At 67.5% G+C, this 57,671-nt stretch carries 42 protein-coding genes, 2 tRNA genes and 3 pseudogenes (2 of these 47 cut by a window edge); 24 read left to right on the forward strand and 23 right to left on the reverse strand.

Annotated elements, in window-relative coordinates; genetic code table 11:
- From SH591_RS15150 to SH591_RS15180, 7 genes and pseudogenes are all read left to right on the forward strand, one after another.
- On the forward strand, positions 1-175 hold the end of the coding sequence (locus SH591_RS15150) for an alkaline phosphatase D family protein (RefSeq protein WP_324749810.1). It extends 1,418 nt beyond the left edge of the window; 175 of the gene's 1,593 nt are visible here — the last part of the coding sequence; its start codon lies off the left edge, out of view; it ends in the stop codon at positions 173-175.
- A 97-nt stretch (positions 176-272) separates the two neighbouring features.
- Complete coding sequence (locus SH591_RS15155) at positions 273-1,139, forward strand: TonB-dependent receptor (RefSeq protein WP_324749811.1); 867 nt, start codon at positions 273-275, stop codon at positions 1,137-1,139.
- Between the two features lie 31 nt (positions 1,140-1,170).
- Positions 1,171-1,785: a hypothetical protein gene (locus tag SH591_RS15160; RefSeq protein WP_324751415.1), complete on the forward strand. Its 615-nt coding sequence runs from the start codon at positions 1,171-1,173 to the stop codon at positions 1,783-1,785.
- A pseudogene (locus tag SH591_RS15165) lies at positions 1,701-1,898 on the forward strand (fibronectin type III domain-containing protein); the annotation flags it as partial. The gene SH591_RS15160 and the pseudogene SH591_RS15165, both read left to right, overlap by 85 nt.
- A gap of 124 nt (positions 1,899-2,022) precedes the next feature.
- Positions 2,023-2,268: pseudogene (locus SH591_RS15170) on the forward strand (alkaline phosphatase D family protein); the annotation flags it as partial.
- A gap of 22 nt (positions 2,269-2,290) precedes the next feature.
- Positions 2,291-3,138: pseudogene (locus SH591_RS15175) on the forward strand (alkaline phosphatase D family protein).
- Complete coding sequence (locus tag SH591_RS15180) at positions 3,054-4,421, forward strand: mechanosensitive ion channel family protein (RefSeq protein ID WP_324749812.1); 1,368 nt, start codon at positions 3,054-3,056, stop codon at positions 4,419-4,421. Before SH591_RS15175 ends, SH591_RS15180 begins: the two are co-directional and overlap by 85 nt.
- A gap of 20 nt (positions 4,422-4,441) precedes the next feature.
- On the opposite strand, the gene SH591_RS15185 is transcribed toward SH591_RS15180, so the two are convergent.
- Positions 4,442-5,473, reverse strand: a complete 1,032-nt coding sequence (locus SH591_RS15185; RefSeq protein WP_324749813.1) for an AI-2E family transporter — start codon at positions 5,471-5,473, stop codon at positions 4,442-4,444.
- A 65-nt stretch (positions 5,474-5,538) separates the two neighbouring features.
- Entirely contained in the window at positions 5,539-7,188 is a 1,650-nt protein-coding gene (locus tag SH591_RS15190; RefSeq protein WP_324749814.1) for an arylsulfatase, read from the reverse strand.
- 216 nt (positions 7,189-7,404) lie between these two features.
- Here SH591_RS15190 and SH591_RS15195 point away from each other — a divergent pair, with 216 nt between their 5' ends.
- On the forward strand, positions 7,405-7,968 hold the full coding sequence (locus SH591_RS15195; protein WP_324749815.1) for a DUF1269 domain-containing protein: 564 nt from the start codon (positions 7,405-7,407) through the stop codon (positions 7,966-7,968).
- Positions 7,969-8,078: 110 nt separating this feature from the next.
- Here SH591_RS15195 and SH591_RS15200 read toward each other — a convergent pair whose 3' ends face one another.
- The 5 genes from SH591_RS15200 to SH591_RS15220 all read right to left on the reverse strand — a co-directional run bounded on the left by SH591_RS15200 (position 8,079) and on the right by SH591_RS15220 (position 11,939).
- Positions 8,079-8,954 (reverse strand): bile acid:sodium symporter family protein, encoded by an 876-nt coding sequence (locus SH591_RS15200; protein WP_324749816.1) that lies wholly within the window; start codon positions 8,952-8,954, stop codon positions 8,079-8,081.
- 44 nt (positions 8,955-8,998) lie between these two features.
- A complete protein-coding gene (locus SH591_RS15205) occupies positions 8,999-9,490 on the reverse strand; it encodes an MgtC/SapB family protein (RefSeq protein ID WP_324751402.1) in 492 nt (163 codons plus the stop codon).
- Between the two features lie 299 nt (positions 9,491-9,789).
- Positions 9,790-9,865: transfer RNA gene (locus tag SH591_RS15210), tRNA-Glu, on the reverse strand.
- Positions 9,866-9,916: 51 nt separating this feature from the next.
- Positions 9,917-11,062 carry a non-hydrolyzing UDP-N-acetylglucosamine 2-epimerase gene (gene wecB / locus SH591_RS15215; protein WP_324749817.1) on the reverse strand — a complete coding sequence of 382 codons (1,146 nt, stop codon included), beginning with the start codon at positions 11,060-11,062 and terminating at the stop codon, positions 9,917-9,919.
- Positions 11,052-11,939, reverse strand: a complete 888-nt coding sequence (locus SH591_RS15220; RefSeq protein ID WP_324749818.1) for a tetratricopeptide repeat protein — start codon at positions 11,937-11,939, stop codon at positions 11,052-11,054. The genes wecB and SH591_RS15220 overlap by 11 nt, the downstream gene beginning before the upstream one ends.
- Positions 11,940-12,106: 167 nt before the next feature.
- On the opposite strand from SH591_RS15220, the gene SH591_RS15225 reads away from it, so the two are divergent.
- From SH591_RS15225 to SH591_RS15240, 4 genes are read left to right on the forward strand one after another with little or no spacing between them, the layout of a single operon-like run.
- Entirely contained in the window at positions 12,107-14,542 is a 2,436-nt protein-coding gene (locus tag SH591_RS15225) for a cyclic nucleotide-binding domain-containing protein (RefSeq protein ID WP_324749819.1), read from the forward strand.
- A 28-nt stretch (positions 14,543-14,570) separates the two neighbouring features.
- On the forward strand, positions 14,571-15,446 hold the full coding sequence (locus SH591_RS15230) for a hypothetical protein (protein ID WP_324749820.1): 876 nt from the start codon (positions 14,571-14,573) through the stop codon (positions 15,444-15,446).
- Positions 15,443-17,263, forward strand: coding sequence for a cytochrome c3 family protein (locus SH591_RS15235; protein WP_324749821.1), 1,821 nt, complete (start codon positions 15,443-15,445; stop codon positions 17,261-17,263). Before SH591_RS15230 ends, SH591_RS15235 begins: the two co-directional genes overlap by 4 nt.
- Before the next feature lie 2 nt (positions 17,264-17,265).
- Positions 17,266-18,120 carry a phosphodiesterase gene (locus SH591_RS15240; protein WP_324749822.1) on the forward strand — a complete coding sequence of 285 codons (855 nt, stop codon included), beginning with the start codon at positions 17,266-17,268 and terminating at the stop codon, positions 18,118-18,120.
- A gap of 9 nt (positions 18,121-18,129) precedes the next feature.
- Here SH591_RS15240 and SH591_RS15245 read toward each other — a convergent pair whose 3' ends face one another.
- From SH591_RS15245 to SH591_RS15260, 4 genes are all read right to left on the reverse strand, one after another.
- Complete coding sequence (locus tag SH591_RS15245) at positions 18,130-22,092, reverse strand: LVIVD repeat-containing protein (RefSeq protein ID WP_324751403.1); 3,963 nt, start codon at positions 22,090-22,092, stop codon at positions 18,130-18,132.
- Between the two features lie 95 nt (positions 22,093-22,187).
- Positions 22,188-24,029, reverse strand: a complete 1,842-nt coding sequence (locus SH591_RS15250; protein WP_416385245.1) for a hypothetical protein — start codon at positions 24,027-24,029, stop codon at positions 22,188-22,190.
- A gap of 47 nt (positions 24,030-24,076) precedes the next feature.
- The gene (locus SH591_RS15255) at positions 24,077-26,050 is read right to left on the reverse strand and encodes a heme-binding protein (RefSeq protein ID WP_324749823.1); all 1,974 of its coding nucleotides are present in this window, start codon (positions 26,048-26,050) and stop codon (positions 24,077-24,079) included.
- Positions 26,050-27,432 carry a multiheme c-type cytochrome gene (locus SH591_RS15260; protein ID WP_324749824.1) on the reverse strand — a complete coding sequence of 461 codons (1,383 nt, stop codon included), beginning with the start codon at positions 27,430-27,432 and terminating at the stop codon, positions 26,050-26,052. Before SH591_RS15260 ends, SH591_RS15255 begins: the two co-directional genes overlap by 1 nt.
- A 297-nt stretch (positions 27,433-27,729) precedes the next feature.
- On the opposite strand from SH591_RS15260, the gene SH591_RS15265 reads away from it, so the two are divergent.
- A complete protein-coding gene (locus SH591_RS15265; RefSeq protein WP_324749825.1) occupies positions 27,730-27,996 on the forward strand; it encodes a hypothetical protein in 267 nt (88 codons plus the stop codon).
- Positions 27,997-28,069: 73 nt separating this feature from the next.
- Here the strand turns inward: SH591_RS15265 and SH591_RS15270 are convergent, their stop codons facing one another.
- Both SH591_RS15270 and SH591_RS15275 read right to left on the reverse strand, forming a co-directional pair.
- On the reverse strand, positions 28,070-31,093 hold the full coding sequence (locus SH591_RS15270) for an autotransporter domain-containing protein (RefSeq protein WP_324749826.1): 3,024 nt from the start codon (positions 31,091-31,093) through the stop codon (positions 28,070-28,072).
- Positions 31,094-31,224: 131 nt separating this feature from the next.
- On the reverse strand, positions 31,225-31,926 hold the full coding sequence (locus SH591_RS15275) for a cyclic nucleotide-binding domain-containing protein (protein ID WP_324749827.1): 702 nt from the start codon (positions 31,924-31,926) through the stop codon (positions 31,225-31,227).
- Positions 31,927-32,114: 188 nt separating this feature from the next.
- Between SH591_RS15275 and SH591_RS15280 the strand changes: the two genes are divergently transcribed.
- A complete protein-coding gene (locus SH591_RS15280) occupies positions 32,115-34,280 on the forward strand; it encodes a M3 family metallopeptidase (protein ID WP_324749828.1) in 2,166 nt (721 codons plus the stop codon).
- A gap of 94 nt (positions 34,281-34,374) precedes the next feature.
- On the opposite strand, the gene SH591_RS15285 is transcribed toward SH591_RS15280, so the two are convergent.
- The 5 genes from SH591_RS15285 to SH591_RS15305 form a co-directional block, all read right to left on the reverse strand.
- A complete protein-coding gene (locus SH591_RS15285) occupies positions 34,375-35,112 on the reverse strand; it encodes a hypothetical protein (protein WP_324749829.1) in 738 nt (245 codons plus the stop codon).
- Between the two features lies 1 nt (position 35,113).
- A complete protein-coding gene (locus SH591_RS15290; RefSeq protein WP_324749830.1) occupies positions 35,114-37,120 on the reverse strand; it encodes an adenylate/guanylate cyclase domain-containing protein in 2,007 nt (668 codons plus the stop codon).
- 57 nt (positions 37,121-37,177) lie between these two features.
- On the reverse strand, positions 37,178-38,257 hold the full coding sequence (locus SH591_RS15295) for a phosphotransferase (RefSeq protein WP_324749831.1): 1,080 nt from the start codon (positions 38,255-38,257) through the stop codon (positions 37,178-37,180).
- Positions 38,254-40,380: a malate synthase G gene (locus SH591_RS15300; RefSeq protein WP_324749832.1), complete on the reverse strand. Its 2,127-nt coding sequence runs from the start codon at positions 40,378-40,380 to the stop codon at positions 38,254-38,256. The genes SH591_RS15295 and SH591_RS15300 overlap by 4 nt, the downstream gene beginning before the upstream one ends.
- Positions 40,381-40,510: 130 nt before the next feature.
- Entirely contained in the window at positions 40,511-41,083 is a 573-nt protein-coding gene (locus SH591_RS15305) for an outer membrane protein (protein ID WP_324749833.1), read from the reverse strand.
- A gap of 315 nt (positions 41,084-41,398) precedes the next feature.
- On the opposite strand from SH591_RS15305, the gene SH591_RS15310 reads away from it, so the two are divergent.
- The 5 genes from SH591_RS15310 (at position 41,399) to SH591_RS15330 (ending at position 47,179) form a co-directional block, all read left to right on the forward strand.
- Entirely contained in the window at positions 41,399-42,988 is a 1,590-nt protein-coding gene (locus SH591_RS15310; protein ID WP_324749834.1) for a peptide chain release factor 3, read from the forward strand.
- Positions 42,989-43,041: 53 nt separating this feature from the next.
- Positions 43,042-44,166: a BaiN/RdsA family NAD(P)/FAD-dependent oxidoreductase gene (locus SH591_RS15315; protein ID WP_324751405.1), complete on the forward strand. Its 1,125-nt coding sequence runs from the start codon at positions 43,042-43,044 to the stop codon at positions 44,164-44,166.
- A 59-nt stretch (positions 44,167-44,225) separates the two neighbouring features.
- Entirely contained in the window at positions 44,226-46,181 is a 1,956-nt protein-coding gene (locus SH591_RS15320; protein WP_324749835.1) for a DEAD/DEAH box helicase, read from the forward strand.
- A 9-nt stretch (positions 46,182-46,190) separates the two neighbouring features.
- A complete protein-coding gene (locus SH591_RS15325; RefSeq protein WP_324749836.1) occupies positions 46,191-46,652 on the forward strand; it encodes a YaiI/YqxD family protein in 462 nt (153 codons plus the stop codon).
- A gap of 182 nt (positions 46,653-46,834) precedes the next feature.
- The gene (locus tag SH591_RS15330; RefSeq protein ID WP_322830065.1) at positions 46,835-47,179 is read left to right on the forward strand and encodes a 4-fold beta flower protein; all 345 of its coding nucleotides are present in this window, start codon (positions 46,835-46,837) and stop codon (positions 47,177-47,179) included.
- Positions 47,180-47,231: 52 nt separating this feature from the next.
- Here the strand turns inward: SH591_RS15330 and SH591_RS15335 are convergent, their stop codons facing one another.
- The 3 genes from SH591_RS15335 to SH591_RS15345 form a co-directional block, all read right to left on the reverse strand.
- Entirely contained in the window at positions 47,232-49,088 is a 1,857-nt protein-coding gene (locus SH591_RS15335) for a DUF885 domain-containing protein (protein ID WP_324749837.1), read from the reverse strand.
- 142 nt (positions 49,089-49,230) lie between these two features.
- A tRNA-Cys gene (locus SH591_RS15340) sits at positions 49,231-49,304 on the reverse strand.
- A 104-nt stretch (positions 49,305-49,408) separates the two neighbouring features.
- Positions 49,409-49,849 (reverse strand): Ros/MucR family transcriptional regulator, encoded by a 441-nt coding sequence (locus tag SH591_RS15345; RefSeq protein WP_324751406.1) that lies wholly within the window; start codon positions 49,847-49,849, stop codon positions 49,409-49,411.
- Positions 49,850-50,106: 257 nt separating this feature from the next.
- Here SH591_RS15345 and SH591_RS15350 point away from each other — a divergent pair, with 257 nt between their 5' ends.
- From SH591_RS15350 to SH591_RS15365, 4 genes are read left to right on the forward strand one after another with little or no spacing between them, the layout of a single operon-like run.
- Entirely contained in the window at positions 50,107-50,757 is a 651-nt protein-coding gene (locus tag SH591_RS15350) for a protein-L-isoaspartate O-methyltransferase family protein (protein WP_324749838.1), read from the forward strand.
- 15 nt (positions 50,758-50,772) lie between these two features.
- On the forward strand, positions 50,773-52,209 hold the full coding sequence (locus SH591_RS15355; RefSeq protein WP_324749839.1) for a TolC family outer membrane protein: 1,437 nt from the start codon (positions 50,773-50,775) through the stop codon (positions 52,207-52,209).
- A 44-nt stretch (positions 52,210-52,253) separates the two neighbouring features.
- Positions 52,254-52,655 (forward strand): DUF2497 domain-containing protein, encoded by a 402-nt coding sequence (locus SH591_RS15360; protein WP_324749840.1) that lies wholly within the window; start codon positions 52,254-52,256, stop codon positions 52,653-52,655.
- 53 nt (positions 52,656-52,708) lie between these two features.
- Complete coding sequence (locus SH591_RS15365; RefSeq protein WP_324749841.1) at positions 52,709-55,402, forward strand: valine--tRNA ligase; 2,694 nt, start codon at positions 52,709-52,711, stop codon at positions 55,400-55,402.
- A 2-nt stretch (positions 55,403-55,404) separates the two neighbouring features.
- On the opposite strand, the gene SH591_RS15370 is transcribed toward SH591_RS15365, so the two are convergent.
- Together SH591_RS15370 and SH591_RS15375 are read right to left on the reverse strand one after the other, a co-directional pair.
- Positions 55,405-56,298, reverse strand: coding sequence for a diacylglycerol/lipid kinase family protein (locus tag SH591_RS15370; protein WP_324749842.1), 894 nt, complete (start codon positions 56,296-56,298; stop codon positions 55,405-55,407).
- Between the two features lie 45 nt (positions 56,299-56,343).
- The gene (locus tag SH591_RS15375) at positions 56,344-56,784 is read right to left on the reverse strand and encodes a hypothetical protein (protein ID WP_324749843.1); all 441 of its coding nucleotides are present in this window, start codon (positions 56,782-56,784) and stop codon (positions 56,344-56,346) included.
- A 172-nt stretch (positions 56,785-56,956) separates the two neighbouring features.
- Between SH591_RS15375 and hemB the strand changes: the two genes are divergently transcribed.
- A protein-coding gene (gene hemB, locus SH591_RS15380; protein ID WP_324749844.1) for a porphobilinogen synthase crosses the window boundary here: on the forward strand, positions 56,957-57,671 show its 5' portion. Its footprint extends 281 nt past the window's final position; the window shows 715 of its 996 coding nt (coding positions 1-715); its start codon is at positions 56,957-56,959; its stop codon lies off the right edge, out of view.

A 57,671-nucleotide genomic window follows, 5' to 3' on the forward strand; every position in this document is an offset into this window, starting at 1 on the left:
CCCGAACCTGGCGCTCCTGAACCATCAGCGCGGTTACCAGACCTTCGACATCACGGCGAAGGAGTGGCGCACCGACGTGAAGGTCATGGACCGGGTCCAGACGCCGGGCGGAAAGCTCAGCACCTTGGCCCGCTTCACCGTCACGCCGGACAAGGCTGCGCTGCACCGCATCTGAGGGACGCCTGCGTCTGCCTGCTCGGGCCCGATCGATCGCTGTCCCACGATCATCATGGGCGGGCGATAGTCGATGCCCATAATCATGGGGGTAGACTATGATCAGCCATTATATGCGCTTCGCCGGCGCCAGCCTAATCGCACTTTCCGCGGCGCCCGCTATCGCACAGGCGGTTGACGAGACCGGGGACGAAGCCATCGTCGTCACCGCGCAGCTCCGCGAGCAGGATCCGGTCGAGGTTCCGTTCGCGCTGACGGCTTATTCGGGCAGGGATCTGGAAGCGCTCGGCATCCCAGAGTTCGAGGAGCTGTCGCAATGTGTGCCCGGCTTCGAGGTCCAGAACCAGTCGCCCAACAATCCGGGCTTCGTGATGCGCGGCATCACTTCGGATTCAGGCACGGCCTATAACGAGCCGCGCGTGTCGGTCTTCCAGGACGGCGTCTCCATCTCCAAGTCGCGCGGCTCCTATGTCGAGCTGTTCGATCTCGAGCGCGTCGAGATCGCCAAGGGACCGCAATCGACCCTCTATGGCCGCGGCGCGCTGATCGGCGCCGTCAACCTCATCCAGAACAAGGCCGACCCTTCCGCCTTCGCCGCGAACGCGCGCGCCGCCTACGGCAATTACGACTCCTGGATGCTCGAAGGCATGGTCAACGCGCCGCTGTCCGACGCCGCGGCTGTACGCCTGTCTGGCCGCGCCAAGCAGCGCGACGGCTATGTCGAGAATCTGATCGGTGACGAGGATGTCAACTCGACCGACACCTGGGCGGTCCGCGGGGCGTTCAACCTCAGCCCGGCCAACAGCGGCGTCAGCATCGACGTCATCGCCAACTACCAGAAAGACTCGCCGTCCGGCACGTCGTTCAAGTCGATCCTCTTCAACCCGACCGACCCGACAAGCGGAGCGGTACTCGGCTCTCGATCCGGAGGACGGCGCGGCGCTCGCGCCCGGAGCCGGGTTTGAAGGCGGCCGGGCGCTCGGCCTCGATCGCGAGGTGTGGGGCGTCAACGGCATTGCCGCGATCGACCTTTCCGACAACCTGAAGCTCACCTCCATCAGCGCCTATCGCGAATTCGATTCGCTCGAGATTTTCGACGCCGACGGGCTTTCGCTGCCGATGCTCACCGCGGCCGAGGATGCGCGGGGAGAGCAGACCAGCCAGGAACTGCGCCTCGCCTTCGACAATGGTGGCGCGGTAACGGCCTTTGTCGGCGCGAGCTATTTCAAGGAGAAGGGCTCGCAGCGCACGCCGGCCCAATTCGACGAGCGCATGGCCCTAGCCCGGCTGGCCAATGTGCTGAACGGCCCAATCCCCGGCCGGCCGGCCGCGGACCCGGCACCCCCGCCGTCTTCGCCAACACCGCCTTCACCGGCGCGCTCCTCCAGGGCGTCGCCGCGGCCTATGGCGTGGCGCTGCCGGCGGCGCAGGCGCAGGCGATCGCGGCCAACCTGCAGTCAACCTATCGCGAGACGTCGACCAACTTCAGCGAAACCGAGGCCTTCGACATTTTCGGCGACGTCACGGTGCGCCTGTCGGACCGTTTCGAGATCGGCGCTGGCCTTCGCTACACGCGCGACGACAAGGTATCCACACGGTCGGTTCCGGTAGCGCTCGCCTGGCAATTCGCGAAGAGCGCCAACGGCCCGGCGGTCGCAACCGGACGCACGGCGGCGAAGCCCGACCGCGACTTCACCGTCAAGGTGGAGGCAACCGGCCTCGCGAGCAGAAAGGACTATTGGTTCTGGTTTCGAGGCGCCGGACGGCACGCGCTCGCCGGCCGGCCGCTTCAGGACGCTTCCGGCCGGGGCCGTCGAGGATGTCGTTCTCGCGGCGGCCTCTTGCCAGCTGCGCCCGGGAGGATCGTTCAACGCCTGGGACGCGGCGGCGAAGCTCGACCGGCTCGACGCCGTCGTCCATCTCGGCGACTATATCTACGAATATGGGGCCGACGGTCACGGCAATGCCGTCGGCCGCACGCTGGGCCGCATCCCGGAGCCGGCGCACGAGATAGTGACGCTCTCCGATTATCGCGCCCGGCACGCTCAGTATAAATCCGACTCTGACTTGCAGGCGGCCCACGCCCGTGCGCCGTTCATCTGCGTGTGGGACGATCATGAAAGCGCTAACGATTGCTGGGCCGACGGCGCCCAAAAATCACGGCCCGGCCGAAGGGGCGTGGCGCGCCCGCAAGGCGGCCGCCCTTCAGGCCTATTTCGAATGGATGCCGATCCGGGAGCCGAAGGGCGGTCAGTCGCGCGAAGCGATCAACCGCGCCTTCCAGTTCGGCGATCTCGCCAGCTGCTGATGGTTGAAACCCGTCTCCTGTCGCGCAGCCAGCAACTCGTGTCCAAGGGCAAGGTGTCCGACCCGGCCTCCTTCGAGGCGCTGCTCGAGGCGCGCGAGCAACCTGAGCGGGAATTGCTCGGCGAAGGCCAGCGCCGCTGGCTCGAGCAGGAACTGACGGCGTCGGTAGCGGCCGGCAAGCCGTGGCAGATCGTCGGCGACCAGGTCGTCATGGCGCGCGTCGCCGGGCCGGACGTCGAGCAGATGATCGGCGCGGACAAGTTCGCCGCTGCCCTGGCGCGGCTTCCCGAGCCGATCCAGCGCAACGTCAGGGACAGCATCGCTGCTTCAGGGGATCGTCGAAACTCCGCGCCAGGGTGTAACCGCGCATACGCTCGTCGACAGGATTGGCAGCCAATTTCGGCCGTTCCGCTGAGCGCCAAAAGCGCTCGTCCGGACCTCGTCCGGCCGCGCCTCAAGGTGGACGTTCGACTGGTGGCTGCCACGGAAGCACCTGCCATTGCCTTCGCGCCGCGAGGCCAAAACGGGAGCTGTGTGGTTATAGCCATGGCCCGCTCCATCGCCGCCGCCTTTTGCACGGGTTGGAGGTGCCGCGAAGCTTGGAGGACTTTATGGCAGTCAATCAACCAGCGAGCGAAGCGGCAGCCAATGCGGTAGGCGACTTCTTCGGCCTGCCGCCGGTGGCCAGCGCCGACTTCGGCGATATGGCGATAGCCTTCGGACTTGTCGCCGCCATCTTTCTCCTGGTCCGGTGGATGTCGAGGCGGCTGCGCAGGTGGCTGGATGCAAAGGTGGCGCCGAAGCTCGAGGGGGCCCAGCACCAGCGCGTCCTTGCCAGCAATCACGCCGCCTCCGCCATCGGCGCGATAGCCGGGATCATCCTGTTGACTATGGCTGCCGCCGCGCATGACTGGCTGCCTTATTCGATGCTCCTGTTCGACCTTGCCATCCCGCTGGCATCGGCCCTGGCAGCGTGGCGGGTCGCCTTGGCATTCAACGTGCCGGAAAGCGGGGCTCTGGCGATCGCCTTCATCTGCGGCTTCGCCGTGCTCACCAGACGCTACGAGCAACTCGACTTCGTGGAGCGCTCGCTGGACGGATATGCGGTCACCTTCGGCGAAACCGAAATCTCGCTACTCGACGTGCTGGGCGTCGCGTTCGCCGGGGTCGTACTATATGCAGTCGTGCGCGTCGCGAACCAGGGCGCCAAGGCATTCATTCGCCGTCGAAGCAATCTCGACATCACGCAAAGTCTCCTGGCGGAGAAGATCGCTGCCATCGTGATCGCCGTGATGGCGATCTTCGTCGCAATCGACATGCTCGGTATCGACACGACCGCTCTCTCGGTCTTCTCGGGCACGGTCGGCCTCGGGCTCGGCTTCGGGCTCCAGAAGATCTTCAGCAATCTGGTATCGGGGATCATCCTCCTCATGGACCGCTCGATCAAGCCGGGCGACGTGATTGTGGTCGGCGAAGCGGTAGGCGAGGTCAATCGGATCGGCACCCGAGCCGTTTCGGTGATTACCCGCGACGGGAAGGAATATCTCATCCCGAACGAGCTGCTGATGACCGAACGGGTGGAGAATTGGAACTATTCCTCCCGCAATGTCCGGATCCGCATGACGATCAGGGTAGGCTATGAAAGCGATGTCGATTTGGTGGAGCGTCTGCTGCAGAGGGCGACCCAGGAAAGTCCGCGCGTGCTCGATGCCCCGCCTCCCGCAGTGCGGATTACCGACATCAGCAATTCAGGAATCAAGATCGAGTTGCGCTTCTGGATCAGCGATCCCGAGGACGGCCTCGGCAACATCCAGAGCGAGATTTACAAGCGCGTCCTGGCCAAATTCCGCGAGCATGACATCGTCCTGCCGAACGAGGGCCGCGACGTGGAGATCACGAAGGTGCCGCCCATTTACCTGAAGGGGGCGGAGGAGAGCTGAAAGGCGGCCAAGGCGCGCCGTCAAGTTTCGTCGGTCGGCAGCTGCGTGGCCGTGCCCAGCCCCTCACGGACGTAGAGCCGCTTGACCATGACGAGCAGCACGACGGTGAGCGGCGCGGCAAGCAGAATTCCGGCAAGGCCGAATATCAGGCCACCGGCGACAAGCGCGAACAGCAGCAGCGCAGGCGGAAGGTCGACCGCTTTCTGCTGCAGCATCGGGGTGATGAGGCTTCCTTCCAGCTGCTGGATGACGAGATAGAGACCCGCCGTCCACAGCGCGAGCTGCGGCGACTGGGTGAAGGCGATCAGGATACCGGGGATCGCGGCCAGGATCGGGCCGAGCGTGGGCACGAAATCCAGCAGGGCCGCGATGAGCCCGAGCGTCAGGGCGGCGGGAACGCCCAGCATCCATAAACCAAAGCCGGTCAGAACGCCGACGATCAGCATCGCGATAAGCTGTCCGATCAGCCATCGCCCGAGCGCCACGCCGCTGTCGTCCAGGGCATCGGCGACTTTGTGGCGGCTGCGTTCGGGCACGAGCTTCAGCAGGCCCCGGCGATAAAGAGACGGCTGCGCTGCCAGGTAGATGCCGGCGACCAGCACCAGAAGCGTATCGGCGATCCCGCTGCCCACCGAGACCGCAAGCCCACCAATCCGTGCGGCAATTCCCTGACCTTCCCCGCCACTCAATATCCGTTCCAGGCCGAGCGGTTCCAGCCGTTCGCGCAGCGTGCGGAGGGCCTCCGGAAGCTCGGTCCTGATCGTCGCTGCCTGGCGGGCGATCTCCCCGCCGAACAGCCATAAAGCGGTAAGCACAGTTCCGATCACGAGCAGCACCGCGCACAGCAATGCCGCCCATCGCGGGAGATGAATCCAGTGCTGCAAGGGCCGGGCGATAAGGCTGAAGACGAGGCCGACGACCACTCCTCCGAAGACGAGGATCACCAGCTCGCGCATCGTCCACAGGAGGAACAGCAGGCTGAGCAGGCCGAGGAAGATCAGGACGCGCCCGGTATATTGTCCGACAGTGAGGTGGGGGTTGCGCTCGGTCATGCCAGTCTCCCCTTGCGTCTCGCCGCCCCAATCAACGGTTCCGGCTGTGCGGCGCGTGCGACATCCTAGCTCAAGCCGGTGTATCTGAAGAACTCGTCGGCAGACATGCCCTCGAGCTGCTTGATCTCCCCGGCTTCGATATAGCCGACGGCAGCGGCGTAGGCGTCCCATTCGGACCTGAGCTCGTCGAACTTCTCGGGTTCCGCGCTGGCGAGGTTGGTCATCTCGCGCGGATCGTCGCGCAGGTTGAACAGGTGCCAGTCATTCTCGCCATAAGGCGGGGCCATGAAGATCAGCTTCCAGTCGCCTTTAATGATCGCGCGACACTCGACCATCTCGAAACCGAGGGCATCCAGCGGGCCCCTGACGGGCGCCAGGCTTTCGCCGGAAAGATAGGGCTTCCAGGACTTGCCGTAGATGGGCGCCAACGCCTGGCCCTGGCGTTCGTCCGGCCGCTCGATCCCGATGAAGTCGAGGATGGTCGGGAGCACATCGGTCGCATGCAGCAGTTGCGACGTGTCTATGCCCCGCTTGACGATGCCCGGCCCGGCAACGATCAGCGGGACTTGCGTGCCGCCCTCGTAGGTCGTCGTCTTGAAATAGGAGAAAGGCGTGTTGGCGACCTCGGCCCAAGCGCCGCCGATCGAGACGAAGGATCCCTTCCTGCCCATATTCTCCAGGCTGTTGTCATATTTCTTCTCGATCAGCTCGGGCGTGTTCGGCGCGTAGAAAGAGGGCTCCTTGGGATTGGCGCCGTTGTCGGACATGAAGATGACGATGGTATCGTCATATTGGCCCTGCTCCTTCAGCAAGGCGAACACCCGCCCGATATTGTGATCGGCATTCTCGATCATCGCCGCGTAGATCTCCATCTTCCACGCCTGCTCGGCTCTCTCCTGCTCGTCGAGTTCGTCCCACGCGGGGAAGAGGCCGCTGCCCGGATTGTCCGCCAAGGCCTCCGGGATCAGCCCCATCTCCTGCATGCGCGAGAGCCGGCGCCGGCGGATAGCGTCGTAGCCCGAGTCATAGGCGCCGCGACAAACATCGAGCCACTGGTCGGGCACCTGCAGGGGATCGTGGGGAGCGGTGAAGGCGAGATAGGCGAAGAAAGGGGCGTCATCCCCTTGCCCGGCCAGATAGGAGATCATCTTGTCCGCATAATAGTCCGACGAATAGAAATCGTCGGGGAGATCGTCCGTAACGTCCTTCCCGTCTTCGTCGTAGCGGGTGTGCGGGACTTCATTGGCACTCAGCGCACGATGGTCGTTGAAGTGGCTGGCGCCGCCGCCGAGGAAGGAGAAGACCCGCTCGAAGCCGCGATCTTCGGGACGATATCCGTCGATGGCGCCCAAATGCCACTTGCCGGCCATATAGGTGCGGTAGCCCTCGCCTTTCAGCACTTCGGCGATCGTCATCACGCGATGGTTGAGCGGGCCTTCATAGCCCGGCTGCATATATTGATTGGTCGAATGCATCGGCGGCATCGTGCCGAGGCCGTTCTGGTGATTGTCCACGCCGCTGAGCAGCATCGATCGGGTCGGCGCGCACAGCGAGGAAACGTGGAAGTTGCGGAGCCTGACGCCCTCGTCTGCCAGCGCCGCCAACACCGGCGTCCGGATCTCGCCGCCGAACGGCTGGCAATCCGAATAACCCATGTCATCGACGACGATCAGCAGGACGTTGGGCCGTTTAGCCTCTGGTGCGGTTGCGCTCACGCTCGCCTCCTGTCGCTGGCAGTCAGAGGCGAACGAGGTGCCCGACACTCAGGTTCCCGATGAACGCGGCGCATGAGACAACAAGCGCCGGATCGAGGGAACGCTCGAACCGCGTGAGGGTTGATGAAGCCGCGAGTACGCTTGGGGTCGAGTTCCGGCCGCCGACGCGGTCCGACATTCGACATTGTTCTCCACCTTCCTCCAAGGAGGCAATCTATGTCCGAATTGATCGTCGTCGGGTTCGACTCTCCTGAAGATGCCGACCGCGTGCTCACGCAACTGGCGCGGCTGAAACGCGAATATCTGATCGATCTGGAGGACGCCGTGGTCGCGATCCGGGACGCTGGCGGCGAGGTCCGCATCAAGCAGTCGGTCAGCATGACGGGTCAGGGCGCCAGCTACGGAGCCTTGTCCGGGGCCCTGTGGGGCACGCTGGTCGGTCTCCTGTTCCTCAATCCGCTGGCCGGCCTCGCGGTGGGCGGCGCGTTGGGGGCGGGTACCGGGGCTCTGTCGGGCAGCCTCATCGACTATGGCATCAACGACGATTTCATTCGCGAGATCGGCGCCACGCTCCAGCCCGATGCGTCGGCACTCTTCCTGCTGGTCCGCAAGGCGCAGCCGGAGAAGGTTCTCGCCGAGCTGGAGGGCTTCAACGGCCGCATCATCCGCTCCTCCCTCTCGCCGGAGCAGGAGGCGAAGCTTCAGGCCGCGCTGATCCGGGAGCAGCAGGGCAGGAACGAAGTGTCGCAGGCAGAGCCGGCGCGGTCGGAGATGGTCTGAGCGCTGGCGGAGCGCGGGATCGGGTTGACGCCGGCGCCGCCAGCGCGAGCCCCCGGAACGCTGTCCACGCCGTTGACCAGGCCGGCCCCCAGGTCTTTGACCAGCGGGCACTACCTTAACCGGGGTGGCAGCCAGAGCGGCGCGGCTCTTGCGTTGTCGCCCTTCAAGACCTTGGCGATGGCGATCAGCAAAGCAATGGCGATCGTGTTGACGAGGGTGATGAGGACGAACACGGTGGGATCGGTGAAGCTGCTGACCGCGATCAGCATGGCCGCAGCGGTGTTGCGCTGGGCGGTCGCAAGGCCGCCAATATCCTCCAGAGCGTCGTTGCCCCAGCCGGCGAGATAGCCGAGCCCGAACGCGGCCAGGACGAACAGCAGCCCAAGGATAAGCGCGCCGGAGCGTATGATCGCGGGCATCTCGGGCAGATAGCCGACGATGGTCGAAACCAGCACCACGTTGAGAGCGATATTGGCTATCCAGGCCACCCAGGGCTGCAGGCGGCGATTGAGGCCGGGAAGCAGCGACGCGACGAGCGCGCCGATAATCATCGGCAGCAACAACTGGCGTGCCAGCGTCCACGCCATGGCGCCGCCGTCGACCGACAGCGCCGGCACCAGCAGGGGAAGGGCGAGCGGCACGACGACGATCGTGGCAAGCACCAGCAGCACCATCGTCGCCGCCCCCAATGCCAGGTCGTGCTCGGACACCGCCGTCAATTTGATGAGGAAGGGCGCGCCGGCGCACAGCGAGAATACCGCGAGACCCGCCATATATTCGACGGGGAGCGGCCAGATCTTGAGCAGGATCCACATGACCGCGGGCGCCGCGATGAAGTTGGCGACGAGCATTTTCAAGCAGAAGGGCCAGTCGCGCCAATATTGCACGATCCGCTTCGGCTCTTGCGTCATCCCCACATTGGCCATGGTGCAGAATATGAAAATCGGCAGCACCACCCGGCTGAGACCGATCATGAAGTCGAACATTCCATTCTCCTCCAGTTCGACATTGCTCGGTCGCCATTAGAACCTTACCCTTTGTCACTGTCCTCTTCGTCGTCCACCCTGATCGTATATTCCGTCGTGAACGGCCGGCTGAGGCCAAGGACCAGCACCAGCGCCAGGGCCAACAGGCCGGCAAGCCAGAGGAACCCGAAGCCGCAGACGAGCCCGATGGCGCCCGATGCCCAGATCGAGGCGGCCGAGCCGGCTCCGAAGACCGTATGCTCTTCCCTGAACAACGCGCCGGCTCCGATGAAGCCGATGCCGGTCATGACGCCGCTCACGACCTTGGCCGGGTCGATGGAGAGCTGCGGGTCATCCGCCCGGAAAGCATATTCGGAAATGCCCAGCGTGAGCGTGCATGAGGCCAGCGCGATGATGACGAACGGCCTGAAATCGACCGGCTTCTTGCGCAGGAAACGCTCCATCCCCAACAGGAACGACAGCAGCAGGGCGGCGCCCATCCTGGCCAGAACATCTGCCCAGGTGACGTGCACCGGTCCGAACGTGCCGATTTCCATCAAGGCCCAACGCCGTTGGACGGCCGGGGTTGCCGGAGAGCGCTGCATTACTCGAGCAGCATGATCTACATTGCGCGGTGCGGATCCCCGCGGAACGATGACAAGCGCCTCGTTGGTCGCAATCTTATTCCAGGTGGCGACATGTCGCCATAGCGGCTGCGCCTGGTTAGCCGGGGCGCCGCACAAAGGCCAAACATCTCGCAGTTTCGGCAAAGGGAGAGTCCGCCGAGAGCGATCGCTACCATGTGGCTTGTTTTTAGCGTGCGCTAGAAAAAGTCAGCTAAACGATGGCTTGAGAATGGTGACCCCTACGGGACTCGAACCCGTGTTTTCGCCGTGAGAGGGCGACGTCCTAGACCGCTAGACGAAGGGGCCAGCGCGTGGCCGCGTCGGCTGGCGGTCGCATATGGGGAGGCGGCGGCGCTGTCAAGGAAGGTCGGCCCGAATCTTGGGGACCGCGACGGCATCGGGCCGCGGGGCCGGCCGGCGGGCGAGCCAGTCCTCCAGGATGGCGGCGATGCGTTCGGACGCGCGACCGTCGCCGAAGGCCAGGCTCGGCCGGGCCATGCGCGCATAAGCGTGCGGATCGGCCGCGAGAGCGCGGACCGCGGCGACGATGCGCGCGCTGTCGGTGCCGACCAAAACGATATTGTCGGGCGCTTCGGTGCGTTCGGTCGAATCGCGCAGCACCAGCACCGGCCGGCCGAGCGCGGCGCCTTCCTCCTGGAGGCCGCCGCTGTCGGTGAGGATCAGCCACGAGCGCAGCATCAGCGCGACCATCTCCTCATAGGTCAGCGGGTCGAGCAGGGTGATGCCGGCGCTGCCGGCGAGCAGCCGCTCGATCGGCCCGCGCACCTGCGGGTTCGAGTGGAGCGCGAACAGGATGTCGATCGGCAGGGTTGCCGCCAGGCGCTGCAGCGCCTTTGCCACCTCACGCAGCCGCGGGCCTCGATTTTCGCGCCTGTGACAGGTCACGAGAATCGTCGGGCGTGATCCGACAGATACGGGCAGGGCCGTGTCGCGCACGCGGAACAGCGCGTCGATGCCGGTATTGCCGGTGACGTGGATTACGCCCGGCGCGTGCTCGGCGCGGAGATTGGCGGCGGCGGTCGCGGTCGGCGCGAACAGCACGTCGGCGAGCGCGTCGATGGCGATGCGGTGATCCTCCTCGGGCCAGGGCTGCTGGAGGTCGCCGGAGCGCAGGCCGGCCTCGACGTGGGCTAGCGGCACGCCGCAATCGCAGGCGGCGAAGGCGCCGGCGGCGGCGCTCGACGTGTCGCCATGGACCAGGACCATGGCGGGCCGTTCGCGCGCCAGCCAGCCGCACAACCGGTCGCGGATCGCCTCGCGTATCTCGCCGGCGCTGAGCCAGGCGGGATCGACGCCGAGGTCCTCGACCGCGCAGGCCGGGACAAAGGAAAAATGGCCGGCGAGACCGGCATGCTGCCCTGTCAGCAACACCCGCTGGCGGCACCAGGGGCATTGGGCGAGCGCCCGCACCACAGGCGCCATCTTGATCGCTTCGGGACGCGTCCCGACGATGGAAACAATCGTGGCGGCCTCAGTCGCCACCGGGGACGCCGAGCAAGGCGGCGGCGCGCGTAAGCTCGGATTGAACGGCGGGGTTGCCGCGGAAGGCGGCGCGCGCCGAGGCGAGCGCGGCGCGGGCAGCCTCGGGCTCGCCCAGCACCATCCGGGCGCGCATCAGCCGGATCCAGCCGGCGCTGTCATCGGGATTGGCGGCGAGCCGCGCGGCGAGCCCCTCGACCATGCCGCGCGCCATCGCGTCCTGCTCGGCCGGCGGGATCGCGGCGGCGGCGGCCAGTTGCTGCGGCGTGGGGCCGGGAATGGCCGCGGTCGCGACCGGCGCCCGGGCCGCCGGCATGCGGCCGGCGAGATCGATCCGCTCGCGTGCCGCAGTCTGCTGGATGGTGCGGCGCAGATCCGCTTCCCACGGCGCGCTGGCCGGCGTGTCGCGCAGCAGGGCGATCCAGTCGGCGATCGCCGCATCGTGCGCGCCGCCAAGGTCCTTCTGCACCGCGGTGAAATAGCGCGCGCGGGGGTCCTTCGGGTCGATCTTCAGCGCGCGGGCGAACGCCGCCGCGGCGTCGGGCGAGACCCGGGTGGTGGCGGACTGCAGCGCTTCGCCCAGCGACGACCAGTTTTCGGCATTGCCCGGCTCGAGCTCGGCGGCGCGGCGATAGGCCGCGGCCGAGCGCATCAGGTCGCCGGTCTCGAAATGCGACCAGCCCAGCATCCGCCAGCCTTCCGCGTCATCGGGGTCGGCGCGGAGCCGGGCTTCCAGCCGCGCGATCATCTCGCCGACCTGCGGCGCCGGCTGATCGGGCGCGGCGGTGCCATGGACGGCGGCAACCGGGGCTGGCGCCTCGCCCGAGCGGTAGAAAGCGATGCCGGCCGACGCGAGCGCGAGGGCGCCCGCCGCAGTCAAGGCGATCGTTGCGGGTGAAAAACGGTTCCGTAGCGATTGTGTGGCCATAGTCGACGATCATCCGTGCAAAATAATGTCCGTCAAGTCTGGCATAGTCTATTCCGCGCGCTACAGTATCGCGATAGGGATTTGCCCCGGGGGTGCATGCCGCATCGGAGTGAAAACGGATGACGGCGCGCGTTCGTATCGCGATCGTCGGGTCGGGACCTGCCGGCCTCAGTGCCGCGGCCCGCGCCGCGCAGCTCGGCATCAGTCATGTCCTGCTCGAGAAGTCGGATCATCTTTCCGACACCATCTTCAAATATCAGAAGGGCAAGCATGTGATGGCCACGCCGAGCCAGCTCGTGCTGCGCTCGGACATGGGTTTCGGCGCGGGGACGCGCGAGTCGGTGCTGGCGCGCTGGGACGAGCAGGCGCGGTCGCAGGGCATCAACGTCCTGCTGCGGGCCGATGTCACCGCGATCGAAGGGGAGGCGGGGGATTTCACGCTCACCACCGCCCATGGCGATGTGATCCGCGCCGAGGATGTCGTCCTCGCCATCGGCACCCAGGGCAATCCCAACCGCATGGCTTGCGAGGGCGCGGACCTGCCCCACGTCCAGTACCAGCTCGACGATCCAGGCGAATATGTCGACGAGCATATCGTCGTGGTCGGTTCGGGCGATGCGGGGATCGAGAATGCCCTCGGCCTTGCCGCCGACCCCGAGCAGGGCAATGCCGTCACCATCCTCAACCGGGGCGCCGAGTTCGTCCGCGCCAAGGGCGCGAACGTGAAGGCGCTGACCGCGGCGCAGGAGGACGGCCGGGTCACTCCGCTGACGGAAAGCGTGCCGGCGAAGGTCGAGCCGGGCTGGATGACCGTCGACACGCGCGACGGCGTGCAGCGGATCCGCTGCGACCGGGTCATCGCGCGCATGGGCTCGGCGGCGCCGCGCCGTTTCGTCGAGGGAATCGGGATCGCGTTCAGCGGCGAGGACCGCGAAGCCTTGCCCGTCCTCAGCCCCCATTTCGAGAGCAGCAAGCCGGGCATCTACGTGATCGGCGCTCTCGCCGGCTATCCGCTGATCAAGCATTGCATGAACCAGGGCTATGATGTCGTCGAATATATCGCCGGCAACCGCAGCCTGAAGCCGGCCGACGAGCCGATCCTGGAGGCGAAGTTCGCCGACCTCCCGGGCGGCCGCAGCGTCGACGAGTGGCTCGAACATCTGCGCGCCAACGTCGCCATTTTGAACGACCTGTCGCCGCTGCAGATGCGCGAGTTCATGCTCGACAGCCGCGTCGCTTTCTATGGCGAGGGCGCGCTCGTGTTTCGGCGCAACGAGCCCGGTTCTTCCCTGTTCGGAGTCGTGGAAGGTTCGGTGGCGGTGCAGGTGAGCCCGCACGATAGTTCCGCGACCGTGCCCATCGCCGCCGGGTCGATCTTCGGCGAGGTCGGCCTGATCTCCGGCCGTCCGCGCGGCGCCACCGTTTGCGCTGCCGAGGATTCGATCCTGGTCGAGGTGCCGCGCAACGCCGCGCTCAAGCTGATGGCGTCGGTGCCGGCAGCGACGCGCGCCGTGACCCGCATCTCGACCGAACGTCAGTTGCTCCAGATATTCGGTTCCGGGCTCGCGCCGGCCGACCTCGCCGAGCTGCTGGAAACGGCCGAGCTCCGCCAGGTCCGCGCCGGCGAGGCGATCATCAGCGAGGGGGAGGAGGGCTATGACGTCTTCGTCATCCGCCAGGGCTCCATGGTGGTCGAGAAGAGTGTCGGCGGCCGCCCGGTCTTCCTCTCTTATCTTCCGGCCGGCTCCTATGTCGGCGAGATGGCGTTGATCGACGGTGGCCGGCGCACGGCGACCGTGCGGGCGGCGATCAAGTCCGAAGTGATCCGGCTCGACGGCGACGCCTTCCGCCGGCTGCTCGCGCGCAAGCCCGAACTTATGGCCAAGACGCGGCAGGACATGGCCGCGCGCCAGGCGTTGAACAGGTTCGTGGAGGCCAGCAAGGACGGCTTCGGCACCGTCGTCGATCTTTATTCCTCGGTCGCGTCCTTCCTGGTCGAGAACGGGATCGGCGAAGCCACCGACGTGCTGCTAATCGACGAGAATCTATGCATCGGCTGCGACAATTGCGAGCGCGCCTGCGCCGACAGCCACGAGGGTCTGTCGCGGCTCGACCGCGAGGCCGGCAAGACCTTCGCCCATCTCCACGTGCCGACCTCGTGCCGGCATTGCGAGCATCCGCATTGCATGGCCGATTGTCCCCCCAACGCGATCCATCGCGGGCCGGACGGCGAGGTGTTCATCGACGAGACCTGCATCGGTTGCGGCAATTGCCAGCGCAACTGCCCCTATGGCGTGATCCGGATGGACAAGGTGCCGCCACGCAAGCCGCCCTTGCTCGCCTGGCTGCTCGCCGGCCTGGGGCCAGGGCCCGGGGAGCCGCCGAGGGAATGGACCGAGCACCGCGCCTCGCCCGAGACGCCGAAGAAGGCGATCAAATGCGACATGTGCACGGGCATAGCCGGCGGGCCGGCCTGCGTGCGCGCCTGCCCGACGGGCGCCGCGATCCGGGTCGCGCCCGAGCAATTCCTGACCGTGGCGAGGCTCGGCGGATGAACGGGCGGCACGCGCGGATGGCGCCCTGATGCCCGGCGGGGGGATCGCACGGACCGACCTCCATGCGGAGACGGGGCATCAGGGCTTCCTCCGCCATGCGCGGATGCGCTGGCTCAAGGTCGCGATCGGTCTGTCGCTGGTGAGCTTCGTCGCTTATGCCTTTGCCGATGCCCAGCCGCGCCCGAACGGCGGCAGCTGGATCGGTTACACATTGGGCACGATCGGCGCGCTGCTGATCCTGTGGCTGGCGGCGCTCGGCATCCGCAAGCGCGTGATGACGCCCGGGCGCTGGTCGCTCAAGGCGTGGACCTCGGCCCATGTCTATCTCGGACTGGCGCTGGTGGTGATCGCGACCTTGCACAGCGGCTTCCAGCTCGGCTGGAACGTCCACAGCCTGGCCTATGCGCTGATGCTGATCGTAGTCGGCTCGGGCATATACGGCATCTCCGTTTATGCCACGCTGCCGCGCCAGCTTAGCGACAACCGGTCCGAAATGACGAAGTCGCAGATGATCGACGCGGTGGACAAGCTTGACCAGCAGCTCGAGGCGGTGGCCCAGCCGCTCGATCACGAGCATACCGGCATCGTGCTGCGCTCGACCGGGGACGACCCGTTTCGCGGCGGCCTCTACCGGCGGCTGACCGGCCGCTACCCGCGCTGCCGCACCGCCGCGGCCCTGCGCGAGCTCAGGGCCCGGATGGCGCTGGCCGAGGGCGGGGAGGACCAGGCGCTGGCTGCGGTGGTGCGCCTGCTCGACCGCAAGCTGGCGGCGCTCAATCGGATCCGGCGCCATCTGAAGATCAAGGCGCGGCTCGAAGTGTGGCTCTACGTCCATGTGCCGATAACCTTTGCGCTGATCGCCGCGCTCGCCGCCCATATCGTCAGCGTGTTCTTCTACTGGTGAGCGGCGCGATGGCCTTCCTTCTCCGCCTGGTCTCGCGCAGCGCCGCGGGTCGAGAGATCGTCCGCACGTCGCGGATCGAGACCGACCGGCTCGACATCGGCCGCGATCCGGCCAGCCATGTCCGCCTGTCGGACCTCGCGGCGGCCTTGCACCACGCGACGATCGAGCGGACGAGCCCGGGCCAACTCAGCGTCACCGCCGGGGAAGGGCTCTATGTGGAGCTCGACGGCCGCAAGAAAGTCCGCAGCGGAACGATCGAACTGCCTGCCGGCGGCGACATCCGCATCGGGAGCCACTTGCTGCGCGTGATGCCCGCGGCGATCGGCGCCGAAGAAGTGGCGATCGTGATGGAGAAGGTGCCCGTCGGCGAAGCGGACCGCCGCCCGGATGCCGACCGGCTCTTCTCGCTGTCCGCCGTGATGCCAGGCAAGCGCAAGACGGCGTGGATCGGTGCGCTCGCCGTGCTGGCGCTGTTCCTCGCCTGGCCGGTCTGGTCTTACTACCAGCAGCGGCAGGACCGCGAGGCGGCGCGCTTCCATGCGGACTCGATGTGGACGCCCGGCGCGCTCTCGACCGCGCACGCAGGCCTCGAAAAGGACTGCCAAGCCTGCCACGTCAAGCCGTTCGAGGCGGTGCGCGACGACAGCTGCACGGCCTGCCACACCCAGGTCCACGATCATGCCGAGCCGTTCCGGCTGGCGCGGGCCCAGCCCGATCTCGGCACCCGCGGGCGGGTCGAGCTCGCCTTCAAGGAAACGTTCGGCATCCCGCCGGGACGCTGCGTCGAATGCCATGTCGAGCATGAAGGCGCGCAGAAGATGCCGGTGACGGCGCAGCGTTTCTGCAGCGACTGCCATGCCGACCTCAAGGCCAAGCTGCCCGACACCAAGCTGCCCGACGCCGGCGACTTCGGCACCGCGCATCCCCAGTTCCGCCCGGCGGTGCTAACCGACTGGCGCGGCGACCGGCCGGTGATCCGGCGCGTCTCGCTGGACGCCGAGCCGCGCGAGGATAGCGGGCTCAAATTCCCGCACGCGATGCATCTTTCCACCACCAACGGCGTCGCCCAGATGGCGCGGCGACTGGGCCGGGATTACGGCTTCGGCCAGGCGCTCGATTGCAAGGATTGTCACGATCCGACGCCCGACGGGGTGCGCTTCCAGCCGGTGACGATGGAGGAAGATTGCGCGATGTGTCACAGCCTCGCGTTCGACCGCGTCGACGGGACCGTGCGCACGCTCCGGCATGGCGCGCCGGGCCAGGTCGTCGCCGACCTGCGCGATTTCTACCGGGCGCGAGCGCCCAGCCCGCCGGCGACGCTCGGCGGCATGTCGCGGCGGAGGCCGGGCGACGTTCCGCAGGCGCAGGCGCGCGGGCGCTTTGCTTCGGGCACGATCGCGCCGGGCCGTGCGGAGCGGGCGATAAGGGCGGTCTTCTCGCCGGGCGGCGCCTGCTTCGATTGCCATGGCGTCGATGCGCCGCCGCGCGGCTCGCTCGCCTTCGGCATCCGGCCCGTCGCCTTCCCGCTACGCTACATGCACAAGGGCTGGTTCGACCATAAGGCGCACGAGACCCAGAGCTGCTCGAGTTGCCACGCCGCGGGACGCTCGAACAGCGCGACGGATCTGTTGCTGCCGGACCTCAAGAGCTGCCGGACCTGCCATGGCGGCGAAAGCTCCGCAACGGAGGTGCCGTCCGGGTGCGCAATGTGTCATGACTATCACATGGATGAGGGGGCGCCCGCGATGCTGGTCCGGCAGAGAGTCCGCGGCAAGAAGAAGGACACGAATGTGGCGAGCATCGGGGCACGGAATTGAGCATGCTGATCGCGCAGATCACCGACCTCCATCTCGGTTTCGAGCCCGACAATCCCGCCGAGTTCAACCGCAAGCGGCTCGACCAGACGCTGCACGCCTTGTGCGAGATGCGCCCGCGGCCGGATCTCTTGCTCGCGACCGGCGACCTTGCCGACGCGGGCGACGACGACGTGTCCTACCAGAGGCTGAGCGACGCGCTCGCGGCCTGTCCGTTCCCGGTCTTCTACGCGATGGGCAATCACGACGCGCGCGATGCCTTCCTCCGCTATTTCCCGGACGTGCCGACCGTCGATGGCTTCATCCAATATGCGATCGAGGATTTCCCGCTGCGTATCCTCGTCCTCGATACGCTCGAGGACGGGCGCCACGGCGGCAGTTTCTGCGCGATCCGCGCCGAATGGCTGCGGGCGCGGCTGGCCGAGCAGCCGGACCGTCCGACCCTGCTGGTGCTCCATCACCCGCCGGTCGATTCCGGGCTGAGCTGGATGAACGAGGATCCGGATGCCGAATGGGTGCGGCGCCTGCACGGCGTCGTCTCGCAGCATCGCAACATCGTCGCGATGGTCACCGGCCACCTGCACCGGCCGGTGACGACGCAATGGGGCGGAACGACGTTGATGGTCTGTCCCTCGACGGCGCCGCAGGTCGCGCTCGATCTCGACACGATCGATCCCGACCGGCCGGACGGAAGGCCGATGATCGTTGCCGACCCGCCCGGCTACGCGCTGCATCTGTGGAACGGCACCTCGCTGATGTCGCACTACAACACCGCGGAGGAGCATACTGTCCTCGCCCGCTACGAGCCTGCCTTGCAACCCCTGGTGCAGATGCTGGCGGCCGAGAAGAACGGCGCCTGATCCCCGGCGTCAGGGGACCCAGTCAGCGAAGGTGCCGGTGTCGCGCACCTTCCAGGGCAGGCCGCGGCGGGTGAGGAACAACCGCTCCATTTCCGCGCGGTTGAACGGACGCGAGCCGAGCCGCCCGAACACGGCGATCTGGCCGCCGCTCTCGTCGACGCCGCGGTCGCGGTCGAGGCCCTTGCTGAGGGCCAGCGCCGGCTTCGGCGTCTTCGCCCAGGCGATCAGCTCGGGCCGGGGGGCGGGCGAGAAACCGTAGAAATTGGGCTGGCTGTCGGGCGAGGTGAGCTGGACCACCTTGAGGCCGTTGCGCCCGTCGGCGACGTAGGCGAACAAAGAGGCGTTGGTGGAGGCGACGATCACGTCCTCGGCATCGTTCAGCGCGCCGTCCAGCGTCACGCGCTGCGCGATCCGCGGCGCTTCGGGATTCTTGACGTCGAGGATGACGAGCCCGTCGCGTTTGGCGGCGACATAGGCATAGGTGCGGGCGAGGTAGATACGGCGGACATCGGCGAGCGGCACGGTCGCCTGCGGCACGGCGCGCGGCGCATCGAGGCGCGTGACGTCGAACAGTTTCACGCCCTCGCCATCGGTGACCCACAGATAGCGGAATTGCAGCGCCGACGCGCGGGCGGCGCGCAGCGGCAGCGTCGTCACGTGGCGCGGCCTGGGCGGATCGTCGAGATCGACCACGACCAGCCCGGCGTCGGCCGCAATGTACGCATAGCGGCCGGCCAGCGTGACGTGGCGGGCGCCGGCGAGCACCCCGTTCTCGTTCCAGGTGACGGCGCGCTTCAGGAAATTGTTGCGCGGCTCGCCGTCGGCGAAGGTGTCGACGTCGACGAGGATCAGGCCCTCCTCGGCATCGGTCACCACGGCGTAGCCGTAGAGGGGGTGCAGCGCCTGTTCCTGGTTCTCCGGCATGGCGGCGCGGATCGCGGCGTTGCGCTGCAGGCTGATCGGCTGGTTGGTCGCGAGCGCCATGCAAGTCGCGTTGCGCGTGGAGACGTGGGCGTCGTGGCCGAGGGGAGAGAAGGGGGCGGTGACAATCCGGTCGGAAACGCCCTTGTTGCCGACGCTGGCGATGTCATAGACGCGGAAGCCGCCGCGCCCTTCGGCAACGAACATATATTCGCCGCGCAATTGCAGGCAGCGCGCCGGTCCGCCCGTGTCCTGGACGATGTTGGCGAACTGCTCGAGCGCCTGCGTCTCGCCGCTGAGCTTGCGGTCGAACGCCTTGCCGCGCGTCCAGTTGAGCAGCTCGCGCTTGTTGCGGTCGACGTGCAGCCGCCAATAATCCGGATAGGCGAAACGGTGGAGGTAGGAGCCGATCACGGCCTGCGGCTCGTCCCATTCGGTGACGCGCGTCGCCTGGAAGCCGTCCTCCATGCCGACGAAGGCGTGGAGGCCGACGAAGTTCACGAAATTGGTCCCCTGCAGCAGGAGCTGGGCCATGATCGCGTTATTGTCGTTGGTTTCGGAGAGGTGGCAGTCGCTGCATTGCTTGGTCTCGGTCCGCCGCACGGTGTGCGGGAAATGCGGCGCGAAGGCCTGGGACGAGAAACCGGCGGCGCTGATCGGCGGCTGCTGGACGTAGATGCGCTCGCGATTGATGTTGGTCGACGACAGGATCAGCGCCGAAGTCGAGCGGATCGGCGCGATGATGTTGCCCTTGGTGGTCTGGTGGCGGCCGAGCTGGAACATGTCCTCGCGCGCCACCTGCGGGTTGTAGGTGGCGAAGTTGCGCGTCTCCATCCCCTCATATTTGTGGCTGGTCGTCTTCCAGTTCGCCTCGACGGGCAGGTGGCATCCCGCGCAGGAGGTGGTCCAGCTCAAATGGCAGGTGAAGCAGGCCATCTCGTCGGGCTTGTGGGCGAGGTCCTGCTCCGCCACGCCCGGCCCGAACGCGAACTGGCCGGTCTCGGCGCCGGCCTTCGCCATCAGCTTGGCGCGTGCCGATTTCATGTTGAAGCGCGGGTGGGTGCGGTCGACGCTGTCCTTGACCAGGCTCACCTCCCATTCGAGCGCCGGATCGACGATCGAGCGCTGGACGAGAACGCGGCGGCCGTCGTCGGCGACCATCCACTCGAAGCGGCGGCGGCCGTCCTCGTTGCGGAGCAAAGCGAGGTTGGTGCCCTTGGGCGGCGCGGCGGGGCCCGAGGTCAGCAAATTGGGATAGTCTTTGGCGGTGCCGTGGCAGTCCTTGCAGCCGATCTCGACCGCATTGGCGACCTCGCCGTAGAGGAAACCGGTGCCGTGGCTGTCGCGCGAGAAATGGCAGTCGGCGCATTGCATGCCCTTCTCGGCATGGATGTCCATCAGGTGGACCGCCTTTCCCTTCTGCTCGCCGGGCGGGACGAATTGCGGCGCGCCGGCCTTGGCGAACTTCTCGGGGTCATCGGGCAAGACGATGGCGCCGTCGGCGTCGAGCAGATTGCCGTCGCGGTCGCGCTTGTAGACCGCGCGGAAATTCCAGCCATGGCCGTGATAGTCGGCGAACTGGGTATGCTTCGCCTGCGGGTTCACGTCGTCATGGACCCGGCGCAGGAACTCCACGTCCGACCATTTGCCGCGCGGCGCGGCGCCCTCCGGGTTGCGGTCGAGCGTTTCCAGCACCTCTTTGGCGGGGGGGTATTTCTGCCGGTCCGGCCACATCAAGGGCGCGTCGGCCTCATAATCCCACATCGTGTAGCCGAGGAAGGAGTTCAGGAAGACGTTGGGCTGGTGCATGTGGCAGTTCATGCACTGCGCGGTGCTGATCGCGCGGGTGAAGACGTGGCCGATCGGGTGCCCGCTTTCTTTTCTTAGCTGATCCCCGGCTTTCGCCGGGGAACTGCCAGGCGCACCGTCCTTCAGAGCGCCGTGGTCGAGCTTCCTCGCGATCGTGGGATCGGCGGTCGCGGTCTGGCCGTCGCGGCCGAACCGGGCGTAGGTGAGGCTGTGGCGCGGCTCGCGGTCATTGGCATAGACGACGTGGCAGCCAGCGCAGCCCGACTGGCGATAGTCGCCCGGCTGGTCGTTGGTCCCCATGAACCACATGAACGGATCGTTGAGGCGCGTCTTGTGGATGTTGAGGATCGGGATCGAGACGCGCAGCCCGGTGCCGGGGCCGCGATTGGACTGGCGGATGTCGGGACGGCCGCTCTCCTCCAGCCGCTGGATCGATCCGGACGGGGAGGGGAGGCCGATCTCCGGGAACTGGGTGCCGATCGTGCGGCCGCCGCGCTCGAAGACGCGGAAGACGTCGCCCGGCGGAACGACATGCCATTGCGGCAGCGGGTAGAGCGCGCCGAGCACGCCGCGCGCCGCCTGCTCGGCGTACGGGCTCCCGTCGGGCTGCATCAACGGCGAGACGATCTTCGCGGGCTCGCCTTCGCGCGTATAGGCCTCGCCGAAGATATAATTCTTCATCGGAGCGATGCCGTTATTGTAGGCCGCGCCGCCGAAAAACATCGCGCCGGTCGCCATCAGCGAGCGTTCGGCCGCCTCGATCACCTCGATATGGCAGGCGCCGCAAGCATCACGGGCGACGCGATAGTCGGACGGATTGACGAAGCGGACGAATTCCGGCGCCTCGACATTGAGCAAGGTGTAGCTGCGCTTGGGGTTTGCGCTCGACGGCCAGTGCCACGCCTTGGGGTAGAGCGGCAGGACATGGGCCCGGTCGCGCGCGGCTACGTAAGCGGGCGCCTGGTGGTCGGAAACGTCCTGGGCGAAGACGGACGGGTTGCCGCCGTGGCAGTCGGCGCAGCCCAGCACCACCGCGGGCGACTTGTGCATCGTCCGCGCTTCGCTTGCGGTGTGGCAGCTGACGCAGCCGGCGCTTTTCGCGTCGGCCTGGTCCCATTCCTGCGTGCGCGGCGCGGGCGCGGCCCGGACGAGGCTGTAATCGCGCGCGACCGGCGTCTCGCCCTCGGAGGCGACCAAGGGGGTTGTTACCGCCAACGCGAGGAGCACGGCGCCCGCTCCCAGCTTACCGGCGAAAGCCGGTATCCCGCGCGTGGCCGCTGGACCCCGGCTTTCGCCGGGGAACAGCGTGGCCGGCACGGAGGGGCGGCGGCTACCCATCAGAAGGTCAGGATCGCGTTCAAGAGCACGGAATAATAAGCGTCGTGCCGGTCGTCATTGGCGAACAATTGCCGGAAGCCCTTGCCGGGTACCAGGACGGCGGCGGAGCCGCGGAAGACGATATTCTGCGTCATCTTCGGCCGCCAGATCGCCGCCACCGACAGATCGAAGCCGATCTCCTTCGCGATGCCGCCCTGGTTGCGCAGATTTTCCAGAACCGCGGTCTTGGCGAACCAGAGATGGTTGGCATTGGCGGTGACGCGGATCTCCGGCGTTACATCGGCATCGGCGCCGGCGCCGACCAGCATCGTGCCGGGATTGTTGAAATTGGACTGGCCCTGCTCCTTCGAGGAACGAAGCGCGTTGAGAATGCCGTTACGGCCGTTGACCGAGACGACGCGTCCGCCGCCCGCGAACGGGATGGTCTGGCGGATCCAGTAGCTGGTGTCGGCCCCGGCGAAGATCGGATTCTCGAAGATGGCGTCGAAGCCCGTTTCCTTGTCGTCATAAGGATTGCCGTCGCCGCTCGCGTAGAGGAAGGCGCCGCGGACGCGCAGCCAATCGACGTCGTAGCTCGGCTCGGCGGCGAAGAACCAGGCGCGGATGTCGGCTTTTTCGCCGGTGAAGATGCTGGCGCGGTCGCTCCCGAACGCGCCGTACGCCTGCGCCGAGAGGTTGATGCGGCCGATCCGCCCGTCGGCCGCATAGCCGATATAGGCGAGGTCGTAATTGCGTGTTTTCAGGTTGCCGATGAGCGCGGGCCGGACCGGAAAACCATTGGTGTCGACCTCGATCTCGCCGCGCTCACGGTTGGCGTTCCAGGTGAGGCTCGCCTGGCTGGTGAGGCCGACGAAGGGGAAATCCTGGCGGTAGAGGTTGGCCGTCACCACCCAGTCGTCGCGCGGCCGCTGCGTGACGTCGTTGAGGCCGCTGTTCGTGTCCTTCTCCAGCCGCCAGAAGGCGGCGAGATTATATTGGAAGCGGTTGTTGTCGCGGTTGCCGAACAGGCGCACGCCCAATTGCTGGTCATTGAACAGGAAGCCGCGGAAATCGGCCTGGAACGGCTGGATGCCGACGCGCACGGAATCGAAATCGTAGCGGTCCGAGACGTTGCGGATATGATAGTCGACGAACGCTTCCTGCACGCCGAGGAAGTGGTCGAGGCGGTCGGTTCCCGCGGACGGGCGCACCGACAGGATGCGCCGCTCGGACACGTCGACATAATTGACATTGTAGGCGAGCGTCAGCCGGTACTCGACGTCGGGCGGCTTGTAGGCGGTCGAGCCCTTGAGCAGGGCGACGCTGGCGATGAAGGTCTGGGCGAAGACCAGGCTATCATTCTCGCCGAACACGTCGTTGCTGTCGGGATCGTCGGTGGTCTGGACGCCGACCGGGATCGGAAAGGTGCGCGGCTCGACCACCGTGTCCGAGACGGCGTTGGCGACGAAGAACCAGTCCTGGCCCTTAAGGCCGAGGAAGCGCGGCGTCCGGCATTTGGGTAGGCCTTCGCGTGCTCGGCGCGCCTGCTCCTCCGCGGTCGGGATGCAGAGCGGGCGGTCTCCCTTCAGCGTGTTCTGGTTGTACGGGTCCCACCAGCGCTCCCTGGCGATGCCCAAAGTCTCGACCAGCCGCCAGCGGTCGGGGACCGGGATCTGGTCGGTGGGAAAGGCTTCGGGCGGGGGCGAGCGGACCGCGCCGACATTGGTCTGGCTGACCGCGTCGGGCAGCTCATGCTGCGGCACGCCTGGACGGCGCCGGCCTTCCAGCAGCGGATCGTCGGCCGTGATATCCTCGATCACCGGCGGCTCGGGCGGAGGCGGCGCGGGCTGCTGCATCGCCATCAGGGCGGCCACGGGCAGGAAGGGAAGGGCGAGGGCCACCACTTCGGCTATTTGCCTTGGCAGACATTCTGGTCGCTGCTGCCGAGGAACGGCGCGAACGGGCAGTTCACCCAGCGCAGCCGGACCGTGCGATTGTCGACCGGGACTTCGATCCGATCCGAGCGGACGTCGGGCGCGGCGTTGCCGATCGAGCCGATCCGAACCCCGGCATTATGGACGCCGAGGAAGCTGATCATGTCGTCCTGGTCGATGCCGTCGCCCGAAACGCCGATCGCGCCGACCAATTGCGTGCCGCGATAGACCGGCACCGCGCCCGGGAATATCTGGATGCCGTTCTGGAGCGGGTTCTGGCCCGCCGCCACGTCGGGCGTGAACGTGCAGCGCGGCGGCGTATCGGCGCCGGCGCCGAGCAGGAAGCCGGCATGATCGCGGATATTCTGCTCGACCAGCGCCGATTGCAGGCCGGTCGAGAAAGGATTGAACTCGGCGATCGCGCGCGAGAACGGGCCGGGCGGGCGGCCGAGCTCGCCGTCGGGGAAATAGGGCCGCGAGACATTGCCGACGGCGCGCGCCGAGAAGGCATATTTGCCGGTGAGGGCGGCCTGATCGGCGAAGAAGGTGCGGGCGGCGCCGACGAACATGCGCACGTCGGCATCGGGATTGCTCTGCAGGAAGGCGCCGGCGCGCGCGCTCGAGAAGAAGGCCGCCGTGCGGGCCTTCTGCAGCGACACGTCGATGCCGAAGACCGGGGCGTCGGGCGACCGGACGATGCCCAGCACCGCGCCATGGGTGTCGACCGCCGCGATCGACACCTGCGCGCGGCTGTCGAGCGGGCGGCGGATCTGCGCCCGGGCTGCGCTCATGATCTTGAACGCCTCCTCGAGCAGGGCGGTGACCTCGGCCTGGCTGAGCGGCTGCGCGACGCTGCCGGCATCGGTGCCGCCGCGCAGCGGGAAGCGGTTGCCGCCGGCCCCGTTGCTGAGCACGAAGGCGTCGCGGTTGGAGAATTCGGCGGGCGCGGCGGGGCGGATGCCGGACGCGTCGCTGCCATAGACGCGGCCGGCAAGGACGCCGCCCGAACTGTCGTAATAGCCGCGGACCGACGTCAGGACGCCGGCCGTGCCGTTGATCGCCGCGAAGGTCGGTGCCGAGGCCGGATTGCTGGCAAGATCGCCGGGCTCGGCGTCGGAGAAGCGCAAAGTCGTTCCGTCGACCGGAATGCGATCGGCGCGGATCGCGTCGGGCGCGGCGAAGCCGGTGCTGCCGGCGAGGGCGACGATCTCCTCGGCGTCGCGATCATCGTCCTGCGTCTCGGGATCGAAGCCGTAGATCCCGTCGGCCATGATCCCGACGCCGCCGACGAGTACGCCGTTCTTGTAGAGCGGAAATCCCCCCGGATCGGCCGCTAGGCCGAGCGGCGATCGCTTGGGGCCGATGAAGGCGGCCGGCCCGGCTGTGCCGGCGAAGCGCGCGGCGAGATCGGAGCAGGGGAGCTGGCTGAACTGCACGCCGAACAGCGGGCCGCTCTCGAGGCCGCGCGCGACCGCCGATGGCGGGAAATGCTCCTGCACGATCATCGAGGCGGTGCGGGTTGAAAAGGCGTTGCCGCCCGAGGAGAGATAGGCGCCGGTGATCGCCTTGGCGATCGCGCCCGCGGCGGCCGCGGGGACATCGATCCCCTGCAGATCGTGGGTGCTGCCATTGGGCCCGCGCGGCACGGCGAGGCGCTGGTTGGCGTTGGTCATCGCGAAGATGGCGAGGACGTTGCCGACCCGGTCGACGACGGCGATCGTGGCGGGGAGCGTGCGCGCGGAAGCTTCCGCCACTGCCTGGGCGATGACGCGTCCCACATCGGCCTCGCTCAGCGCCTCGGCGGCCGGCACGGCGTAGAGATTGGCCGGCGTCGGCGCGGGCGGCGGCGTGACCGGATCCTGCGTGCCGCCTCCGCCGCCGCCGCCGCCCCCGCCGCCGCATGAGGCGAGGAGCAAGGAGACGATTGCGATAGTAGGGGTAAGGCGCATTAGCGGAGCTTTCCTATCGCGGCGGCGGCGCGGCCGAGGCTGGCCCGGAATTCGCGGGGTCGGTAAGCATTGGGGTCGCGCACGGCCTGGTAGGCGCTGTTGATGTCGGCGCGGATGGTTTCGGCGCTGGCGGTCTGGACGTCGCCGGCATTGACGAGCGCCGAGAGCAAGGTGTCGGTCGCCATCACGGCCTGCACGCTGCCGGCATAATCGGTGAAGCGCTCGGACACGGCGTTGCTGGTGATCGCGTCGATGATCGCGAAGGTCTGGTCGCGGCCCATCGGCGCGCCGGCAAAGGCGCTGGCGAGCGCACGCGCGCTTTCGCGCAGGGCGGCGGCGGCGGCGATGGCGGAGGCGCGGTCCTTGGCGATCGTATTGTGGAAGGCGCGGCTGTCGCGGTCGAAGCGCGCCGCCTGAGCGGGCACGACCACGCGCGCGGCGGCCGAGAGCATGATCATGTTCTCGTCGTTGAACGCTGGCATGCCCTGCGGGATCGGCCGTCCGGGATTGGCGAGGGCGGTCGGCTCGAAGCGCGGATCGTCCGAGATCGGGCGGTGGCAGGTGTGGCAGTCGAAGAAATAGAATTCGGGGAAGAGGCCGTCGCTGCCGCGCGCGCCCGCGAACAGGGTCAGCGCACGGTCCAGCGCCATCGCCTGGCCGATCGCCCACATCTGGACGTTGCTCGTGCGGCGCTTGCGGCTTGCATAGTCGCCGTCCTCGTCATGATGCTGCTGCAGCGTCGAGAAGAGGTCGAGCTCGAAGCTGATGCGCGGGTGGCCGGCCGCCATGATGCGGTGATTGACGAACTGGCCGGCGTCGCTGCTGCCGAAATGGCAGTCGAGGCAGACCGAAGCGCGCGCCTTGGGGTTGTCGAGCGGGACCATGCCGCGGGCGACGTTGGCGGCGTGGCTGGCGCCGACCGCATAATGGCTCGCCAGCCAGGCCGAGGCGGCGCCGTGGCAGCCCTCGCAGCCGACGCCGTCCGAAGTCTGGAAGCGCGGGCCGCGCGCGCCGGCGGCGGCCGGCGTCGCATGGCAGCCGAGGCACATCGGCGCGCTGGTCGCCTCGCCGATGCCGAGCCGCTGGGCGATGGCGCGCGAGCGCGGTTCGGCGAGCACCCGCCAAGCGCGGCTGTGGGCGCCGCTCGGGCTCGCCTCGTCCTGCCAGATCATGAGCTCGTCCTGCCGGACGATCTTGCCGTCGGCCTCGGAGCGGCCGTGGCAGGTCGTGCCGCCGCAGCTCGCCACGCCGACCAGGGAGCCGCCACGCTGGGCCTGGGCGGTCGCGGTCGCCGGCCCGGGCCGCAGCACGAACGCCATCGCCAGCGCACAAAGCAAAGCCGTCGCCAGAAACATGATCGCGCTGTTGCGAGTGCGCCCCATCACTCCCCCTGAAGTTCCGCCGCCAAGTCATGGCAGCGACTGGAGCTTCCGCCCGACTATGTTCAAGTTGCCGGGGTCATTCAAGCAAGATGATCGCCAGAGATCATCCTGTCGGGACGCAATAGCGCCTGCTTCCTATACAGGCTCACGACAGCGACGACGGTAAGGCGGGTCGGGACGCGCGAGGCCGGGATTGTGCGAGGTGGTCCGGCAATTTCGCAAGAACGATCAGGGCCTTGGCGCTTCGACTCGGGTAAGTGTGTCAGTGGGATGTGACACTTGCTGTGGAGAGACGAAATGACTGGATCGCACTATCTCGCGACGGGCCTCGCAGCCTTGATGCTGATCGCCGCAGCGCCGGCCGACGCCAAGACGGACACCTCCGCGGGCCCGCCTGACATGACGCCGAATGCCTCCGAGCGAATGGAGACCCAGGGCGGCGCGACCACGGCGCGCCAGCCGCTGATCTGCAAGCGCTGGGCGAATACCGGCTCGCGCATTGCCAAGCAAAAGGCCTGCCATACCGCCGAGGAGTGGAAGAGGATCGAGGACGGCGACTATTGATCGGGCCGGGCCCTGAACACGAAGTTGCCGGCCCCGCTTGCGCGGAGCCGGCATCCTTTCGTTTCGGCCAGGCTTAGAAGCGGAAGCCCGCGCGCAGGCCGATGCTGCTCGTGTCGCCCATCTCGCCCCAGCCGGCGAGGTAGAGGCCCCCAAGCGAGCTCGGGCCGGAGACGCCGATCTCGGCGCGCACCGAGGTGCCGATGCCGCGATCCTCGAGCGGGAGCGTGTAGCCGCCGCTGAGGAAGCGGACATCGCCGTCGCCGAGGAACTCGTGGCGGAGCCTGACGTCGGCATAAGGCGTGAACGCGCCGCTCTGGCCGCTCAGGCGGAAGCCAACCTGGCCGCGCAGGCTGTCGCTGTCGTCGACTTCGAACACGGCGTTGGAAGCGGCAAAGCCGTCCATGTCAGTGCGGACGTAAGCGAGGCCCGCGCCCAGGTCGAAGTTCGCGCCCGCAATCTGGGTGCGGTAGCCGACCTCGCCGTCAACGCCATAGGCCTTGCCGTCGATCTCGGCGCCGGTGAACAACGTGCCGTTCTCCAGCTCGACCTCGAAGTCGTCATACTTGCCGAGCAGCTGGGCGTAGAAGCCCTGCGGCGCGCCGTAGATCATGTAGGCGCCGGCGTTCCAGCCCTTCAGCTCGGCCTGGGTGCCCGAATTGAAGTCGGACTCGGCCTTCTGGTAGCCGCCGGTGACGCCGACCACGAAATTGCCGTTGCCGGGGCGGAAGTCGAACCCGCCCTGCGCGCCCTGGGCTTCGGTCTCGTAGCGCAGATCGACGTTACGGGTGGTGCCGAAGACATCGACGTCGCGACGGTCGCCGCGATCCTCCTGGGTGCCGTAGACCTGGCCCCAGACGCCGAACGAGCGGCCGCTGCCGGTAAGCAGGTCGTTGCGGCGCTGCGCCGCTGCCGACTCCCAGGCATCCGCCGAGCGATACCAGAAGCCCTGGCCGAGCTGCGGAAGCATCGCCATTTCGACGGCGCGGTCGTTCGCGGTGGCAAGGACGAGCGTGTCGCCGCCGGCATTGGTGCCGAGGTCGTAATCGACGAAGCCGGCCGTGACCGGGCTGCCGAGCACGAAGGTGCCGGTGCCGCCAGTGGCATCGACGATCACCGCGCCATCGAGATCGACGACGCCCGCGCCGCCGAGCGGGTTGAGATCGACCACGGTGGTGCCGCTGGTGGTCCCGCCGACAACCAGGCGGTCGGCGACGGTTCCGGTGGCGCCAGTGCCCACGTCCACTGCCAGGCGGGCGCCCGGAGCAGCATTGTAGGCGCCGGGGATCGTCAGTACGTCGTCGGCGACGCCGTCGATCATGGTGACGAGACCGTTATTGTTCAGCGTCTCGAGCCCGGCGAAGGTCACCGCGCCGTTGGCGCTGAGCGTACCGTTGTTGGTGAGAACGTCGACGCCCGCGCCGAAGTCGCTGTTGCCGACAGCGGCGAAGGTGCCGTTGTTGAGCAGGGTGTCGGCGCCGGCGGTGAGATCGACGCGGCCGTTGATGCGGCCGGTCGGGGCGACGACGATCGTGGCGGGGCCGCCGTCGGCGTCGATGGCGAGGCCGTTGGCCGCGCCGACGGTGCCGCCGATCGTGATGGCCGTGCCGGTGCCCGAAGTGGCGTCGATGCCCGCCAACGCGCCGTTGACGGTCGTGCCCGCCGCGGTGCGGATGTCGAGCGCCGCGCCGGTGTCGGCGAGGATGCCGGTGCCCTGAGCGGCGTTGATGTTGCCGTTCGCAACAAGGCCGACATTGCCGGTCGCCGAGGTCGCGACGATGCCGTTGGCGCCGGCGCCGGTGGTGGCGATCGGGCCGGCGAGGATGGTCTGCACGCCGGCGTCGGTGGTCACCGCGATGCCGCTGGCATTGGCGCCTGCGGTGGTGATGGCGCCGCTAGCGACGCGGACCGGGCCGTCGGCGCCTGCGACATCGATGCCCGCGCTGCCCGCGCCGCTGGTGGCGACGGTGCCGCCTGCGACGTTGATCGCGCCGTCGGCGGTGATGGCCACGCCGTCGGCATTCGCGCCGCGGGTGACGACGCTGTCGAAGGCCACGGCGACCGGATCGAGACCCGCATGGACCGCGATGCCGGTGGCGAGGTTACCGGTGGTGCTGACGACGCCGGCATCGATCGCGACCGGGCCAAGCGCCCTCACGTCGATCGCCGCGGCTTCGGCACCGAGCGTGCGGACCGTGCCGGCCGTCAGGTTGACCGCGTCGGCGCTGGTGAGAAGAACGCCGGTCGAGAGGTTGGCGGCGGTATCGACGGTGCCGACAGTGACGTCGAGCGGGCCGGCGAGCGTGGTCGCGACGACGGCATCGGAGTCGAGACCGGCGGTAGCGACGGTGCCGAGATCGAGCGCGACCGAAGCGCCGGTGGCAACCACGGCGTCAGCATTCGCGCCGGCCGTGCGGACCGTGCCGGCAGTGGCATCGATGGCGGCGGCGCCGTCAAGCAGCAGGCCGGACGAGAGATTGCCGGCGGTCGTTACCGTGCCGACCGTGACGTCGAGCGGGCCGGCAAGCGCCGTCGCCTGGACGGCGTCCGAATTGACGCCGGCGGTCGTGACCGTGCCGAGGGCGAGGTCGACCGACGCGCCGGTGGCGTTCACGGCGTCGGCGGCATTGCCGAGCGTAGCGATCGTGCCGTCGGCGGCGAAAGCGAGGTCGCCCGCCGCGTCGAGGCTCACGGCGGTGGCGGCGTTGGCCGTCGTAGTGGCGCCAGTGAGGTTAGCGTCGATATCGGCTGCCGAACCAATGACGAGAGCGGGACCGGCGGTAGCGATCCGCGCGGTGCCGGCCGAGGCGAGGTCGACGCCGCCGGTCAGGGTCGAAACGGCGACGGTTCCGGTCGAGAGGAAGCCGTTCTGGAGGTTGACGGAGACGGGCGCGGTGGCGCCGGTAACGGCGAGCCCGGCCCCGACGGTTCCGGCGACGTCTGCGCCGGTGCAATCGATGACACCGTTCGGCAGGGTCACGCACACGGCCTGGGCGGCGGCGGGAGCGGCGGTGAGGAGGGTGGCCGACACGGTGGCAAGACTGGCAAGGACCAGCGACTTGGCGCTCGTGCTACTGACGAGCGAACGCTTACTCAACATCAACTTCTCCGGATAGGTTAGAATATGGGTCGCCTGACTGGCGAGTTCGTTCTAACCCGGCAGAAATCGGATAGTTTCGGATGTCACACTGAAAATTTTTTAACCGCAATATGGAACCATATCGGAGCGGGTCAGGCCGTCACGCCGCCCGCCTCGGCGATCCGCTGGTTGCTGGCGCGCAATTTGCTGCGCAGCGCGGCGGTGAAGCCCTGCTCCAGCGCGTGCCGGACATCGTCATGCGCGACCAGATAAGGCCGGAGCGCGCTGGCGGGCGCGCACCAGAAGCGCGCGGGACCGGCGAGGACGACGGTGGCGCTCGCCTGGTCGCCGGAGAGGACGGTGACTTCACCGATCAAGTCGCCGTTGCGGCACAAGCCGACCTGGCGGCCCTGGCTCATCACGCGGGCCTCGCCCGCAGCGAGGTAGAAGAGGTGGCTGACCGCCTCGTCCTCGCGGGTCAGCGTGTCGCCTTCGCGGCCGCTCAGCCAAAAGCCCTGATCGAGCAGGTGGCGGGCGCGGTTGCGGGTGAGGCCGGCAAGGATGCCCTTCAGCATCTCCTCCTCTTCGGGCGTGAAGCGGACCTTGCTGCTCTCGTAGAGGCGCTGGCCGAGCAGGATCAGGGTCGCTCCGAGCAGCAGGCCCCACCAGATTGCGAGCAGGACGTTGCCGGACCAGTAGAGGGCGTGGAACAGGCCGATCAGCGCGCCCGCCGCCACGATCGCGCGGAGACGGTGCAGCTGCCGGCGGAACATGGCGATGACCAGCAGCAAGAACGGCAATTGGCCGATCAGGTCGCCCCACGAGATTTCAGACCAGAAACCCTGAACCTCCATCGCACGCCCCCTTTGATCTTGGCGGCGCCATCATGCGCCCGAACCGGGGCGAATCAAAGCGGCTGCGACGGGCGCGGTGGGACAAGCGACCAAGTTGCCTAAGGTTCAGGGTTGATCGTATACGAAGCCGGCCAACATCGGCCGCCGCCTTCCCGCGACGGCCGGTCACGAATATTGGAGATTTCGAGTTGAAAGCAGTTCTTCTGGCGAGCGCAACCGCGCTTGCGCTCGGTGGTTGCACCACCATGACCAGCGACAGCGCAGCCGTTGAAACGGCGTCCGCGACGCCGGCGGCCCAGGCCGCCGTTGCCGTCCCCGACAATATCCTGCTCGCCGACTGGCAGGGCGGCTATGACGGCGTGCCGCCGTTCGACAAGGTGACCCCGGAGCTGTTCCCCGAGGCCATCCAATTCGGCATCGACGAGCAGCGCCGCGAGGTGCTCGCCATCGCCAACAACGGCGCCGCGCCGACCTTCGCCAACACGGTCGAAGCGCTCGAGAAGGTGGGCGAGCGGCTCGACCGCGTGCTCTCCGTGTTCGGCGTGATGACCAGCAACGTGACGACTCCGGCCTACCAGGCGCTCGACAAGGAATGGTCGCCCAAGCTTTCGGCCGCCTATGACGAGATCAATCTCAATCCGAAGCTCTTCGAGCGCATCAAGGCGGTCTACGAGGCCCGCGCCAATTCCGGGCTGGATGCCAAGCAGCAGCGCCTCGTCACCCGCCTCTACGACAGCTTCGTCCGCCGCGGCGCCAACCTCGACGACGCGCAGAAGCAGCAGCTTTCGGCCTACAACCAGCAGCTCGCCGCCAAGTTCGCGACCTTCAGCGAGAAGGTGCTGGCCGACGAAAGCACCTTCATCACCGCCACCGAGGCCGAGCTGAAGGGCGTTCCGGCCGACGTGAAGGCCGCCGCGGCATCCGCCGCCAAGGAGCGCAAGCTCCCCGCCGGCAGCTACGCGATCGTCAACACCCGTTCGGCGGTCGATCCGATCCTGACCTTCGCCGACAATCGCGCGCTGCGCCAGAAGGTTTGGCAGGCGTTCGTCAATCGCGGCGACAACAAGGACGCGAACGACACCAACCAGATCATCGCCGAGATCGTGAAGCTGCGCGCCGACCGCGCCAAATTGCTCGGCTTCGGCAGCCACGCCGACTGGCGCATGCAGGACACGATGGCCAAGACCCCGGCCGCCGGGATGGCCCTGATGAACCGCGTTTGGCCGGCCGCCGTGGCGCGTGTGAAGGAGGAGGTCCGCGACCAGCAGGCGCTGGCCACCAAATCGGGCGCCAAGATCACGATCGAGCCGTGGGACTATCGCTACTATCAGGAGAAGGTCCGCAAGGATCGCTACGACCTCAGCCAAGACGAGGTGAAGCCCTATTTCGCGCTCGATAACATCATCGAGGCGTCCTACTGGGCGGCGGGCGAATTGTACGGGCTCGACTTCAAGGAAGTGACCGGCACGGTCCCGACCTGGCATTCGGACATCCGCGTCTACAGCGTCACCGACCGGGGCACTGGGAAGCAGGTGGGCCTGTTCTACCGCGACGACTATGCCCGCACCGGCAAGCGCTCGGGCGCCTGGGCGACGACCTACCGCAGCCGCGCCGGCCTGCTCGGCGACGACATCGTGCTCGGCTCGAACAACAACAATTTCGTGAAGCCCGCGCCTGGCGAGCCGGTGCTGATCAGCCTCGACGATGCCGAGACCCTGTTCCACGAGTTCGGCCACGCCATCCATTATTTCCTGTCGGACGTTTACTATCCGAGCTTCGGCGGCACGCCGCGGGACTTCGTGGAATATCCGAGCCAGGTGAACGAGAATTGGCTGCTGACGCCGCAGGTGCTGAGCAAGTTCGCAAAACACTATAAGACCGGTCAGCCGATGCCGAAGGCGCTGCTCGACAAGATCGAGGCCTCGTCCAAGTTCAACCAGGGCTTTGCGACGGTCGAGTATCTTTCGTCGGCTCTGGTCGACATGGCGCTGCACATGGACCCGAACGGCGTCGTCGATCCCGACAAGTTCGAGCGGGAGACGCTGACCAAGCTCGGCATGCCGAAGGAGCTGGTGATGCGGCACCGCCTGCCGCAGTTCAACCATCTCTTCTCGTCCGACGCTTATTCGGCCGGCTATTATTCCTACCTCTGGTCGGAGACGATGGACGCCGACACCTGGGCGGCGTTCGAGGAGACCGGCAACCCGTTCGACAAGGCGACCGCGGACCGTTTCCGCCAGACCCTGCTTTCGACCGGCAACGAGACCGACCGCGCCGAGGCCTATCGCGCCTTCCGCGGCCGCGATCCGGACGTGAACGCGCTGCTCCACAAGCGCGGCTTCCCGACCAATTGATCCGGCACCCTCCCGTTCGCGGGAGGGCAGCCAAAAAGAAAGCGGCGTCTCCTTGCGGAGGCGCCGCTTTCCGTTTCCCCTGCTCAGGAGAAGGTCAGCCCGAAGGCGCGGACTGGTCGTCGGGCAGCTTCACCGTCTCGATCAGCACGTCGAGTTGGGCTTCGCAGCCATTCTGGATCAGCGAGGACGCCATCTCCTCGAGCCCGCCCGGCTTGGCGGGGAGGGTGCGAAATTTGAGGTTGGTGGGCTGCGCGGCGCCCGGCCAGGTCAGGCGATAATCGGAGCCGTCCTGGATCGCGAGGTCGGCCGGCCAGCCGAGCGTGGTCTGGCCCTTGGCCCAGTTCAACTGGCGGGTGGCGCCGTCGCCCGGGCGCGTCACCGTGAGCGGGGCGGCCTTGCTCGCGTCGCCGCGCCACAAAGTGACGTTGGTCGGGTCGGCGAGGCAGATGTTCGAGCTCCTGGCGACGTCGACGTGCCAGATCGACGGGCTGCGCGCGGCGGTCGCTCCGCCGACGTTGCGCACCGCCCCGATGCGGGCGCGGCGGCTGGAGCCGGCGGTCGCCGCTGAGGCGAGGACCGAGCCCTGGGCCGCCTGGGCGGGGCCGGAAGGCGTGAAGGTGCCGGGCCCGCGCAAAGTGCGCGTGCCGCGCGCGTCGAGCAGCACCAGCGAGTCGTTCGCCTTGAGCGTGATCCGCGCATTGTCGGGGATGGCTTTCCCGGCCGGATAGGCTTTGGCCGAAGGGCCGGACGCGCGCACGACAAGGACTTCTGCGCCCGCCGCGCTGGCGAGCGAGGCGATCATCAAGACCGGGGCAAGATATCGAAGCTTCATATCACTTGGATCCCAACACATAGTGCCCCCCCGGACCGGCTTCCCTGATGCGATACACGAAATTGGCGAGCGCCGCATCATCCTTGTGATTGTCCGAGACAGCCTGCAGCTCTGCAAGAGCCGTCCTATCATTGGCTTCGAAGCGCTCCCAGAGCTTAACCAATGTTTGCCGCAGACCGGCGTCCATTTGCGGGACGGGCTCCCAGACTTGGACGGGAGTGGCGCGGCCCGACAGCACGATCCGGCCCATCGGCCGGAAGATGTCGAGCGTCGATTCCCGTTTCGCCTCGTCGCTGACCAGGATCGTCGTCTTCAGGGACTTGTTGGCCGATTCGAGCCGTGCGGCGGTGTTCATGCCGTCGCCGAGCGCGGTGTATTGGATGCGGCCCTCGCCGCCGAAATTGCCGACCACCGCCTCGCCGCGGTGCAGGCCGACGCGGGTGCAGCCGAGCGGCGGGATTTCGGGCCCACCGGCGCGACGGAATTCCTCGCCGCATTCGTACATGGCGACGGCGGCGCGAGCGGCCCGGTCGGCGTCGTCGGGCCGCGCGATCGGCGCGCCCCAGAAGGCCACGACGGCGTCGCCGACGAACTTGTCGATCGTGCCGCCATGCTTGAGCACGGTGTCGCTCAATTCATCGAGATAGCGGTTGAGGAGGGACGACAATTGCTCGGGCTTGATCGCGTGGCTGAGCTTGGTGAAGCCCTCCATGTCGGTGAACATCGCGTAGATCTGCTTCTTCTCGCCCTTCAGCGCGAGCCGCTCGGGATCGCGCAAGATCTGGTGGGCGATGTCGGCCGGGAGATATTTGCCCAGCGTATGCTCGGCGAAGCGGCGTTCCTCGGCGCCGACCGCGCGCGCGGCGGTGCCGATCGCGGCGAAGGCGAACAGCCAGCCGACCGCCCAGCCGAAAGCGGGCAGGCCGAGCGTGTCGACGTTGATCGACTGCAGATAGAAAGGGAGGGTGACGAAGAAGATCACCTGGCCGACGAGGACGAGCGCCAGCTTCCAGCTCCGCATCTCGAGCAGGCTGGTGAGCCCGCCGGCCACCACCACGGCGAAGGCGACCGCCCAGAGCGACCAGGACGGGATCGCGCCGGGCATGCGGCCGTCGAGCAATTGAGCGAGCAGATGGGCGTGTATGTCCAGGCCCTTGGTCAGCCGCCCGTCGACGCGCGTCATCGGCGTCTCGTAATCGTCCATGTCCTGGATATCGCCGCCGATCAGGACGTAGCGACCCTCGACCTGCGGGCGCAGGGCCGCCGCCATGTCGGTGGCGAACAGGTCGATCGGCAGTTTGGAAAAGACCGGATATTCCTCGCTCCTGGGCAGGCGGAAGGCGATGCTGCGGGTGTAGTCGCGAAACCGCGGCTGCTCCGGCGCCATCGCATTGGCGAGCAAAGGCGGCAGGCTTGCGGGCTGCGCGGGCCAGGACCGGGTGACGCCGTCCTCCAGATCGGGCTCGAGCATGATGCTGGCCGGCTTGACCGGACCCGGCTTCAACTGGCCGAGGAAGCTGGTGAGATATTCCTCCTGCCACAGCTTGATGTAATCGGGATTGGTCGCGTTCGAGGCGAAGGCGAGATAGGTCGGCGTCTTCATGCCTCGGAAGGCGTCGATCAGGATCGGGTCCTCGGCCTGGGGCTGGTCCATCAATATGTCGATCCCGATCGCCTTCGGGTTCATCGCGTCGAGCTTCAGCAGCGCATCGGCGAGCATCTTGCGGTCGAGCGGCGAACGCTTCGCCAGCGCCTCCAGCGTCTCGTCGGTATAGACGACGAGCACGATGCGATCGTCCTGATCGACCCGATCGGCGGTCTCCAGCAGCCGCAGGTCATAGAGGCCGCGCTCGGCGTCCTTGGCGAGCGGTATTTCCCAGCTGTAGCGCGCGAAGAGCAGGCCGATGACCAGGAAGAGAGCGGTCGCGGCGAGCCGGAACGGCCCGATCTGCCGGGCGACGCGGCGGGCCCGGGTCGGCCAGTTCGGACCTTCGCTCTCGCCTCCCACCAAGCACTCCCCCAAGCGGCCAAGAGCGACGGAGCTTAGTGCTTTCGCCTGCGGAGTCTACGGTATGCCGGCGGCGCCGGCCTTGCGCGCCTGGGCCCAGGCGAGATCGGCGAGCGGCTCCAGCCCCGCGGCCATCCGGTCGGCATGGGCCGAGGCGGCGGTTCCGCGGGCGATCCGGCCCTTGATGCCGTGCAGGATCGCAGCGAGGCGGAACATGTTGAAGGCGATGTAGAAATCGAGGTGCGGGATGCCCTCGCGCCCGGTGCGGCGGCAATAGGCCGCGACATAGTCCGCCTCGGAGGGGATGTTGAGCGCGCGAAGGTCCACGCCGGCCAGCCCGGTCGTCATGCTGGCGGGCATCCGATAGACCATCAGGTGGTAAGCGAAATCGGCGAGGGGATGGCCGAGCGTCGACAATTCCCAATCGAGCACCGCCAACACCCTGGGCTCGGTCGGGTGGAAGATCATATTGTCGCAGCGGAAGTCGCCGTGGATGATCCGCGCGACCTCTTCGTCGGCGGGGATGTTCTGCGGCAGCCATTCGACCAGCCGGTCCATCGCCGGCACGCGCCCCGCCTCGACGTCGCCGAGATATTGCTTCGACCAGCGGCCGATCTGGCGCTCGAAATAGTTGCCGGGCTTGCCGTAATCGCCAAGGCCGAGCGCTTCGGGATCGAGGCTGTGGAGCTGCGCGATCGTGGCGTTCATCGCGTCGAAATAAGCGGGGCGCTCGGCGTCGCTCACCTCGGGGAAGCTCGGCTCCCAGAAGATCCGGCCCTCGACCATCTCCATCACATAGAAGGGCGTGCTGATCACGGCCTCGTCCTCGCACAGGCCGTAGCTGCGCGCGACCGGGAAGCCGGCTGCCCCAAGCGCGGTGATGACGCGATATTCGCGGTCGACGGCGTGCGCGCCGGGGAGGAGCTTGCCGGGGGGCTTGCGGCGCAGGACATAGCTGCGGGCGGGCGTCACGAGCTTGTAGGTTGGGTTGGACTGGCCGCCCTTGAACTGCTCGACCGCGAGCGGTCCGGCGAAGCCGTCGACCGCGTGCTCCATCCAGGCCGCAAGCGCCGCGACGTCGAAGCGGTGCGCCTCGCGGACTTCGCGCGTGCCGCTATTGTCGCTGCTGCGGCTCATCCTTCTTCGGTCTCCTTCAGCGCGAGCCGGTGGGCGTGGAGCAGGGGCTCGGTGTAGCCGGACGGCTGCGTCTCGCCCTCGAAGACCAAAGCCGCGGCGGCGCGGAAGGCGGTGCTGGCCGCGAAATCGGGCGCCATCGGCCGGTACAAGGGATCGCCTTCATTCTGGCGGTCGACCACGGCCGCCATCCGCTCCAGCGCGGCCTGGACCTGGTCGCGGGAAACCACGCCGTGGCGCAGCCAGTTGGCGACATGCTGGCTGGAGATGCGGCAGGTCGCGCGGTCCTCCATCAGGCCGATATCGTGGATGTCGGGCACCTTCGAGCAGCCGACGCCCTGGTCGATCCAGCGGACGACATAGCCGAGTATGCCCTGGACGTTGTTGTCGAGCTCCTCGCGCACTTCGTCGGCCGACCAGTTGCGGCCTTCGGCGACCGGGATCGTCAAGATGTCGTGGAGTCGCGCCGGGGTGCGGCCGGCGATCTCGCGCTGGCGCTCGGCGACGTCGACCTGGTGGTAATGGAGGGCGTGCAATGTCGCGGCGGTCGGGGAGGGGACCCAGGCGGTGGTGGCGCCGCTCTTCGGGTGCGCGGCCTTCTGCGCGAGCATGTCGGCCATCCGGTCGGGGATCGCCCACATGCCCTTGCCGATCTGGGCGCGCCCGGCGAAGCCGCAGGCGAGGCCGACATCGACATTGTTGTCCTCATAGGCCTGCAGCCAGCGCGCCGCTTTCATCTCGCCCTTGCGGACCATGGGCCCCAATTTCATCGACGTGTGGATCTCGTCGCCGGTGCGGTCGAGGAAGCCGGTGTTGATGAAGACGACCCGGTCCTTCACCGCGTGGATGACGGCGGCGAGATTGACGCTGGTGCGTCTCTCCTCGTCCATCACGCCGATCTTGACCGTGTTGCGGGGCAGGCCGAGCAGGTCCTCGACGCGGTCGAACAGGCGCTTGGCGAAGCCGGCCTCCTCGGGCCCGTGCATCTTGGGTTTGACGATGTAGATCGACCCGGCGGGGCTATTGGCGCGCGCGCCGTATATGTCGTGGAGGCCGATCAGCGACGTGACGGCGGCGTCGACCAGGCCTTCGAACACTTCCTCGCCGTCGATCCGCATCATCGGATTGGTCATCAGGTGGCCGACATTGCGGACGAACAGCAGAGACCGGCCGCGCACGGCGAGCGGGCCGTCGGCGGTTTCGTAGGTCCGGTCGGGTTCGGCGCGGCGCTCGACGGTGCGGCCGCCTTTGTCGAAGCGGGCGGAGAGATCGCCGCGCATCAGCCCGAGCCAGTTGCGATAGGCGCCGATCTTCTCCTCGGCATCGACCGCGGCGACCGAATCCTCGCAATCCATGATCGCCGTGATCGCGCTTTCGAGCCGGATGTCGGCCACTCCGGCTTTGTCGGGCCGGCCGATCGGGTGGGCGGCGTCGATCAGCAACTCGACATAGAGGTTGTGGTGGCGGAGCAGGACCGCGCCTTCGCGCCAGCCGGCGAGCAGCGACGGATCAGCGAGGCCGCCGCGGTCGGTCGCCAGCGCGCCATGCTCGATCCCGTAGGAGGTGACGTCGGCATGGCTGCCGCCGGTTAGCGGCGCGATCTCGTCGAGAAAGTCGCGGCCCCATGCCACAACGCGCGCGCCGCGTTCGGCATCATAGCCGCCGCTTTTGGGCAGGTCGCCGAGCGCGTCGGTGCCGTAGAGCGCGTCATAGAGGCTGCCCCAGCGGGCGTTGACGGCGTTCAGCGCATAGCGGGCGTTGTTGACCGGAACGACGAGTTGCGGACCGGCAATCGCGTCGATCTCCGGATCGACGCCGTCGGTGGCGATCGTGAATGAGGCAGGGGGATCGACCAGATAGCCGATCTCGCGCAGGAAAGCTTCCTCCTCGGCCGGGTCGGGTGCGCGTCCGTCGAGCGCGGCGTTGCGGGCGTCGATCGCCGCTTGCAGGGTCTCGCGCCGGCGCAGCAGGCGGCGGTTCTCGGGGGTGAGGTCGCGCAGCAGGCCGGACAGGCCGAACCAGAAGTCCCTCGCCGCAAGGCCGGTTCCGGGGAGGGCCTCGTTCTCGATGAAGGCCTTGAAGGCCGGATCGACTTCCAGTCCCGAAATCAGCTCGTAGCGCGGCAAGGCTGGTCCCCTATCGGTGCGTGCGGGCTCCGCTATGTTCGAGCCGCGCCGCCGCATCAATAGGGCATAGAAAAAGGGAGGAAGCGCCAGGCGCTCCCTCCCCAATTCTTCTGAAGGGGCGAAAAGCCTCTTAGAAGCGGAAGCCGAACGTGGCGACTGCCTGGTGACGCGAGAAGTCACCCTCGTAGTTCGAGTAGCGATACTCGGTGCCCACGAACGAGTTCGGGCCGATGGCGAACTGCGCGCCGAGGCCGGCGCGAACGCCGTCCGCATTGGCGGAGTCGCTGACGGTGGTGCCGCCGGTGGTCACCGAGCCCTTGATGCGGGCGTTGGTGTAGCCGAGCTTGGCGTAGAGGTTCACCTTGTCGTTGACGGCGGCGGTGTAGCGGCCACCGACATAGAGGTCGCGGTTGACGGCGATCTTGGCGCTGTCGGTGCCGTCGACGAACTCGAGGTCAGCGGTGGAGTCGGTGATCTCGGCGTCGATGCCGAAAGCGCCGTTGGCGCCGACCGCGAAGTCGTAACCGATGCCGACGCCGTAGACGACGCCGCCGGCGTCCTCATCCGAGCCGCCGATGTCGGTGAAATCGACCTGGGCGTGGTCGTAGCCGACGATGCCTTCGATGCGCGGACCCGACGGTGCGGCGAAAGCCGGGGCTGCGATGACGGTGGCCGCAACGGCGGCGAGAGCGATGCGCTTCATTTAAAATCCCTTTCTGTGGTTCTCTCTCAGGAGAAGCGAGACCGGATTGAGTGGGGAAATGTGGCGGTGATGTGACAGCGCGCCTGTGGATTGTGGCATATGACTAATACACCTAAGCCGGTTTTCGCCTGAAACACCCTTGAAACCAATTGGTTAGGTGTCTGCCACAATCTCTACCGAAAAAGTTGAATTGTAACGCCTCCAGCGTGTGAAAGCCCGCTTTCGCAGCACCTTAGCGCTCCGTAGTGCCACCGCCTCGCCTTTCCGGCCGGGCTTTGCTATGGGCCCGCGGAACGCTTATCCACGGATCCCCGCATGCTGAACCGACCGACCGGCCGTCCCGACCGGCGCACCTTTGCCATCATCTCCCATCCGGACGCCGGCAAGACGACGCTGACCGAGAAGCTGCTGCTGTTCGGCGGCGCGATCCATCTCGCCGGCGAGGTCAAGGCGCGCGGCGCGAACCGCCGCGCACGCTCGGACTGGATGAAGATCGAACAGCAGCGCGGCATCTCGGTCACCAGCTCGGTGATGACGTTCGAGCACAAAAGCGTGACCTACAATCTGCTCGACACGCCGGGCCACGAGGATTTCTCCGAGGACACGTACCGCACGCTGACCGCGGTCGATTCCGCGGTGATGGTGATCGACGCCGCGCGCGGCATCGAGACGCAGACGCGCAAATTGTTCGAGGTCTGCCGCCTTCGCAACGTGCCGATCATCACCTTCGTCAACAAGGTCGATCGCGAGGGCAGGCCGCCGTTCGAACTGCTCGACGAGATTGCCGACGTGCTCGCGCTCGACGTTGCGCCGATGAGCTGGCCGGTGGGCATGGGCGGGGAGTTCGAGGGCGTCTACGACCTCGTCCACGATCGCCTGCATCGGCCGTCGAAGGAGGACAGCGGCCATTTCGAGGGCGACACGGTGGCTTTCTCCGGAATGGACGATCCCAAGCTGGCCGAGACCGTCTCGCCCGACGGCCTCGCTAAGCTGCGCGAGGAAGCCTCGCTCGCCGTCGCCGCTTATCCGACGTTCGATTCCGCCGCCTATCTCGCCGGCGACCTCACCCCGGTCTATTTCGGGTCGGCGCTGAAGGAATTCGGGGTCGCCGAACTGATCGCGGCGCTAGGCGAGCATGCGCCGTCGCCGCTGCCGCAGCCGACCACGGCCGGCCCGGTCGACCCCGATCATGACGCGGTCTCGGGCTTTATCTTCAAGGTGCAGGCCAACATGAACCCGCAGCATCGCGACCGCGTCGCGTTCATGCGGCTCTGCTCGGGCCGCTTCAAGCGGGGCATGAAATTGCTCCAGCCGTCGACCGGCAAGGCGATCGCGGTGCACAGCCCGATCCTGTTTTTCGCCCAGAATCGCGAGCTGGCGGACGAGGCCTTTCCGGGCGACATCATCGGCATTCCGAACCACGGCACTTTGCGCGTAGGCGACACGCTGACCGAGGACGCGTCGATCAGCTTCACCGGCCTGCCCAATTTCGCACCCGAAATCTTGCGGCGCGTCGTGCTCGGCGATCCGACCAAGACCAAGCAGCTCAGGAAGGCGCTCGACGACATGGCGGAGGAGGGGGTGACCCAGGTCTTCTACCCCTCGATCGGCGCCAACTGGATCGTCGGCGTGGTCGGCCAGCTCCAGCTCGAGGTGCTGATCTCGCGGCTTGAGGTCGAATATAAGGTCGACGCGCGCTTCGAGCCTTCGCCCTGGGACACGGCGCGCTGGATCTCGGCCGACAATCCGGCCGATTTGAAGGCGTTCGTCGACGGGCACAAGAGCGCGGTCGCGACCGACCGCGACGGCGCACCGGTATTCATGGCCAAGGATTTGTGGGAGCTGAGCTTCCACGAGCAGCGCAACCCGGGTGTCCGCTTCACCGCGACGAAGGAACGCAGCTGAGCCAGCCGCTCCAATATGACGCGATCGTCCTCGGCGCCGGCGGCGCCGGGCTGATGTGCGCTGCCGTCGCCGGACAAAGGGGACGGCGGGTGCTGCTCGTCGACCATTCCGACCAGGCCGGCAAGAAGATCCTGATCTCGGGCGGCGGCCGCTGCAACTTCACCAACGTCCACACCGCGCCGGACCGCTACATCTCGGCCAACCCGCATTTCATGAAATCGGCGCTGCGCCGCTACACCGCGCAGGATTTCATCGATCTCGTCGACCGCCACCGCATCGCCTGGCACGAAAAGACGCTGGGGCAGCTCTTTTGCGACGGCTCGGCGCGGCAGATCGTCCATATGCTGATGGAGGAATGCGCCAAGGGCGCGGTGCGGATCGCCTTGGGCAGCCCGGTCCGCGACGTTACGCATGCCGACGGCTGCTTCACGGTGCGCCATGGTGATGCGGCAGCGTCGGCGCCGGCTCTTGTGATCGCGACCGGCGGGCCTTCGATCCCCAAGATGGGCGCGACCGGCTTTGCTTACGATCTTGCCCGCCAGTTCGGGCTGAAGGTCGTCGAGCCGCGCCCGGCATTGGTGCCGCTGACCCTGGGCGGCGACGAAGTGCTGTTCCGCGATCTTTCCGGAGTGGCGACCGAAATCGTCGCCAAAGCGGGCAAGACGCGCTTCCGCGAGGCGGCCTTGTTTACCCACAAGGGGCTTTCCGGCCCGGCGATCCTGCAAATCTCCTCTTACTGGCGCCATGGCCAGCCGGTCGGCATCGACTTCCTGCCGTCGCAGGAGCCGGACTGGGCGGTCACGGCCAAGCGCGAGCGGCCGCGCACGCATTTCCATACCTTGCTCGGCGAGCAGCTCCCCGTCCGACTCGCCGAAACCCTGGCAAAGAAGATCGGCTTGTGGGGCGAGCTTGCCAATCTACCCGACCGCAAGCTGGACGAGGCGGGCCGCCGTCTTGCCGACTGGCAGTTCAACCCGAACGGCACCGAAGGCTTCGCCAAGGCCGAGGTCACGGCCGGCGGAATCAGCACCGACGGCCTGTCTTCGCAAACAATGCAAGCCAAAAGCGTTCCGGGACTGTATGCGGTCGGCGAAGCGGTCGACGTCACCGGGTGGCTCGGCGGCTATAATTTTCAGTGGGCATGGGCGAGCGGCTGGGCCGCCGGCCAAGTCCTCTAGGCTCAAAACCACCTTTTTTACCCTTGTCGCTTACGGCGGCACGACCCAATTGGAACAGCATGCCATTCTCGAATCTTCCCGCGCAGCTTCAGGAGGCTCTCGCCGCCCGCGGCTATGAGGCCCCGACTCCGGTCCAGGCCGCCGTCCTCGAACCCGAAGCCGAAGGCCGCGACCTCGTCGTCTCCGCCCAGACCGGTTCAGGCAAGACCGTGGCCTTCGGCCTCGCCATGGCGCCGCAGCTCATCGAGCCGAACGGCGAGGCGGCCTATGTCCGCGAGCCGCTGGCGCTGATCATCGCGCCGACGCGCGAGCTGGCGCTGCAGGTCAGCCGCGAGCTGATCTGGCTCTACGGCAAGGCCGGCGCCCGCATCGCCACCTGCGTCGGCGGCATGGACGCCTCCAAGGAGCGCCGCAACCTCGCCCAGGGCGCGCATATCGTGGTCGGCACGCCGGGCCGCCTGCGCGACCATCTCGAGCGCGGCGCGCTCGACCTTCGCAACCTCCGCGCCGTCGTCCTCGACGAGGCGGACGAGATGCTCGACATGGGCTTCCGCGAGGACCTCGAAGAGATACTCGACGCGACTCCGGCCGAGCGCCGCACGCTCTTGTTCTCGGCCACCATGCCCAAGCCGATCGTCGCCCTCGCCAAGCGCTACCAGCGCGACGCTTTGCGCATCTCGACCGTCGGCGAGGATCGCGGCCATGGCGACATCAGCTACCAGGCGATCGCGGTCGCCCCTGCCGATATCGAGAATGCGGTCGTCAACCTGCTCCGCCTCTACGAGGCGGAGACGGCGATGCTGTTCTGCGCGACGCGCGACAATGTGCGTAGGCTCCACGCCAGCCTGATAGAGCGCGGCTTCGCAGCGGTGGCCCTGTCCGGGGAGCACAGCCAGAACGAGCGCAACGCGGCGTTGCAGGCCTTGCGCGACCGCCGCGCCCGCGTCTGCGTCGCCACCGACGTCGCCGCCCGCGGCATCGATCTGCCGACCTTGAGCCTCGTCGTCCACGTCGAGCTGCCGCGCGACGCCGAGACGCTGCAGCACCGTTCGGGCCGCACCGGCCGCGCCGGCAAGAAGGGCACGGCCGTGCTGCTGGTGCCCTATCCGCGCCGCAAGCGCGTCGACATGATGCTGCGCGGCGCCAAGATCCCGGCCGAATGGGTGCCGGCGCCGACTTCGGACGACATCCGCAAGAACGATCGCGAGCGGCTGCTCACGACTCTGCTCGAGCCGATCGAGATCGACGAGGAGGATCGCGAGATCGCGCAGCGCCTGCTCGCCGAGCGTTCGCCCGAGGAGCTGGCAGCCGCGCTCGTGCAGGCGCATCGCGCCAAGATGCCCGCGCCCGAGGAACTGCTCGACCAGGGCGGAAGCGAGCGTCCGCAGCGCGACATGGGGCCGCGCCCCGGCTTCGAGGACACGGTCTGGTTCCGCATGGACATCGGCCGCCGCCAGAATGCCGATCCGCGCTGGATCCTGCCTTTGCTGTGCCGCCGCGGCCACATCACCAAGAACGAGATCGGCGCGATCCGCATTGCCGCGGGCGAGACGATGTTCGAGATCCCGCGCGCCATTGCCGGCAAGTTCGCGGACGCGCTGAAGCGCACCGAAGGCGGCGACCCCGAAGGCGAGGGCGGCGTCCGCATCGAGCCGTTCCAGGGCAAGCCCCGCGAGGAGGCGCGCGCCAACCGCCGCACCGGCCCTTCGCAGGGTGATCGTCCGTTCCCGCCGCGCGGCGACCGCCCGACCGGTCCGCGTGGAGACCGTCCGTCCGCTCCGCGCGGCGATCGCCCCCTGGGCCCGCGCACCGAGCGGCCGTCGGCGCCGCGTGGCGACCGTCCGTTCGAGGCCCGTGGGGATCGTCCCCTGGGCCCGCGCAGTCCGTCGGCGCCCCGCGGAGACCGTCCGTTCGAGCCCCGCGGCGATCGTCCTGCGGGCCCGCGCGGCGACCGTCCGACTTCGCCCCGCGGCGGCAAGCCGCCTTATCGGGCCAAGCCGAACCGGGACCGGTAAACCCCGGCGGTGAGCGTCCCGCGGATCCTCGTCGATGCCGACGCCTGTCCGGTGAAGGAGGAGATCTACAAGGTCGCCTTCCGCCGGGAGGTGCCGGTCACGATCGTCAGCAACGCCCATCTGCGCGTGCCCGACCATCCGCTGATCGCGCGGGTCGTGGTCAGCGACGGCTTCGATGCGGCCGACGACTGGATCGCCGAGGCCGCCGACGCCAAGTGCGTCGTCGTCACGGCGGACATCCTGCTCGCCGATCGCTGCATCAAGGCCGGCGCGACGGTGCTGGGGCCAAACGGCAAGCCGTTCACAGCCAATTCGATCGGCGCCGCCGTCGCCACCCGCGCGATCATGGCCGACCTGCGCGCCGGGATGGGGAACCCGCTCGCCGGCGGGCCCGCGCCATTCGCCAAGACCGACCGTTCGCGCTTCCTGTCGGCCCTCGACGAAGCGCTCGGGCGGCTCGCCCGCCCCTGATTTTCCGCCACTTTCGGCGCTGCGACGAACCGTTCGGCTTCGCTATCGGGCGACTGGTCCTGCCGCTTAGCCTCGTCGAACGACAGCGTCCCGTTCGTTCATCTGGCGTACAGCCGCCGGACCACTTTCTGGCTTCGTCGTTAACCACAGTTTCGGTTGACGGAGCGAGTAAGGGGCACATCATGGCGATGTATATTTATCAGACCGACGGCCATCCCGTCGGTTTCCGTTTCAGCAACTTCATCCACGATCTCGAGGGCCGGCCGCTGGGCCGTATCCTCGGCACCCACGTCTACCGGCTCGACGGCTCCTATGTCGGCGAGCTGTTCAAGGACAGCGTGGTCGACAAGCCGGCGCCGCCGGTGCGGCCGATCCAGGCGATCGCGCCGCCGCCGTCCATTCCGAGCCCGGGCGCCGGCTTCCAGCGCCGCGGCCTGGTCAATTACGGTTATCCGGACGTGTTTCATCGCCTTTACGAGGGCGATCACCTCTTGCTCGACGAAACGATGGCGATCGCCGCCGAATAGTCGAGCTGCGCGGCGGCCGCTCCCCCCTGGCCGCCGCGCCCTTTTTTTCGCGTCAGCCGCGCAGCCGCTGCGCGATGCGCTGGTTGACCAGTTTCTCCAGGATCGTTAGCGGCACCGCGCCCTGCAGCAGCACCTGGTGGAAATCCCTGAGGTCGAAGCGCGCGCCGAGCCGCGCCTTGGCCTCGCGGCGCAGCCTGTCCCACATGATGTGGCCGACCTTGTAGCCGGTCGCCTGGCCGGGCCAGACCGTGTATCGGTCGATCTCGCCCTGGCTGCGGCCGCGGGCGATGCCGGTCGTCTTGATGAAATAGTCGGTCGCCTGCTCGCGGCTCCAGCGCTTGGAGTGGAGGCCGGAATCGACGACCAGCCGGGTCGCGCGGAACAGATAGGATTGCAGCATCCCGGCGCGGCCGAGCGGATCGCCTTCATAGAGGCCCATCTCGTCGGCGAGCTGCTCGGCATAGAGCGCCCAGCCCTCCGAATAAGCCGAATAGCCGCCGAGGCGGCGGATCAGCGGGATGTCCTCCGATTCCTGGGCGAGGCTGACCTGGAGATGGTGGCCCGGAGTCGCCTCGTGGAAGGTGAGGGTGGCGAGGCCGAATTTGGGACGATCGAACGTGTCGCGCAGGTTGATGTAGTAAATGGCCGGGCGCGAGCCATCGAGCGGCGCGCTGTCATAATAGCCGCCCGGCGCGCCCGCCTGGATGAGCGGCGGCACGCGGCGCACTTCCACCTCGGCCTTGGGCAGGGTTGCGAACGCCTCGGGCAGGCGCGCGTCCATCCGCTCGATGTGGCGGTTGAGTTCGGCGAGCAGGGCGGCGCGGCCTTCGTCGGTATTGGGATAGAGCTGCGACGGCTCCTTGTTGAGCTGGGCGAGTCGCTCGCCGGCCGTGCCCTGGGTGAGGCCGTGGCCGCGCAGGATCGGATCGAGCCTGGCCTCGAGCTCGGCAACCTGCTCCAGCCCGAGCCGGTGGACGTCGTCGGGCGCCATGTTGGTCGTGGTCGCGGCCTTGAGCGCGCCGGCATAATAAGCCTCGCCGTCGGGCAGGCGCCATACGCCGGCATCGTGCGTCGCGCGTCCGCGCAGTTCGGTGACGGTGGCGATGTGGCGGTCGAGCGCGGGGAAGACCTCGCTGGCGACGATCTTCTCGGCCTGCGCGGCATAGGCGTCGCCGAGCCCGGCCGCCTTGGCGCGGCGGGCGAGCGAGGCCACGAGCAGCGTGTTCGCGGCCGGCTGGTCGCGCAGCGAGCGGAGCTGCTTCAGCGTCGTGTCGAGGATGTAGTCGGGCGCGAAGACCCCGCCCGCGGCATCCTGCTTCTGCCGCTCGAGGCTCTCGTCGAGCGCGCGCGGGAACTGGGCGACGCGCGCCACGTAGCTTTCGGCGTCGGCCCGATTCTCGATGCTGTGCTGGGTGTCGAGGAAATCGGGGATGCCGCGATAGGGCCCGGTGAGCTGGCTCAGGACATAGGGCGCGAAGCGGCCGCCGGCAGAGCCGTAGGTGAAGCGCTCGCTGGCCTGGATGCGGTTGAGCAGGCCATATTCGACGACGTCATAATCGAGCCCGGCGGCCTCGGAGAGGCGGGCCCGGTCGACCTGGCGCAGTTCGGCGAGCTCGGCCTTGGCCCGCGCCAGATCCTTCGCCTGGCCGGCCGCGCTGTAATCGTCGAGCTTGCTGCGGAGGTGGGCGCGCTCGCCCTTGTCGAGGCCGAGGCCGGTCGCTTGCTCGGGATTGTCCTCCAGCCGGGCGTAGAAGAAGCGGTCGAGCATGGTCCGCAACCGCTGGTCCTCGCTGCCGCCGGTGGCGGTTGGGGTGAGGGCGGCGCTGTCGCCGCCGGCGGTCGTGCAGCCGGGAAGCGTGGCGCCCAGCGCCAGCGCGCCGGCCGATGTCATGAACGAGCGGCGATCCATTTCAGTCTCCTCATCCGGTCGCGACCGCCTCGTGCCGGGCGGCGTGCGTCGGACGCAGGGCTAATGCGCCCGCCGCGCCGAGTAAACGAGGGAAGTACGGTGTGCCGTTGGCGGCCACCGCAAGAGCGAAATTTCAAGGAAGTGGAGGCCCGAGCCGGAATCGAACCGGCGTGCAAGGATTTGCAGTCCTCTGCGTAACCACTCCGCCATCGGGCCGAGGCCGCGGATTTGTGCGGCTTTGCTCTCCGTGTCAACAGCGAGTTGGTGGAAAAGGCGCGCGGGTTCGCTGGCGCGCGCCTATCCAGGGGTGAGCGTCGCCCTCAGGCGGCCGGGGCAGCCCGCGGCGTGCGGCGCTTGCGGCCGCCGCCTGTCTTCTTGCCGAGGCCGAGTTCCTTTGCCAGCGAGCGCCGCCGCTCGGCATAATTGGCGGCCATCATTGGATAGTCCGCTTTCAATCCCCATTTCTGGCGATATTGGTCCGGCGTCAGTTTGTGGTCGACCATCAAGTGGCGCTTCAGCGTCTTGAGCTTGCGGCCGTCTTCGAGACAGACGATGTAATCGGGCTTGATCGAAGAACGGATAGGTACCGCAGGTTCCTGCTTGACTTCCGATTCTTTGGAGGACCGGCCAAGCCCGACAAGCGTTTCGTGGACCGTGTTGATCAGCTTGGGAAGATCGTTAACGGCGACGACATTGTTGCGAACATGCGCGCAAACGATATCGGCGGTGAGCAGCGTAAGGTCTTCGTCTTGTGCGTCCATGGCCACGTTCCCCGAATTTTGTTCTTGGCGTAATGGGGATACATCCATTCCGGAGTGAAAATCAATTTGAAGCGGCGTGAAAGATAAAGTTTTTTTCGGGGTCGTTACACCAACTTATGTTAGTATTTGAATCGCGACCCTATCGAGCGAGTACGGGGCAGTTGCCGCTTGGCCTCTTCGGCCCTTGCGGATAAAAGCCCGCAGAGACAGTTTTGCTGTATTGCATCGCTAAGACAGTTATGCGAATAGGGATCCCAATGACCGAGCACAATTTCGACCAGATGCGGCGTGCCATGGTGGCGAGCCAGCTGCGGACCACGGGGGTGAGCGACGCCCGCGTCGTCGCGGCGATGGGCGAAGTGCCGCGCGAGCGTTTCGTGCCCGCCGATCGCGCTTCGATGGCTTATGCCGAGACGCTGGTGCCGCTCGGCAACGACCGCGCCCTCAATTCGGCGATGGCGACCGGCCGGCTGCTGACCGAAGCGCAGCCGAGCCCGCACGACAAGGCGCTCGTGGTCGGCGCCGCCACCGGCTATTCCGCCGCCGTCCTGGCCCGCTTGGTCGGGTCGGTCGTCGCGGTCGAGGAAGATCCTGCGCTCGTCGCGGCCGCCCGCGCTGCGCTCGGCAACACGTCGGTGGAGCTCGTCGAGGCGCCGCTTTCCGCGGGCCACGCCAAGGGCGCGCCCTATGATCTCATCCTGATCGACGGGTCGGTCGAGTTCGTGCCCGATGCGATCGTCAAGCAGCTCGCCGACGGCGGGCGCCTGGTCGCGTCGGTGGTCGAGGACGGGGTGCAACGCCTGGCGATCGGCCGCCGTTCGGGTTCTGCTTTCGGCATGACGGCCTTCGCCGACGTGGCGTCGGCCATTCTCCCGGGGTTCCAGAAACCCCGGGCATTCACATTCTGAGAGGCGGAGTAGCGTATGCGGGGAGGTTTGCTGGCCGGGGCTTGTGTGGGGGCATTGCTGACCGGGGGCGTGGCGCAGGCCGACACGCTGCGCGAGGCTTTGGTCCAGACCTATAACAGCAACCCGACCATCACCGGGCAGCGCGCCCAGGTCCGGACGCTCGACGAGAGCGTCGCGATCGCCCGCGCTTTGGGCCGCCCGCAAGTGTCCGCCACCGCCGGCATCAACCAGGACCTCACCCGCACCGGCGGCGGCAACGGCCGCAACCTCAATGCCGGGGTCGACGTCAGCTACCCTTTGTTCAGCGGCGGAGCGGTGCGCAACTCGATCCGCGCCGCTGACGAGCGCGTGCTCGCCGGCCGCGCCGGCCTGCGCGCCACCGAGGGCGACATCTTCACCGAGGCGGTCGGCGCCTATATGGACGTGATCCGCGACCGTTCGATCGTCACGCTCAATCGCAACCAGGTGCGCGTGCTCGACACCAACCTCCAGGCGAGCCGCGACCGGTTCGAAGTCGGCGACCTCACCCGCACCGACGTCGCCCAGTCCGAAGCGCGGCTGGCGCTCGCCCGCAGCAGCCTCGAGCTGGCCGAGGGACGCCTGATCTCCAGCGAGGAAAATTACCGGCGCGTGATCGGCGCGATGCCCGACGAACTGCAGCCGCCGCCGCCGCTGCCGCCGCTCCCGACCACCGCCGACCAGGCGGTCGAGATCGCGCTTCAGAACAATCCCGACCTCGTCTCGATCGCCGCGCAGATCCGCGCCGCCGGCCGCGACGTCTCGATCGCCCGTGCCGATCGCCTGCCGACCGTGTCGGCGATCGCCTCGGGCCGCGCCACCGATTATCTCGGCACCGCCGACAAGCAGTTCGGCGTCGGCGCCGCCGACAGCACCACCCAGACCGGCCTCGGCGTCCAGGCGCGTATCCCGCTTTACCAGGGCGGCCTGGTCGGTGCCCGCGTCCGCCAGGCCCAGGCCTTCCAGAGCCAGCTGCTCGAGCAGGGGGTCGCGGTCGAGCGCTCCGTGGTTGCCCAGACCCGCGCCGCCTTCGCCAGCTACCAGGCGGCGATGGACTCCATCGAATCGAACGAGGTGGCGGTCTCGGCCAACCAGCTCGCGCTCGAGGGCACCCGCGCCGAGCAGAGCGTCGGCACGCGCAACGTGCTCGACGTGCTCAACGCCGAGCAGGAGTTGCTGAACAGCCAGGTGTTGCTCGTCACCGCCCGCCGCGACGCCTATGTCGCCGGCTTCGCCTTGCTCAACGCGATGGGCCAGGCCGAGGTCGAGGACCTCAATTTGGACGGCGGCGCGCTCTACGATCCGGTCGCCAACTACAAGCGCGTCAGCCGCCGCGCCTCCGACTGGTCGGACGATGCAACGCCCGCGCCGGTCGCGACGCGGACCGTGATGGGGCCGCCCGCAAACACCCCCGTGACACCGCCCAACGAATAGGTAATAAGGCCCTCATTATGGGGGATATTAACCGGGATCCGTCGATGGAAGAGATACTCGCTTCCATCAAGCGCGTCATAGCCGAGGATGGCCGTGCGGCCATGGCCTCGCCGCGCGGCCGCGGCGCGCGCGTCGAGCCGGGAGCGATTCCGCCGATCGCGCCGGAAGACGATGTGCTCGAGCTGAACGATCCCGTCTCGGACGAGGACCGCATCATGTCCGACGGCGCGGCCGAGGCCAGCCGCCAGGCGCTGGCGGCGCTCGCCGCGATGAACCAGGGCGAGGCGCCGGCCCCGGCCGCCGCCGGTGATGGCCCGCTCGAAGCCGCCGTGAAGGACATGCTGCGGCCGATGCTCAAGGCCTGGCTAGACGAGCATCTTCCTGAGATGGTCGAGGAACTCGTTACCCGCGAGATCGCCCGCATCACCGGCAAGCATTTCCGCTAATCCCCCGCCGGAAAGACTTGGCCCGTCCGCGGGCCTTGGCTAAGCGCGTCGGCATGAGCGAATTGCCGAAGACCTTCGATCCGGGCGCCATCGAGGCCCGCTGGTATCCTTATTGGGAAGAGAAGGGCCTGTTCGCCCCGAAGCGCCCGGGCGCCGAGCCGTGGACCCTGGTCAACCCGCCGCCCAACGTCACCGGCAGCCTGCATATCGGCCATGCGCTCGACAATACGCTGCAGGACATCCTCGTCCGCCACGCGCGGCTGAAGGGCAAGGATGCGCGCTGGGTGGTCGGCACCGACCACGCCGGCATCGCGACGCAGATGGTCGTCGAGCGCCAGATGGCCGCGCGCCAGCAGAAGCGCACCGATTTCACGCGCGACGAATTCGTCGCCAAGGTCTGGGAATGGAAGGCCGAGAGCGGCGGCGAGATCACGCAGCAGCTCCGCCGCCTCGGCTGTTCGATGGACTGGGCCAATGAGCGGTTCACGATGGACGAGGGGTTTTCGAAGGCGGTCCTCAAGGTCTTCGTCGAGCTCTACAAGCAGGGCCTGCTCTACCGCGACAAGCGCCTCGTCAACTGGGACCCGGGCCTCGGCACCGCGATCAGCGACCTCGAGGTCGAGACCAAGGACGTCAACGGCAAGTTCTGGAATCTGCGCTATCCGCTCGCGGACGGCAGCGGCTTCATCCAGGTCGCCACGACGCGCCCCGAGACGATGCTCGCCGATATGGCGGTCGCGGTCCATCCCGAAGACGAGCGCTACAAGAGCCTGGTCGGCAAGCAGGTGAAGCTGCCGATCACCGGCCGCCTGATCCCGATCGTCACCGACGAGCATGCCGATCCCGAGTTGGGCTCGGGCGCGGTCAAGATCACGCCGGGCCACGATTTCAACGACTTCGAGGTCGGCAAGCGCGCCGGCTTCAAGGCGTCCGAGATGCTTAACATGCTCGACGCCAAGGCGCGGATCGCGCAAACCGCGGACGGGCTGATTCCGGACGACCTGCTCGGCCTCGACCGCTTCGAAGCGCGCAAGCTGGTCGTCGAGCGGCTGAAGGCCGAGGGCTTCCTCGTGCCCCATGTCGACAAGGAAGGCGTGGAGCACGACGCCGAGCCGCGCACGATCGCCACCCCGTTCGGCGATCGCTCGGGCGAGGTGATCGAGCCGTGGCTGACCGACCAATGGTATGTCGATGCCGCGACCTTGGCCAAGCCGGCGATCGAGGCGGTCCGCTCGGGCGCGACCAAGATCGTGCCGAAGACCTGGGAAAAGACCTATTTCAACTGGATGGAGAACATTCAGCCCTGGTGCGTCTCGCGCCAGCTCTGGTGGGGCCACCGCATCCCGGCGTGGTTCGCCGAGGACGGCCGCGTGTTCGTCGCCGAGACCGAAGAAGAGGCTCAGGCCGAAGCGGGCGCCGGCGTCGTCTTGACCCGCGACAATGACGTCCTCGACACTTGGTTCTCTTCCGCGCTCTGGCCGTTCGCGACGATGGGCTGGCCGGACGAGGACGTGAAGGCGAAGGGGCGCTACCCCAACGACGTGCTCATCTCCGGCTTCGACATCCTGTTCTTCTGGGATGCGCGCATGATGATGCAGGGCTTGCACTTCATGAAGGAAGTGCCGTTCAAGACCTTGTATCTGCACGGTCTGGTGCGCGCCGCGGACGGGCAGAAAATGTCCAAGTCCAAGGGCAATGTAGTCAATCCATTGGGGCTGATTGACCGCTATGGCGCGGATGCCTTGCGCTTCTTCATGGCGGCGATGGAGAGCCAGGGCCGCGACATCAAGATGGATGAGAAGCGCATCGAGGGCTATCGCAACTTCGCGACCAAGCTCTGGAACGCCGCGCGCTTCTGCCAGGCCAACGGGATCGGCGCGAGCGTGACGATCGATCCGCCCGTGGCCAATCTCGCGGTCAATCGCTGGATCGTCGCCGAGACGGTGGCGACCGTGCAGGCGCTCGATCTCGCGCTGGCCGAACTGCGCTTCGACGAGGCGGCGAGTACGATCTACCAGTTCACCTGGAGCCGCTTCTGCGACTGGTATCTGGAGCTGATCAAGCCCGTGATCCAGGGCGAGGGCGGCGTGCCGGCGACCGGCGCTGACGCTGACGAGACCCGTTCAGTGGCGGGCTGGGTGCTCGACCAGATCCTGGTCATGCTGCACCCGTTCATGCCGTTCATCACCGAGGAATTATGGCACGCCATGGGCCGCCGCGATTACGACCTCATCACTGCCAAATGGCCTATGCCCGACGCGCGCGCGCTCGACCCCGAGGCGGGGCCCGAGATCGACTGGCTGATCCGACTGGTCGGCGGCATCCGCGCCACCCGTTCGGAGCTGAACGTGCCCCCGGGCGCCAAACTCGCACTGCACGTGCGCGACGCCGCGCCGGCGACCCGCGTCCGGCTGGAGCGCAACGAGGCGGCGCTGAAGCGCCTCGCCCGGATCGAGACGATCAGCGTCGAAGCGCCCCCTGCCGGCGGCGCCGCGCAGGTCATCGTCGACGAGGCGACCTTCGTGCTGCCGCTCGAGGGCGTCATCGACATCGAGGCCGAAAAGGCGCGGCTCGCCAAGGCGCTGCAGGCGGCCGAGAAGGAGCGGGATTCGCTCGCCGGGCGGCTCGGCAATCCGAGCTTCGTCGAGCGCGCCAAGCCTGAGGCCGTCGAGAAGGCCAAGGCCGATCATGCCGAAAAGGCGTCGGATGCCGAGCGCTACGCAGAGGCGCTCAAGCGCCTCGGCTGAGGTCAGGCCGGCACCACCACCTCGATCGCCTTGTGCGCCACTTCGACGACGGCGGGGGTCTTGGCCAGCACCTCGCCGTCGATCGAGATCTTCTGGCGCGGCTTGGTGTCGATGCGCAGCTGCTGCCCGCGAAACTCCTCGTGCGCCGCCTCGCGGGCGGGCAATTTGAAATATTTGGCGAACCAGTCCCAGAGCAGGTGCGCCATGCTGCGCCCGACGACGGCCTGGATGACGATGTCGCCGCTGTCGACCTCGGCCTGCTCGATCAGCTCCACGCCGCCGTGGAAGCGGCCGTTGGCGATGCGGACCTCGGTCGCCCAGATCGTATGCTTCTGGACGCCGTCGTCGATCGAAAGCTTGAACGGGCGGAAGCGGAACACGCAATAGATCGCCCAGATCAGGTAGCCGACGCGGCCCAGATAGCGCTTCAGATTGTGCGGTATGCCTTCTCCGATCATCGGCGAGAGGCCCATGGCGGCGCAGTTGGCGAAATAGTCGCCGTCGAGGACGCCGAGATCGATCCGCTTGCGCTTGCCCGTGGCGATCGTGGCGATCGCGCCGTCGAGGTCGAGCGGGATGCCGAGCGTGCGGGCGAAGCTGTTGGCGGTGCCGAGGGGCAGCAAAGCGAACACGCAGTCACGGTCGACGACGTCGTCGACCGTGCCGGAGAGCGAGCCGTCGCCGCCGCCGACGATCACCATCGGCGTGCCGCTCGCCACGGCCTGCTGCATCGTCGAGGTGAGCTTTCGCGGGTTCCGGACGGGGTAGGCGGCGGTGATGCGGATGCCGGCCGCCTCCAGCTTGGTCTTGGCCTCGCGGAACAGGTCCCGCCCCTTGCGCGACGCCGCGTTGACGACGAGGACGGCTTCGCGGGGAACGGGGCGCGGTGCATGCATGGGGGGCCTAACCCCCCACCCACGGCAAAGTGCCAAGCGGTATCGCTACATCGTCGTGTCCGCGAGGTTGGACTTGTAGCTGGTGTTGGTCTGGCGGTCGGTCATCACGATATAGACGTAGCTCGGCGGAACCACGCCCTCGGCGGTCGCGAACCAGATCGAGCCCAGATTCTGGGGACTTCCCAGCGCGCAGAAACCGTAGAGGCGCTTGCCGCGGGAATCGAAGAAATCGACCCAGGTGCGCGACGAATTGGTGTTCTTCCCGCACGGCGGCAGATTGGGAGCCGGTGTAAACATGTCCGCCGGATAGGCGGCCTTGTTGAACACGTCGTAGCGGTAGCGCACGAAATTGCCGCTCCCGGTCGAATAGTTCTCGACGGCCGTCAGATAGAGGACGGGGTTCGGAAGTGCTGCGCCCGCCGGCGCCGCGAGTCCCAGCGCGGCGGCGGTGACGACGATTTTCCAGAGCGAGTTTGCCGGCTTCATCGACGATCCTTTCTTTTAAGAAGGACGCGGACGCTTCGGCGCTGAACGCAACCGGTGGCCGGAGCGGCGACCTTGCCATGCTGAGGGCGCGCGTTCAACGAAACCACCATCTTGGTGAGACCGTTGCCCGCCGCGCTTTGCAAGGCCGCGCCCTGCGGGCTAGAGCCGTGCCATGAGTCTTCCTGCTTTTCCCGCGCTGCGCCTGCGCCGGTCCCGTTCGTCCGCCTGGTCCCGCGCGATGGTCGCCGAGACCGTCCTCACCCCGTCCGACCTGATCTGGCCGCTCTTCGTCGCCGAAGGCCTCGGCGTGGAGGAGCCGATCGCGACCCTGCCGCGCGTGTCGCGCTGGTCGGTCGACCGACTGGTGGAGCAGGCGCGGCAGGCGCGCGATCTCGGCATTCCCTGCCTGGCGTTGTTCCCGAACACGCCGCGCGAACTGCGCGACGCGACCGGCAGCGAGGCGCTCAATCCCGACAATCTGATGTGCCGTGCGATCCGCGCCATCAAGGACGCCGTGCCGGAAATCGGCATCCTCACCGACGTCGCGCTCGATCCCTATACGGAGAGCGGCCATGACGGCGTCACCGATGCCGCCGGCTACGTGCTCAACGACGAGACCAGCAAGCTGCTCGTCGAGCAGGCCCTGGTGCAGGCGCGCGCCGGCGCCGACGTGGTCGCGCCCTCCGACATGATGGACGGCCGCGTTGCCGCGATCCGGACCGCGCTGGAGGCCGAGGGTCACGTCAACGTCCTCATCATGGCCTATGCCGCCAAATATGCCTCGGCCTTCTACGGCCCGTTCCGCGATGCGGTCGGATCGCGCGGGCTGCTGAAGGGCGACAAGAAGACCTACCAGATGGATCCGGCCAATGGCGAAGAGGCGCTTC

Source organism: Sphingomonas sp. LY54, assembly GCF_035594035.1.
Classification (GTDB): domain Bacteria; phylum Pseudomonadota; class Alphaproteobacteria; order Sphingomonadales; family Sphingomonadaceae; genus Allosphingosinicella.

What these genes read in the sequence shown, in the direction of transcription:
- SH591_RS15265 (WP_324749825.1), top strand. Translation starts at nt 27,730, where the DNA reads ATGACTGGATCGCACTATCTCGCGACGGGCCTCGCAGCCTTGATGCTG.
- SH591_RS15155 (WP_324749811.1), top strand. Translation starts at nt 273, where the DNA reads ATGATCAGCCATTATATGCGCTTCGCCGGCGCCAGCCTAATCGCACTT.
- SH591_RS15320 (WP_324749835.1), top strand. Translation starts at nt 44,226, where the DNA reads ATGCCATTCTCGAATCTTCCCGCGCAGCTTCAGGAGGCTCTCGCCGCC.
- SH591_RS15205 (WP_324751402.1), bottom strand. Translation starts at nt 9,490, where the DNA reads ATGGAAATCGGCACGTTCGGACCGGTGCACGTCACCTGGGCAGATGTT.
- SH591_RS15330 (WP_322830065.1), top strand. Translation starts at nt 46,835, where the DNA reads ATGGCGATGTATATTTATCAGACCGACGGCCATCCCGTCGGTTTCCGT.
- SH591_RS15350 (WP_324749838.1), top strand. Translation starts at nt 50,107, where the DNA reads ATGACCGAGCACAATTTCGACCAGATGCGGCGTGCCATGGTGGCGAGC.
- SH591_RS15260 (WP_324749824.1), bottom strand. Translation starts at nt 27,432, where the DNA reads ATGGGGCGCACTCGCAACAGCGCGATCATGTTTCTGGCGACGGCTTTG.
- SH591_RS15195 (WP_324749815.1), top strand. Translation starts at nt 7,405, where the DNA reads ATGTCCGAATTGATCGTCGTCGGGTTCGACTCTCCTGAAGATGCCGAC.
- SH591_RS15345 (WP_324751406.1), bottom strand. Translation starts at nt 49,849, where the DNA reads ATGGACGCACAAGACGAAGACCTTACGCTGCTCACCGCCGATATCGTT.
- SH591_RS15200 (WP_324749816.1), bottom strand. Translation starts at nt 8,954, where the DNA reads ATGTTCGACTTCATGATCGGTCTCAGCCGGGTGGTGCTGCCGATTTTC.
- SH591_RS15270 (WP_324749826.1), bottom strand. Translation starts at nt 31,093, where the DNA reads ATGTTGAGTAAGCGTTCGCTCGTCAGTAGCACGAGCGCCAAGTCGCTG.
- SH591_RS15185 (WP_324749813.1), bottom strand. Translation starts at nt 5,473, where the DNA reads ATGACCGAGCGCAACCCCCACCTCACTGTCGGACAATATACCGGGCGC.
- SH591_RS15230 (WP_324749820.1), top strand. Translation starts at nt 14,571, where the DNA reads ATGCCCGGCGGGGGGATCGCACGGACCGACCTCCATGCGGAGACGGGG.
- SH591_RS15310 (WP_324749834.1), top strand. Translation starts at nt 41,399, where the DNA reads ATGCTGAACCGACCGACCGGCCGTCCCGACCGGCGCACCTTTGCCATC.
- SH591_RS15225 (WP_324749819.1), top strand. Translation starts at nt 12,107, where the DNA reads ATGACGGCGCGCGTTCGTATCGCGATCGTCGGGTCGGGACCTGCCGGC.
- SH591_RS15335 (WP_324749837.1), bottom strand. Translation starts at nt 49,088, where the DNA reads ATGGATCGCCGCTCGTTCATGACATCGGCCGGCGCGCTGGCGCTGGGC.
- SH591_RS15355 (WP_324749839.1), top strand. Translation starts at nt 50,773, where the DNA reads ATGCGGGGAGGTTTGCTGGCCGGGGCTTGTGTGGGGGCATTGCTGACC.
- SH591_RS15365 (WP_324749841.1), top strand. Translation starts at nt 52,709, where the DNA reads ATGAGCGAATTGCCGAAGACCTTCGATCCGGGCGCCATCGAGGCCCGC.
- SH591_RS15370 (WP_324749842.1), bottom strand. Translation starts at nt 56,298, where the DNA reads ATGCATGCACCGCGCCCCGTTCCCCGCGAAGCCGTCCTCGTCGTCAAC.
- SH591_RS15305 (WP_324749833.1), bottom strand. Translation starts at nt 41,083, where the DNA reads ATGAAGCGCATCGCTCTCGCCGCCGTTGCGGCCACCGTCATCGCAGCC.
- SH591_RS15375 (WP_324749843.1), bottom strand. Translation starts at nt 56,784, where the DNA reads ATGAAGCCGGCAAACTCGCTCTGGAAAATCGTCGTCACCGCCGCCGCG.
- SH591_RS15285 (WP_324749829.1), bottom strand. Translation starts at nt 35,112, where the DNA reads ATGAAGCTTCGATATCTTGCCCCGGTCTTGATGATCGCCTCGCTCGCC.
- SH591_RS15240 (WP_324749822.1), top strand. Translation starts at nt 17,266, where the DNA reads ATGCTGATCGCGCAGATCACCGACCTCCATCTCGGTTTCGAGCCCGAC.
- SH591_RS15275 (WP_324749827.1), bottom strand. Translation starts at nt 31,926, where the DNA reads ATGGAGGTTCAGGGTTTCTGGTCTGAAATCTCGTGGGGCGACCTGATC.
- SH591_RS15295 (WP_324749831.1), bottom strand. Translation starts at nt 38,257, where the DNA reads ATGAGCCGCAGCAGCGACAATAGCGGCACGCGCGAAGTCCGCGAGGCG.
- SH591_RS15315 (WP_324751405.1), top strand. Translation starts at nt 43,042, where the DNA reads ATGTGCGCTGCCGTCGCCGGACAAAGGGGACGGCGGGTGCTGCTCGTC.
- SH591_RS15255 (WP_324749823.1), bottom strand. Translation starts at nt 26,050, where the DNA reads ATGCGCCTTACCCCTACTATCGCAATCGTCTCCTTGCTCCTCGCCTCA.
- SH591_RS15360 (WP_324749840.1), top strand. Translation starts at nt 52,254, where the DNA reads ATGGAAGAGATACTCGCTTCCATCAAGCGCGTCATAGCCGAGGATGGC.
- SH591_RS15250 (WP_416385245.1), bottom strand. Translation starts at nt 24,029, where the DNA reads ATGGCGATGCAGCAGCCCGCGCCGCCTCCGCCCGAGCCGCCGGTGATC.